At 33.6% G+C, this 57,671-nt stretch carries 42 protein-coding genes, 10 pseudogenes and 1 riboswitch (2 of these 53 cut by a window edge); of the genes and pseudogenes, 36 read left to right on the top strand and 16 right to left on the bottom strand.

Features of this window, described 5'->3' with window-relative positions:
* From SJY24_RS30720 to aiiA, 5 genes are all read left to right on the top strand, one after another.
* On the top strand, positions 1 to 649 hold the final stretch of the coding sequence (locus SJY24_RS30720; protein ID WP_377867417.1) for a M56 family metallopeptidase. It extends 890 nt beyond the left edge of the window; only the last 649 of its 1,539 coding nucleotides appear in the window; its start codon lies off the left edge, out of view; the stop codon is at positions 647 to 649.
* Positions 650 to 1,489: 840 nt separating this feature from the next.
* Positions 1,490 to 1,801, top strand: a complete 312-nt coding sequence (locus SJY24_RS30730; protein WP_000995769.1) for an ArsR/SmtB family transcription factor — start codon at positions 1,490 to 1,492, stop codon at positions 1,799 to 1,801.
* Positions 1,802 to 1,921: 120 nt separating this feature from the next.
* On the top strand, positions 1,922 to 3,010 hold the full coding sequence (locus SJY24_RS30735) for a saccharopine dehydrogenase NADP-binding domain-containing protein (RefSeq protein WP_377867418.1): 1,089 nt from the start codon (positions 1,922 to 1,924) through the stop codon (positions 3,008 to 3,010).
* 183 nt (positions 3,011 to 3,193) lie between these two features.
* The gene (locus tag SJY24_RS30740; RefSeq protein WP_377867636.1) at positions 3,194 to 3,646 is read left to right on the top strand and encodes a GNAT family N-acetyltransferase; all 453 of its coding nucleotides are present in this window, start codon (positions 3,194 to 3,196) and stop codon (positions 3,644 to 3,646) included.
* A gap of 304 nt (positions 3,647 to 3,950) precedes the next feature.
* Positions 3,951 to 4,703, top strand: a complete 753-nt coding sequence (gene aiiA / locus SJY24_RS30745; RefSeq protein WP_377867419.1) for a quorum-quenching N-acyl homoserine lactonase AiiA — start codon at positions 3,951 to 3,953, stop codon at positions 4,701 to 4,703.
* A 234-nt stretch (positions 4,704 to 4,937) separates the two neighbouring features.
* On the opposite strand, the gene SJY24_RS30750 is transcribed toward aiiA, so the two are convergent.
* Positions 4,938 to 5,936: a helix-turn-helix domain-containing protein gene (locus SJY24_RS30750; RefSeq protein WP_377867420.1), complete on the bottom strand. Its 999-nt coding sequence runs from the start codon at positions 5,934 to 5,936 to the stop codon at positions 4,938 to 4,940.
* Between the two features lie 403 nt (positions 5,937 to 6,339).
* Here SJY24_RS30750 and SJY24_RS30755 point away from each other — a divergent pair, with 403 nt between their 5' ends.
* The 6 genes and pseudogenes from SJY24_RS30755 to SJY24_RS30780 all read left to right on the top strand — a co-directional run bounded on the left by SJY24_RS30755 (position 6,340) and on the right by SJY24_RS30780 (position 13,006).
* Positions 6,340 to 7,512 carry a tyrosine-type recombinase/integrase gene (locus SJY24_RS30755; protein ID WP_377867421.1) on the top strand — a complete coding sequence of 391 codons (1,173 nt, stop codon included), beginning with the start codon at positions 6,340 to 6,342 and terminating at the stop codon, positions 7,510 to 7,512.
* 250 nt (positions 7,513 to 7,762) lie between these two features.
* A pseudogene (locus SJY24_RS30760) lies at positions 7,763 to 8,058 on the top strand (hypothetical protein).
* A 353-nt stretch (positions 8,059 to 8,411) separates the two neighbouring features.
* Positions 8,412 to 8,630 carry an alpha/beta-type small acid-soluble spore protein gene (locus SJY24_RS30765; protein ID WP_377867422.1) on the top strand — a complete coding sequence of 73 codons (219 nt, stop codon included), beginning with the start codon at positions 8,412 to 8,414 and terminating at the stop codon, positions 8,628 to 8,630.
* 1,184 nt (positions 8,631 to 9,814) lie between these two features.
* Entirely contained in the window at positions 9,815 to 10,513 is a 699-nt protein-coding gene (sdaAB, locus tag SJY24_RS30770) for an L-serine ammonia-lyase, iron-sulfur-dependent subunit beta (protein ID WP_088037969.1), read from the top strand.
* Between the two features lie 22 nt (positions 10,514 to 10,535).
* A complete protein-coding gene (gene sdaAA, locus SJY24_RS30775) occupies positions 10,536 to 11,426 on the top strand; it encodes an L-serine ammonia-lyase, iron-sulfur-dependent, subunit alpha (protein WP_377867423.1) in 891 nt (296 codons plus the stop codon).
* Positions 11,427 to 11,686: 260 nt separating this feature from the next.
* Entirely contained in the window at positions 11,687 to 13,006 is a 1,320-nt protein-coding gene (locus tag SJY24_RS30780; RefSeq protein WP_377867424.1) for an aromatic amino acid transport family protein, read from the top strand.
* A 373-nt stretch (positions 13,007 to 13,379) separates the two neighbouring features.
* Here the strand turns inward: SJY24_RS30780 and SJY24_RS30785 are convergent, their stop codons facing one another.
* Positions 13,380 to 14,096, bottom strand: coding sequence for a DUF6843 domain-containing protein (locus SJY24_RS30785; RefSeq protein ID WP_377867425.1), 717 nt, complete (start codon positions 14,094 to 14,096; stop codon positions 13,380 to 13,382).
* Positions 14,097 to 14,945: 849 nt separating this feature from the next.
* Here SJY24_RS30785 and SJY24_RS30790 point away from each other — a divergent pair.
* On the top strand, positions 14,946 to 17,339 hold the full coding sequence (locus SJY24_RS30790; RefSeq protein ID WP_377867426.1) for an immune inhibitor A domain-containing protein: 2,394 nt from the start codon (positions 14,946 to 14,948) through the stop codon (positions 17,337 to 17,339).
* A 308-nt stretch (positions 17,340 to 17,647) separates the two neighbouring features.
* Positions 17,648 to 18,009: pseudogene (locus SJY24_RS30795) on the top strand (VOC family protein); the annotation flags it as partial.
* Positions 18,010 to 18,295: 286 nt separating this feature from the next.
* Here SJY24_RS30795 and SJY24_RS30800 read toward each other — a convergent pair.
* Positions 18,296 to 19,324, bottom strand: coding sequence for a sensor histidine kinase (locus SJY24_RS30800; RefSeq protein WP_377867427.1), 1,029 nt, complete (start codon positions 19,322 to 19,324; stop codon positions 18,296 to 18,298).
* Positions 19,321 to 19,995, bottom strand: coding sequence for a response regulator transcription factor (locus tag SJY24_RS30805; protein ID WP_377867428.1), 675 nt, complete (start codon positions 19,993 to 19,995; stop codon positions 19,321 to 19,323). Before SJY24_RS30805 ends, SJY24_RS30800 begins: the two co-directional genes overlap by 4 nt.
* Before the next feature lie 252 nt (positions 19,996 to 20,247).
* Between SJY24_RS30805 and SJY24_RS30810 the strand changes: the two genes are divergently transcribed.
* The 3 genes and pseudogenes from SJY24_RS30810 to SJY24_RS30820 form a co-directional block, all read left to right on the top strand.
* Entirely contained in the window at positions 20,248 to 21,015 is a 768-nt protein-coding gene (locus SJY24_RS30810) for an ABC transporter ATP-binding protein (protein WP_377867429.1), read from the top strand.
* Entirely contained in the window at positions 21,002 to 22,879 is a 1,878-nt protein-coding gene (locus SJY24_RS30815; protein WP_377867430.1) for an FtsX-like permease family protein, read from the top strand. The genes SJY24_RS30810 and SJY24_RS30815 overlap by 14 nt, the downstream gene beginning before the upstream one ends.
* Before the next feature lie 256 nt (positions 22,880 to 23,135).
* Positions 23,136 to 23,387 (top strand): annotated as a pseudogene (locus SJY24_RS30820) (IS4 family transposase); the annotation flags it as partial.
* On the opposite strand, the pseudogene SJY24_RS30825 reads toward SJY24_RS30820, so the two are convergent.
* Positions 23,360 to 23,611 (bottom strand): annotated as a pseudogene (locus SJY24_RS30825) (IS4 family transposase); the annotation flags it as partial. The pseudogenes SJY24_RS30820 and SJY24_RS30825 sit on opposite strands and share 28 nt — an antisense overlap.
* A gap of 343 nt (positions 23,612 to 23,954) precedes the next feature.
* Positions 23,955 to 24,062: riboswitch (SAM riboswitch) on the top strand.
* A gap of 83 nt (positions 24,063 to 24,145) precedes the next feature.
* On the opposite strand from SJY24_RS30825, the gene mmuP reads away from it, so the two are divergent.
* On the top strand, positions 24,146 to 25,555 hold the full coding sequence (mmuP, locus tag SJY24_RS30830; protein ID WP_377867431.1) for an S-methylmethionine permease: 1,410 nt from the start codon (positions 24,146 to 24,148) through the stop codon (positions 25,553 to 25,555).
* Positions 25,530 to 26,507, top strand: a complete 978-nt coding sequence (gene mmuM, locus SJY24_RS30835; RefSeq protein WP_377867432.1) for a homocysteine S-methyltransferase — start codon at positions 25,530 to 25,532, stop codon at positions 26,505 to 26,507. The genes mmuP and mmuM overlap by 26 nt, the downstream gene beginning before the upstream one ends.
* Positions 26,508 to 27,387: 880 nt before the next feature.
* Here the strand turns inward: mmuM and SJY24_RS30840 are convergent.
* Both SJY24_RS30840 and SJY24_RS30845 read right to left on the bottom strand, forming a co-directional pair.
* The gene (locus SJY24_RS30840) at positions 27,388 to 28,620 is read right to left on the bottom strand and encodes a HAMP domain-containing sensor histidine kinase (protein WP_377867433.1); all 1,233 of its coding nucleotides are present in this window, start codon (positions 28,618 to 28,620) and stop codon (positions 27,388 to 27,390) included.
* 4 nt (positions 28,621 to 28,624) lie between these two features.
* Positions 28,625 to 29,317, bottom strand: coding sequence for a response regulator transcription factor (locus SJY24_RS30845; RefSeq protein ID WP_000362054.1), 693 nt, complete (start codon positions 29,315 to 29,317; stop codon positions 28,625 to 28,627).
* Between the two features lie 706 nt (positions 29,318 to 30,023).
* Between SJY24_RS30845 and SJY24_RS30850 the strand changes: the two genes are divergently transcribed.
* The 3 genes from SJY24_RS30850 to SJY24_RS30860 are packed head-to-tail and all read left to right on the top strand — an operon-like array spanning position 30,024 to position 34,024.
* The gene (locus tag SJY24_RS30850) at positions 30,024 to 30,824 is read left to right on the top strand and encodes a lipoprotein BA_5634 family protein (protein WP_377867434.1); all 801 of its coding nucleotides are present in this window, start codon (positions 30,024 to 30,026) and stop codon (positions 30,822 to 30,824) included.
* A gap of 21 nt (positions 30,825 to 30,845) precedes the next feature.
* A complete protein-coding gene (locus tag SJY24_RS30855; protein WP_377867435.1) occupies positions 30,846 to 31,559 on the top strand; it encodes an ABC transporter ATP-binding protein in 714 nt (237 codons plus the stop codon).
* Entirely contained in the window at positions 31,556 to 34,024 is a 2,469-nt protein-coding gene (locus tag SJY24_RS30860; RefSeq protein ID WP_377867436.1) for an ABC transporter permease, read from the top strand. Before SJY24_RS30855 ends, SJY24_RS30860 begins: the two co-directional genes overlap by 4 nt.
* A gap of 72 nt (positions 34,025 to 34,096) precedes the next feature.
* Here the strand turns inward: SJY24_RS30860 and SJY24_RS30865 are convergent.
* Together SJY24_RS30865 and SJY24_RS30870 are read right to left on the bottom strand one after the other, a co-directional pair.
* Positions 34,097 to 34,759, bottom strand: a pseudogene (locus SJY24_RS30865) (IS6 family transposase).
* Between the two features lie 659 nt (positions 34,760 to 35,418).
* Positions 35,419 to 35,709, bottom strand: coding sequence for a DUF4183 domain-containing protein (locus tag SJY24_RS30870; protein WP_377867437.1), 291 nt, complete (start codon positions 35,707 to 35,709; stop codon positions 35,419 to 35,421).
* A 577-nt stretch (positions 35,710 to 36,286) separates the two neighbouring features.
* Between SJY24_RS30870 and SJY24_RS30875 the strand changes: the two are divergent.
* The 5 genes and pseudogenes from SJY24_RS30875 to SJY24_RS30895 all read left to right on the top strand — a co-directional run bounded on the left by SJY24_RS30875 (position 36,287) and on the right by SJY24_RS30895 (position 40,682).
* Positions 36,287 to 36,948, top strand: a pseudogene (locus SJY24_RS30875) (IS6 family transposase).
* Positions 36,949 to 37,601: 653 nt separating this feature from the next.
* A pseudogene (locus SJY24_RS30880) lies at positions 37,602 to 37,788 on the top strand (sulfotransferase family 2 domain-containing protein); the annotation flags it as partial.
* Between the two features lie 473 nt (positions 37,789 to 38,261).
* Positions 38,262 to 38,714: a hypothetical protein gene (locus SJY24_RS30885; protein WP_377867438.1), complete on the top strand. Its 453-nt coding sequence runs from the start codon at positions 38,262 to 38,264 to the stop codon at positions 38,712 to 38,714.
* A 52-nt stretch (positions 38,715 to 38,766) separates the two neighbouring features.
* Positions 38,767 to 39,987, top strand: coding sequence for a sensor histidine kinase (locus SJY24_RS30890; RefSeq protein ID WP_377867439.1), 1,221 nt, complete (start codon positions 38,767 to 38,769; stop codon positions 39,985 to 39,987).
* 17 nt (positions 39,988 to 40,004) lie between these two features.
* Complete coding sequence (locus SJY24_RS30895) at positions 40,005 to 40,682, top strand: response regulator (RefSeq protein WP_377867440.1); 678 nt, start codon at positions 40,005 to 40,007, stop codon at positions 40,680 to 40,682.
* Between the two features lie 593 nt (positions 40,683 to 41,275).
* Here the strand turns inward: SJY24_RS30895 and SJY24_RS30900 are convergent.
* A pseudogene (locus SJY24_RS30900) lies at positions 41,276 to 41,659 on the bottom strand (IS4 family transposase); the annotation flags it as partial.
* Positions 41,660 to 42,093: 434 nt separating this feature from the next.
* Here SJY24_RS30900 and SJY24_RS30905 point away from each other — a divergent pair.
* Both SJY24_RS30905 and SJY24_RS30910 read left to right on the top strand, forming a co-directional pair.
* Positions 42,094 to 42,681: a TetR/AcrR family transcriptional regulator gene (locus SJY24_RS30905; RefSeq protein ID WP_377867441.1), complete on the top strand. Its 588-nt coding sequence runs from the start codon at positions 42,094 to 42,096 to the stop codon at positions 42,679 to 42,681.
* A gap of 8 nt (positions 42,682 to 42,689) precedes the next feature.
* Positions 42,690 to 43,334: an HXXEE domain-containing protein gene (locus SJY24_RS30910; RefSeq protein ID WP_377867442.1), complete on the top strand. Its 645-nt coding sequence runs from the start codon at positions 42,690 to 42,692 to the stop codon at positions 43,332 to 43,334.
* 360 nt (positions 43,335 to 43,694) lie between these two features.
* On the opposite strand, the pseudogene SJY24_RS30915 reads toward SJY24_RS30910, so the two are convergent.
* The 4 genes and pseudogenes from SJY24_RS30915 to SJY24_RS30930 form a co-directional block, all read right to left on the bottom strand.
* Positions 43,695 to 44,879: pseudogene (locus tag SJY24_RS30915) on the bottom strand (response regulator); the annotation flags it as partial.
* A 100-nt stretch (positions 44,880 to 44,979) separates the two neighbouring features.
* A complete protein-coding gene (locus SJY24_RS30920; RefSeq protein WP_377867443.1) occupies positions 44,980 to 45,507 on the bottom strand; it encodes a hypothetical protein in 528 nt (175 codons plus the stop codon).
* A 790-nt stretch (positions 45,508 to 46,297) separates the two neighbouring features.
* Positions 46,298 to 46,570, bottom strand: coding sequence for an HU family DNA-binding protein (locus SJY24_RS30925; protein WP_001043939.1), 273 nt, complete (start codon positions 46,568 to 46,570; stop codon positions 46,298 to 46,300).
* Positions 46,571 to 46,851: 281 nt separating this feature from the next.
* Positions 46,852 to 47,133, bottom strand: a complete 282-nt coding sequence (locus SJY24_RS30930) for a hypothetical protein (protein ID WP_377867444.1) — start codon at positions 47,131 to 47,133, stop codon at positions 46,852 to 46,854.
* Positions 47,134 to 47,618: 485 nt separating this feature from the next.
* Here SJY24_RS30930 and SJY24_RS30935 point away from each other — a divergent pair, with 485 nt between their 5' ends.
* From SJY24_RS30935 to SJY24_RS30950, 4 genes are all read left to right on the top strand, one after another.
* Positions 47,619 to 48,305, top strand: coding sequence for a response regulator transcription factor (locus SJY24_RS30935; RefSeq protein ID WP_377867445.1), 687 nt, complete (start codon positions 47,619 to 47,621; stop codon positions 48,303 to 48,305).
* Complete coding sequence (locus tag SJY24_RS30940) at positions 48,302 to 49,378, top strand: HAMP domain-containing sensor histidine kinase (protein WP_377867446.1); 1,077 nt, start codon at positions 48,302 to 48,304, stop codon at positions 49,376 to 49,378. Before SJY24_RS30935 ends, SJY24_RS30940 begins: the two co-directional genes overlap by 4 nt.
* A gap of 282 nt (positions 49,379 to 49,660) precedes the next feature.
* Complete coding sequence (locus tag SJY24_RS30945; RefSeq protein ID WP_377867447.1) at positions 49,661 to 50,422, top strand: ABC transporter ATP-binding protein; 762 nt, start codon at positions 49,661 to 49,663, stop codon at positions 50,420 to 50,422.
* Between the two features lie 16 nt (positions 50,423 to 50,438).
* Complete coding sequence (locus tag SJY24_RS30950; RefSeq protein WP_377867448.1) at positions 50,439 to 52,292, top strand: FtsX-like permease family protein; 1,854 nt, start codon at positions 50,439 to 50,441, stop codon at positions 52,290 to 52,292.
* A 161-nt stretch (positions 52,293 to 52,453) separates the two neighbouring features.
* Here SJY24_RS30950 and SJY24_RS30955 read toward each other — a convergent pair whose 3' ends face one another.
* A complete protein-coding gene (locus SJY24_RS30955) occupies positions 52,454 to 53,047 on the bottom strand; it encodes a TasA family protein (protein ID WP_377867449.1) in 594 nt (197 codons plus the stop codon).
* A 204-nt stretch (positions 53,048 to 53,251) separates the two neighbouring features.
* On the opposite strand from SJY24_RS30955, the pseudogene SJY24_RS30960 reads away from it, so the two are divergent.
* The 3 genes and pseudogenes from SJY24_RS30960 to SJY24_RS30970 all read left to right on the top strand — a co-directional run.
* Positions 53,252 to 53,404 (top strand): annotated as a pseudogene (locus SJY24_RS30960) (IS6 family transposase); the annotation flags it as partial.
* A 252-nt stretch (positions 53,405 to 53,656) separates the two neighbouring features.
* A complete protein-coding gene (locus SJY24_RS30965) occupies positions 53,657 to 54,190 on the top strand; it encodes an RNA polymerase sigma factor (protein WP_377867450.1) in 534 nt (177 codons plus the stop codon).
* Positions 54,180 to 55,007, top strand: coding sequence for an SH3 domain-containing protein (locus SJY24_RS30970; protein ID WP_377867451.1), 828 nt, complete (start codon positions 54,180 to 54,182; stop codon positions 55,005 to 55,007). The genes SJY24_RS30965 and SJY24_RS30970 overlap by 11 nt, the downstream gene beginning before the upstream one ends.
* Before the next feature lie 47 nt (positions 55,008 to 55,054).
* On the opposite strand, the gene SJY24_RS30975 is transcribed toward SJY24_RS30970, so the two are convergent.
* Positions 55,055 to 56,779, bottom strand: coding sequence for a peptidoglycan D,D-transpeptidase FtsI family protein (locus SJY24_RS30975; RefSeq protein ID WP_377867452.1), 1,725 nt, complete (start codon positions 56,777 to 56,779; stop codon positions 55,055 to 55,057).
* 831 nt (positions 56,780 to 57,610) lie between these two features.
* On the opposite strand from SJY24_RS30975, the gene SJY24_RS30980 reads away from it, so the two are divergent.
* Positions 57,611 to 57,671, top strand: the 5' end (the start) of a protein-coding gene (locus SJY24_RS30980; RefSeq protein WP_000129107.1) for a hypothetical protein. The gene runs 185 nt beyond the window's last position; 61 of the gene's 246 nt are visible here — the first part of the coding sequence; the start codon lies at positions 57,611 to 57,613; its stop codon lies off the right edge, out of view.

Here is a 57,671-nt window from a genome sequence, read left to right on the forward strand (position 1 = left end):
ATTACTAGAACACTATTCAAATTATTATCAAATGCCTAGTTTAGCAAATCTAAGTAAAAATAAAAAAGCATTAAAAAGGAGAATTGTTATGATTAAAAAATTCAATAAAAAATCGTATCGTTGGTCAGCTTTAGGATTGACAGCTGTATTAGGTATATCTACTTTTTCTTTAATGAATGCAAGTGCTGAGGAGCTTAAGAGTGAATCAAAGGCTACAAAAAATAAAATTGAACAAGCCGCTAAACCAGAAGAAATGAATAATCTTGAAAAAAGTAAGGCAGAAGAAGTCGCAAAACAATTAGAAATGGACAAGCTTGAAAAGAGTAAGGCAGAAGAAGTCGCAAAACAATCAGAGATGGACAAGCTTGAGCAAAGTAAAAAGAACACAGATATTTCAGAAGCAGCAGTACTTAAACTTACCGAGAAACAAAAGCAATATCTTAAATCTAAAGGTCTTCCATTGAAGCAAACTTCTAAAGAATCTGAAGTTACGGGGCTTATGCTAGTTTCTCTAGTGAAACCTATTGATAATGGAGATGGAACAGGATTTCAGCCAGAACATGTTGGAGAAGTTGATATAATTCACGCAGATGAATATAAAAACAAATATGGTAAAGAAGATTATGTAGCATTTGCTGCATGGGAATAAGTCTAGTTATATTACCAACAATCTAAGATGAATTTATGCTCATAATTAATAGAAAGCGTCATTCTTTTTATAGAAATCTATAGAAAGAATGGCTTTTTTATTTAAAAATGAGTTTCATTTGTTTGCTAAAAAATTTCGGTGAGATATATTTATCCAACAAGAATTATTTGGCAAGCATATCAAAATAATAATTCTGTAGGCAAAAGTTCATAGAACACCAAAACTTGGCTTGATGGGCGTAGTAAGGCAGGTTCTACTTTCATTCGTTAGATACCTCATAGAATTTTATACTAAAAGGATGTTTTTCTGTACCCTATTATGTTTATTAATAATTGGGGTACCGTCACACATCCATCAACTTTATATTTTAAATTACCCCCATAACGAAAATTTTATATCACTACAACATTCATTTATGAGAAGTTAGGCCATTTTATTTATTGCTATGTTGTTTTCTTGTGACACACAGTACAATTATAGACAACATCTAAAATATTAAAGACTCTCTTTTTCTCATAACAGTGGCACTTTCGCCCGTTTTTCTGTAGGAGGATAAACAGGCGAAGCAGGATCACTTGAGTTGTAAGCTTTTGATACAATCCGATATAAGCTTCGTAAATTTCGTGGGTTTGTCCTAGTTGTAGCTGGAATGGATTTTGCAATTGTTACAGAAAAAAGAACCGACATTCTTACAAATCTGGAAAATTGAAAATGGCTATTTATAAAACTTTCAATATTTATACTTAAAGTTGGTGCTGCTTATTTATTGCATTAGATAGCAATGTAATTTATAATACGTTTAAATGATTAAATTCTTAAACGGAAGGTAATGTTAGCGAAATGAACTGTAATGATAAAGTAATGCATATTTTAGAAAATTTAAGACCATGTTTTCAAGGGTTGGGAGATCCAACTCGTCAGCAAATTGTATCACTTTTAATTGATAAAGATAGCTTGAATGTGACGCAAATTGCGGAGCATATTCCCATGTCAAGACCTACTGTATCTCATCATTTGAAAATATTGAAACAATCAGGGTTACTTCAAGTTCAGAAAAAAGGCACTGAAATGTATTATTGTCTTGAATTTAATGAAACAATAAATCTTTTAAAAGAACTTGTTTCTTTAGTTGAAGATGAATGTAAGAACTAAGTACTTATTTATAGTTTAGGGACACCTTTTGTCCTTTTTTTTAGCGATGATATGTTGAAATGTTTAAGTTTTTAATCATTTAAATTTATAATCTCATACTAATTAAAATGGAGGTTTCAGGTGAATAAAAAAACAGTATTAATTGTTGGTGGGTATGGAGTTGTTGGTAGTCAAATTGCTCGAATTTTACATGATCGACATCCTGATTTGGAAATTAGATTAGGAGGAAGAACCTTAGGGAAAGAGTTACCTTTTGAATCAGAGAGAGTAAAAATAGTCAAGGTAGACAACACAACAGATGATCCTTTAAGAAATTTGGATGATAATTTCACATTAGTTGTTAATGCGGTTAATGACCCTCAAGATAGACTACTCCTATCCGCAGTTCGAAAAAAAATTCCATTGGTTGACATTACTCGTTGGACTGAACGCTTTAAGAGGTCTATTGATCGACTAAAAAATGTTGAGGTCCAATCCCCTGTCGTATTAGCTTCAGGGTGGATGGGAGGGACAGCAGCTCTTTTTGCTAAAATGTATTCAAAAGATCTTCAAGAGGTTACAGTCGATATCAACGCACTATATTCTCTTCAAGACAAAGCAGGACCAAATTCAACAGCATATATGGACCGGTTAACTATTCCGTTTGAAGTCAAAGCTCGAGAGGGAATGCGGCAGGCTTATCCAATGACTAATCCAATCAAAGTCCGCTTTCCCAACGGTTATATTACCAAATGTTATCGTTTGGATACACCTGATCACGTAACCCTGCCAGAATCAATTCATGCTGTTTCGACTAACTTTCGTATTGCTTTTGATAGTAAAATATCTACATATGGACTGGTTTCTCTGGTGAATACAGGAATTTGGAAAATGATTAGTGGAGAAAAATTCACCAATTTACGGAAAAATATTCTCTATAAACCCGGAAGGGGAAGTGCACATAACATAGTTATTCACCTTAAAGGTTACGATGCTACTGGTGTATTGCATAGACGTTGTGTAAACATATCAGATCCGTTAGGACAGACACATCTTACTGCTTTAGGAGCAGCTGTCCAAGCAGAGAACATTTTACAAACATCTGATATTGTAGTTCCGGATTCTGGAATTTACTTTCCGGAAAATCTATTAGATTTGGGTGTGAATGCATCTGCAATTTTAGATTTTTATAGGGAATATGGGGTTAATATTACGAAAGAAAATATATAAAAGGTACCGTTCTATTCGTGATAACCCCATCAAGCAAAGAAGAGCAAATACCCCAAATAACTTAATGGCAGTTTAGTTTAATAAGCATCAATAGTAAAATGATGAGAATTAATTATGCTATGGGGCTGGTCAGTTGTAATTTTATAAAGGGGTTGTGAAAAGTTGAAATAGCGCAAAGCAAATATCGATGATATTGATAAACTGGTCGAGTTAAGAAAAAAGCAATTAGTTGATGAGGGGATAGAACCTAATATAGATATTGGTAGAGAACTATATGCTTTCTTTAAAAATAAACTAAGTGAAGGTACTTTAATTCAATGGCTAGTGGAAGATAATGAAGAAACTATAGCTTGTGGTGCAGTAATTTTTTATGAATTTCCACCTTGTTACACCAATAAGACTGGAAAAAAGGCTTATATCACAAATATGTATACTAATGAAAATTATCGTGGGCAAGGAATCGCAACAAAGCTGTTAACTAAATTAGTTGATGAAGTTAAGATTTCAGGTATCTCACAAATATGGCTTGGGGCTTCAAAAATGGGTAGACCAGTGTATAAGAAGTTCGGTTTTATGGAAACTGATGAATTTCTAGAATTAGGGTGTTTTTGCCCATCCACCGAAAAAGGGGAATAAGACAAGATATTCCAATGTGGAAAAGTAACTCTAAAATCAACCTTTATTGTATATTTTGGAGTTACTTGACGTTTACTTTTCTACGGAAATTTGACACTTTTATCCTATGATTAAAGGCGGACTGAATTCCTGCATAGGCTTTCCAGTATCACTGAATTTGTAATGAGAATTTTTGAGCAATTAAAAAAATGGTTGGTGCCACCCCTGGTTGAAATAATGAAAGGTGAGAAGGAGTTTATTTCTAATAAGCGAAATATTATATTGTATTGTTTTATCCTAAATTATTTGTAAAGGTGGATACATAATGACAGTAAAGAAGCTTTATTTCCTCCCAGCAGGTCGTTGTATGTTGGACCATTCTTCAGTTAATAGTACACTTACACCGGGTAAACTACTAAACTTACCTGTTTGGTGTTATCTTTTAGAGACAGAAGAGGGACTTATTTTAGTAGATACAGGTATGCCAGAAAGTGCTCTTAATAATGAGAATCTTTTTAAAGGTACATTTGTTGAAGGACAAGTTTTACCTAAAATGAACGAGAATGATAGGATCGTAAATATTTTAAAGCGTGTCGGATATGAGCCAGAAGATCTTCTTTATATCATTAGTTCTCACTTACATTTTGATCATGCAGGAGGAAATGGTGTTTTTACAAATACACCAATTATTGTACAGCGTGCTGAATATGAGGTAGCACTCCACAGAGAGGAATATTTGAAAGAATGTATATTGCCGAATTTAAACTATAAAATCATTGAAGGGGATTATGAAGTAGTGCCAGGTGTGCAATTAATATATACACCGGGACATACGCCAGGGCATCAGTCATTATTAATTGAGACGGAAAAATCAGGTCGAGTGTTACTAACTATTGATGCATCATATACGAAAGAAAACTTTGAAGATGAAGTACCGTTTGCTGGATTTGATTCGGATTTAGCTTTATTTTCAATAAAACGTTTAAAAGATGTTGTTAGGAAAGAAAATCCGATTATTTTCTTTGGACATGATATGGAGCAAGAAAAGGGCTGTAAAGTGTTCCCAGATTACTTGTGATATAGCATATAAAAAGTCACGGGCTCGTTAGCTCATGACTTTTTGTTTTGGGGTGTTTGTATTTCTTAGCTTGATAGCAATGGGGTCCCACCACATGCCCATCAAGCTAATTAAACGAAATTTTCTTTCGTTACAGTTAGCTACTTATAAGAGTTTAAATCTTTTTTTGTTGGGAGAACAATAAATTTCTTAACTTGATAGCGATGTGGTGCTACCCCTATTAATAAAAATTTACTACTGTTCTAAATTTTTTATATAAGATTTTACAACTTGCAATAAGAATTCTTCCTGTCCCATACCAGCATCCACTGCCATCTTCAATACTTTTTGCTTGAATTCATGATCTGCATGAAATGTTAATGTCTCTACATTACTTTTAAAGTAAATACCCTCTAAATGTGGAAGTATCGTGCCGGATTTCATATGAGAATGTAAGTATTTAATCTCCTCTTGAAACTGCAATGGATCAATTTGTAATACGAAAGGTTTAATTTCTAATTTGATAGAATCAGATGAAATACTTAATCGCATATTTGTGACACCTAGCTCTTTATAAAATAAATTTATTAGATTATAAGTGATGGAATTAAATAGCTGAGGTTTTTTAAATGAAAAAGATAAATACCCTCGTTTTGTAATTACAGATTGTTTATGGAAAGGCTCAAAGGAGTAATTATGTTCCATATAAGTGGATAGAGGGAAAATTTCTTCGTCTTCTGTAAGAATTTTGCCGTCTGCTCCATTGATTTCTATTACTCTAGCTGTTTTTCCGGTATGTTGATGTGTTAATAATTGATATAAATATATATCTTCTTCTTGAATCTTAGTAATGAATGTTTTTCGCACTTTTGATGTAGTTTTTTCATAAGTAAGTTGAAAAGTTTCCAGGTCATCTTTATCAATGATATATACTTGTTTTCCGCGTCTTTCAATCTTTGAAGCAGGTAATTTACCAGATTTGATATATGTAAAAACTGTAGATGTTGCTATATTGAGAATTTCAGCTGCTTCTTTTGTGCTATAACCCTCAACCTCTTCAATATTTTTTAAACGTTCAATATCCTCTAAATAGAAAATCTTACTACCGAATTGCTTCCAATTATCTTTATATACACATTCCATTAATCCATCTTTTTCTTTTTGTAAAATTGTTTGTACCGTTACTCCTAATAAGCCGGCTGCCTCTTTTGTCGTTACAGTAGGTTTTGTAATGAACAATAAATCTTGTGTCATGTAAGGACACCTCCATAACTATTGTTTTCTAGTATTTTAGATATGTATATATCATATCAGAATATGAGTTATATTTAAAATGAGAAATAGAATTTATTAAAGTTATTATACATTTTTATAGTTTAAAAATATTTGTAGTTTATTTTATATTTAAATGAGTTTTTATAGTTAATTTACTTGTAAAAGTAATTTCAAAATAAAATAGTTAATCATTAAAAGATATCTATTTACTAATAAATTATAAAAAAATATAAGTATAGGATAATAGAGAAGAATATAAGATTCTTATAGAAAGAATATGAATTATCATTTGTATAATAGATAGAAGTGAAATAAAATGATAAGTATAGTTAATAAATAGAATTATATTCATAATCTTCAATAGGAAAGGTGAGTTCGAAATATGGATAATAAAAGTGGAAGAGAAAACTTACCTATTATAAATAATCAAAGTAAATATATAGATATGCATTTAGAGAATATAAGAGATATCGTTCCATACCTGCATAACAATCGTTATGTATATAAAGTGGAAGAGAAGATGGAGGTTGCAGAAAAAGAGGGAAAGAGTAAATATACGTATTTAAGTGATCTGGAAGTCATTTATCATTTCGTACATTTACAAAAAGATATGGATGAGAAGAAGAATAGAAAAGAGGATACGAAAAAGAGTTATATATCTGAAATCTTGTCATTTTGTCAGTGCATGGTGCAGCATGCAGAAGAGTTCGAATTAAATGGGGAAGAGGTACAGCAAAATGACTCTTTATTGAAAATATTACAGCCTTGGCATATTCGTAAATACAATTCTTGGTTGAAGCAGGTAGAGAACGGTAGGAATGGTGACACGTATGCAGTTGCAACACTTGCAAAGAAAACAGTGCTCATTCGTTCTTTTCTAAAACACCTTTATGTATTTTCTTATATTGAAAAGCCTCTTCATGAAGAACTGCAGCGTGCGAATGTAAATGAACAGGATCGGCCGAATCGGGACCTATCCTATGAGGAAGTTATGAAAATTTTAGGGTTTTATAAAGAACAGGGTCATTTAGTAAACTATACAATTTTACTAGCTCTGGCAAGTACCGGTGCAAGAATTCAAGAATTATGTACAACAAGGGTAAAAGACTTACATTATGACGGAAAGCACTGGTTAAAAGTTATAGGTAAAGGAAGTAAAGTACGTGAACTTTTCATTTCGGAACATTTATATGAGTGTATTTGTGAAATGAGACGAAGAAGAGGGTTCGAAACAATATTGGATCGAGGAGATGAAAGTCCTTTATTTGCAAATCAAAGAGGGAACTTTTATAATTCAAAAACGTTATCGAACCAGATAACGGATATGATAAAAAAGACCAATTTAGAATTTCTGCAGTATCGTGAAAACCCAGTAACGGCGCATACATTCCGTCATGCTTTTGCAATCATGGCAGTTGAACAAGGAAATGCAGACTTATATCATTTAATGCAAACGCTAGGGCATGAGAATATCCAAACAACAAAAATCTATTTAGAGAAGCATATGAAACGGAAGAATAATGTAGGTACTTCCTTTGCGGATATGTTGCAATAAAAATTAGTATTCTTTATCAATTATTCGTAAATAAACAAGATGTCTACTTGCTGATGATGAAATTGTCAAGTAGACATCTTGTTTATTGGATAATTTCACCTTAATTTTTGATATACTTAGCATAAGGAATAGTAGTTATGAAATACTGCGAGACAAGTTATTCGCGGAAAATGTAAGAAATATACGCTTGTTAAATTGATATAGTGAATTGTTACTATATTATTAATCATAAAGTAGGTGATTTTCGATGATGATTCTTGAAAATGTCAGTACGATAGGGCCCTTGCTTTTTTATTTCTAATGATTTATCTTGCGGCAGATCCTAAAGACGTAAGCTTGCTAACAATCCCGGCTTACTTTGGTGGAATGTGGGTCACTAACTGGCTTACTGAAAATGGATTTCAGGGTACATATATTTATACGAGTTGGTTAGTAGTCTACGTAATTATAATGATTTACCTTATCTTCGCTTCAATTCGTCTAGGCATACATAACGTAAAATATATTAAAGAAAAACTAAGAAAGCGTAGAGCTTTAAAAAAGTAACTCAAAAAGAAACCGTCCTCACAGGCTGTTTCTTTTTGAGTTATACTGAAATGCAATGTATATGCTCTGTGATGTATTATTTAACATTTGATGAGGGCTAATTATATAGTATTTAAGGATCTACACATTAAGAAATGGTCAAGAAAAATCAATAAAAGTAGAGTTTTGGCGTTCATTTCTAGAAGATATGAATGTTATATGAATTAAGGATTCGTATGTGTTTCAAATTCAATTAGTGGAATGTGGGAAAGAGAAAAAGATTTCCCCTAAAAATACTAGAAGAAAATAGTTTACCCATGCATAAATATCATAATTAGGCACATGTTATATACAAATATGATGGAGGTGCAATTATGAATATTCAAAGACACGAAAATAATACAAATGAAGTTTTTATTTCTGCCGCCGCAAGTGCTATTGAGCAAATGAAGTATGAAATTGCTCGTGAATTAGGAGTCACACTGGGGCCTGATACTTCAGCGCGTGCAAATGGCTCTGTCGGTGGAGAAATTACAAAACGCTTAGTTCGAATGGCTGAAGAACAGTTAACAGGTCAATACAGTTTACACTAAGTTAAAGCAGTAATAAAAAAAAGAATCTGTAATGCGGATTCTTTTTCCCTTTTATTTACAAAAAATAAAAAGTGCAATTGTGAATTTGAAAAAACGGGCCCTCAGGTTCCTTTTTAAGAGGTTTTACTAACGAGGGTAATACGATAAGTATAGAGGTTTTTTTGGTTTTATAAAAATGAAATGAATAACGTTTAACGTAATGTTGGTTTATTTCGTAATTTCAAGTGCATAATATATATAGCCAATTTTAAAATTGTCATTCCTTACTATATCCCGATTGTTAGGTAAATAAAGGATTATCCTTGAAACAAATAAGTATTTCTAAGCTCTAAACTTTATAAATAAATTATTAAAGACATTTGATAATTTGAGTAGGCACTTCCTTTAATAATTCACCGTGCTATGCATATTAGGGGGTATTTGGTTTAATAGAATAGTTAAGAGCCTGTTTTTAATATATATTATACTTATAATTTATAGTTTAGTATGTTTTGTTATAATCTTCTTTTAAAATAGTGGATATTGCCAAAGTATTACTTTAAGTTAAGATTATAAGAAGAAGTTCCTTTTTTCTGAAAATGGATATTTATGCATAATTAATCATTAATATTCGAAATGGTTTTATAAATAATTAATGTATTCCTTTCCATCTACATTAATCATTTATTGCAACAGCTTTCACATCTAAAATAAGATGTTTCAACAAAGGAAAGTATAAGTATCTTTATACTGATTTTCCAATATAATCAATGTGTTAATGAAAGGAACTCTGTGTCATTTTTGCATTTCTATTAACTAATACAGCTTCAAACAAAGGACACAATTGCTACATGCCAGGTGTAATTTATTATCCATTCAAGATTCTGTTTATTCAATATTTCTGAAGATAAAAAAATATTATATTCATAAATATACAAGTTATAATGAGGGCGTCGAGAGATAATCTATTACCTCTAGAGAAAATATCAAACCTAGTTCTGGTGCAAAAATTCTAAAGACCTTGCAAGTAACTATCTAAAATTGAACATACTGATACGATTACTCTACGAAAGGTGTGTGATCAGAAGAGAAGTTTATTCAACTTAAAAAAGAAAGCGTTATCAAATGGATCTTATTTTGAATTAATCATTTTAATAACTTAGATTCGACTGCAATTAAAAATAACAAATTATGGGGGTGCTTATATGAATATAAATGTAGCATCTATTAAAGAAAAAAAGGTTGTTAAATACAAAAGTTGTTTTGATGTGATTGGGCCCATAATGATAGGTCCTTCAAGTTCACATACTGCAGGTGCTTTGGCTATTGGAACAGTAGCCAATAAATTATTTCAAGGTCTTCCAAAAAAAGTCGTGGTAAGGTATTATGAATCATTTGCTGAAACCCATAAAGGTCACGGAACTGATTTTGCAATTATTGCTGGGATATTAGGATTTGCTGCCGATGACAGTAAAGTGCCAGATGCTATTGAAATAGCAGAATCTAAAGGAATTGAAATTACCTTTATTGAAGAAGCAGGTGATAGTCCTGCTGGCCATCCAAATACGGCAGATGTATATTTAGAGGATGAAAATCGAAGTATTAGAACGATGGGGATTTCGGTTGGCGGTGGATTAATTGAAATCAAACATGTTGAAATTGACGGGTTTAGCTTAGACCTGCAGGGGCCATTGCCAGTTATTATTGCGATTTCTGAAAGAGCTGACTTTGAATTTGTCTTACGCAGGATCTTTAAACAATATGATGTGGAAATAAACAACTTTCATAGTTTAGAAGAAAACAGGAAATATTTATATGCATTCGCTTTGGATACGCTATTGCCTGGTAATGTTCAGAAGGAATTAGGAAATTTAAGAAATAAAGCCAATCTCATTATTCTTTAGTTATATTAAGGAGTGAAAAAATATGTATATGGCCATAAAAGAAATTGTGGATGCAGCTAATAAAAGCCAAAAGACAATTTATGAATTAGCAATTGAACAGGAAATTGAACAAACTAAATCTACTCATGAAGAAGTTTGGAGTAAAATGGAACGAAATTTAGCGACTATGCAAAATGCTATAAATAAAAGTATCGAGGGCGACGGTGTATTTTCTCCAACTGGCTTAACCGGAGGTGATGCTGTTAAAATTAAATACTATCGAGAAAATAGGAAAACTCTTTCTGGAGACTTGATGGTGTTAGGAATCCAAAGTGCTATCGGTGTTAATGAAGTAAATGCTGCATTAGGGGCTATTTGTGCAACTCCAACAGCAGGTGCGAGTGGGACAATCCCAGGAGTTCTATTTAGTATTAAAGATACGTTGCAGTTAAGTCATGAAGATATGATTCATTTTCTATTCACTTCAGCGTTATTTGGAACAGTAGTCGCAAACAACGCTTGTATTTCAGGAGCGTACGGAGGATGTCAAGCTGAAGTAGGTAGTGCCTCAGCGATGGCGGCTGCAGCAGCGGTAGAAGCAGCGGGTGGAACGCCACAGCAATCTTCTGAAGCTTTCTCAACCGCATTACAAAATTTACTCGGTTTAGTGTGTGATCCGGTCGCTGGTTTGGTAGAAATTCCTTGTGTAAAGAGAAACGCCATCGGAACGGCAAATGCTTTAGCAGCAGCGGACATAGCACTAGCCGGCGTAAAAAATATCATCAATTCTGACGAAGTTATTGAAGCGATGTATAGAGTTGGAAGACAGATGCCTCGCGAATTAAGAGAGACAGGTTTGGGCGGTATTGCGGCCACGCCTACAGGGATTGCCATTAAAAATAAAATCTTTGGAGAGAAACAATCAAATCAATAAACAGTTGTCGGATATATTGTGAAATGGTGAACAATTTTATTCTCCTAAAGATGTATGTATATTGATATATATATATCAATATTTTGTAAGCGCTAATAAATTCATAGGGTTGATGCCTCGCGAATTTTTCGTTTTCGATTAACTTAGAAGAGGGATACAGGATGTGGCGCACTTTGTAAGCAATTCATTTTTTTAAGAATGGTCTGTATTCTTAAGCCTAAAAAAAGACGTAAGAATAGGACACAAGGAGGAATTATTATATGAATGGGAATACTGCAAAAAACATAGAATTTCAAGCTGATAATACTGCAGTAAAAAATGAGAAATATCCTGACCCTAAAATATGGCATAAACAGGATACTACCTGGGCATTGAGTCTTTTTGGAACAGCAATTGGAGCAGGAGTACTCTTCTTACCTATTAATGCAGGTTCAGGTGGTTTATTATCATTACTGTTAATTACCATACTTGCATATCCAGTTATGTATTACTCACATAGGGCGCTTGCTAAAATGATATACGCTTCTAATTCTGCTGATGAGGGGATTACGGGTACTATAAGAGAGTATTTCGGAAATAAGGCAAGTATCATTTTTAACATAGTATATTTCGTCTCAATTTATACGATTGTGCTGATGTATTCGGTTGCACTTACAAATACTGCAAGTAGTTTTATCGTGCATCAATTGCACATGCAGGAGCCTCCAAGGGCCATTTTATCGCTTGTATTAGTACTCGGTCTTATCGCTATACTAAATTTTGGTCAAGATATTACTGTAAAGATAATGAGCATGCTAGTATATCCTTTCATTGTTTCTCTACTTTTTATCGCAATATCTTTAATTCCACAGTGGAATACGTCAATGCTAAGTTTTTCAAGTGTTTCTACTGCTTCAACTGGAACAGGATATTTTGGAACAATATGGATGATACTACCAATCATAGTATTCTCGTTTAATCATTCTCCTATGATTTCGTCATTCGTTATGAAACAGAGAGCTACGTATGGAATAGATGCTACTGATGCCAAGTGTGCTCAAATACAAAAAGTTTGTTATATCATGACATTCGCTGTTGTTATGTTCTTTGTTTGGAGCAGTACTTTAAGTTTGACTCCAGATGATCTTAAGGTGGCAAAAGAACAGAACTTGTCAATCCTATCATATCTTGCTAATGAGCTTAATTCGCCAGTAATTACTATTGCGGCTCCTATCATTGCGTTTGTGGCTATTACAAAGTCTTTCCTTGGCCATTATATAGGAGCGTATGAGGTAATGCGTGACATGATTATCAAGTCCGGTAAAAAACGTGGGAAAGATATAGGAGAAAAAACAGTTAAGACAATGATTCTTACTTTTGTCGTATTAACATGCTGGTATGTTGCTTATACAAACCCAAGTATTCTTGGAATCATTGATGCCCTTAGCGGTCCGTTAGTTGCTGCTATCTTATGTCTATTACCAATGTATGCAATTCGTAAAGTGCCTGTACTAGCTAAATACAAAGGGAAAGCGAGCAATGTATTTGTCATTATTATAGGTATCCTTACTGTCCTAGCAAGTATTAAGTCATTATTCTAATTCACTATTGTTGGTTCTCATGCAAAAATAGTGGGATATGAAAAAGGCCGAAAGATTCCTAGCGGAATTGAATTTTATATTATTAAACCAAAGAAATCATGGTTTTGGACAAACTTCTCACCTTGGAGAGTTTGTCCTTTTTTGATTATATGGGGAACCGCGAGCATTTTGGAAAAACCCCACGCTAAGCAAAAAATAAAATAAGCCATCCATTTGGACAGCTCATTTACATAATTATCGTTAGCGGAAGTTCCATCTTTCAAAACCACTTCATTAAATATGATTGGATGTATAAAACACATTAATAAAGGATTATACTCGACTTGGGGCTACCGCAGATGCTTCCTCTTAATCATCGATATGAATAAATGACTTACTTATGATCAATTTGTAGTTGTTGTTTTTCGTTAAAACACATTGAGAATTGTGGATGTTTTTCTGCTTCTTTCTTTGTTCCTATAAAGAATTGCGAATATGTCAATCCAGCTTGCGATGATACTGATGTATTGTGAATATCTTTGCCTTCTTTTAACCTCTGAACTTGATTTCCTTTTTTATCTACATAATAGTATTTTACATTATTCCATCCAGAATCAAGGTCACTTTCCCTACCAATCCTTTCATTCGATGATGTTTTCAATAGTCCATCTTTAGTTACTTGATATATAATTTTCTTATCTTCAATTTTTAGGGGTGGTGCATTCTTGATGTTATAAAGGACACCCATACATCCTTTGTAACCATCAGGTATTAAAAAGACCTTCTTAGCGAAAGAATTATACATATCATATATCCAAACAATAGGGGTACCTAGTATGATAACAGATACAAAAAAGGCTATTCCAGCATAAGCATATTTATTCTTACGGATAAAGTACCATGCCAAAAATATAAACAATAAGAAAAGTGGTATTGCTTGAATGAAGAGAAATCCTTTTAAAAAATCAAGTTCAGTACTGCCTGGAGGGTCTGTTGTCATCCCGCCTATAAACAATGCTAATGGAGCTGTGATGAGATTTAATCCTAAACTAAGATAAATCAATAACAACAGGTTTTTATTTTTATTTTTATTTTTTGGTACTTCATCCATCCGAATTCCTCCTACACTTAATTTAATGAAATTCATGTTGCATAGCAAACCCTATCCCATTTTGAGGGAGACATGATCTGCTCTCAATATTTTTTCTTTTTAAGCCGATAAGGCCCTTCAGATTGGTTCCCAGTGCAATCAAAGTCATAACGATATAGATACTTAGGGAAGTAACCTGATTTGGAATCAACTTAGCAAGGTTTGCCCAAAGTAATGCAATGCTTGCTAGCCATGTTAAACCGATGATATAAGACCAACCTGTTTTTCTTGGCTTATAACCTGTTCACTTCTCTTTTCCTAATTGTACCATTTGGAAGAATCGATTTGTTAGGATTTTTGAATGTATAGGATATACATTCAAGGTTAACATAACGTCTCATTATCGGTAGCTAGGAATGAGTTTAGTAAATTAGTAAATAAATTTCCCGAAAAACATTTACAAATAATCCTATAAAAGGTATTGTTTATAACATAAGTAGACTTTATTTTCTGAATATTTTTATATTTTAAATTTCAATTCTCTTATAATTATTATGATTGGGGGGATGTCTTGTGAATGCAATATTAACTTCTTATCAAGTGTTTCTCATGACAAAAGCACATTAGTTAGGTTTCCGAATGATATTCGTTTAATGAGGCATGGAACACTTACTTCTTTTAAAGGAACGACTAATGAATTAACTAATTTAATTAGACAGGAAGGAATATCCATTTCTTTGTTTAATAGCATTTCTAATTATCGTAATTTATAGTCTTCTTCTAATTAAATTAGACAAAGAATGTTGAAAAACCGAAGTATGTTGTTATCGGCAAAAAACGATAATTTGTAAACACTGGGGAGGAAATACATTGAAAAAGAAAAAGAAATTAAAACCTTTAGCAGTATTAACAGCAGCAGTGCTAAGTAGTACTTTTACTTTTGGAAGTCATGCAGCGTATGCTGAGACACCAACGTCATCTATACCAATGGATGAGCATTTAATACCAGTGGAACGTTTAGCGGAAGCACTAAAACAACAGGGAGTAATTGATCAATCTGCATCACAAGCTGAGACATCAAAGGCTGTAGAAAAATATATTGAGAAAAAGAAAGGGGAAAACCCTGGTAAAGAAATCTTGACAGGAGATAGTCTTACGCAAGAAGCTTCTGATTTTATGAAAAAAGTAAAAGATGCAAAAATGAAGGAAAATGAACAGGCGCAGCAGCCCGCAGTAGGACCAGTAGCTGAAAAAGATGCAGGGTTGAATCCTGGAAAATTAAATGGAAAAGTACCTACTACACCAGCTAAGCAAGAAGAATATAATGGGGCTGTTCGAAAAGACAAAGTACTTGTTTTACTTGTGGAATTTAGTGATTTTAAGCATAACAATATTGATCAAGTGCCAGGATATATGTATTCTAAGGACTTTAATCGTGAACATTATCAAAAAATGTTATTTGGTGATGAAACATTTACGTTATTTGATGGATCGAAGGTTAACACATTTAAACAATATTATGAAGAACAATCTGGTGGTAGCTACACAGTTGATGGAACTGTAACGGAATGGCTTACTGTTCCAGGAAAAGCTTCAGATTATGGCGCGGATGCGGGAACTGGTCGCGATAACAAAGGTCCTTTAGGGCCACGTGATCTTGTGAAAGAAGCATTAAAAGCAGCGGTAGCGAAAGGGATCAATTTAGCAGACTTTGATCAATATGATCAGTACGATCAAAATGGTGATGGAAATAAAAATGAGCCAGATGGCATTATTGATCATTTAATGGTTGTACATGCTGGCGTGGGTCAAGAAGCTGGCGGCGGTAAATTAAAAGATGATGCGATTTGGTCTCATCGTTCAGCACTTGGTGATGAACCATATAAGCCATATGAGATTGATGGCACAAAATCTTCTGTTTCGAATTGGGGCGGAAAGATGGCTGCATACGATTATACAATCGAGCCTGAAGATGGAGCGGTTGGTGTGTTTGCGCATGAGTATGGTCATGATTTAGGCTTACCAGATGAATACGATACGAATAACTCAGGACAAGGTGAACCTGTTGGGGCATGGTCTATTATGAGCGGCGGCAGCTGGGCTGGAAAAATTGCAGGAACAGAGCCAACTAGTTTCTCGCCACAAAATAAAGAGTATTTCCAAAAGAATATGAAGGGTAACTGGGCGAATATCGTCGAGATAGATTATGATAAACTTCGCACGGGAGTCGGTGTTGCAACATATTTAGATCAAAGTGTTACAAAATCAAAACGACCAGGAATCGTTCGTGTCAACTTGCCGGACGAGTATATTAAAAATATCGAATCGGCATTTGGTAAGAAGTTTTATTACAGTACACGAGGAAATAACATTCATACAACACTTGAAACGCCAGTATTTGACTTAACAAATGCAAAAGATGCAAAGTTTGATTATAAGGCATTCTATGAAATTGAAGCGAAGTATGATTTCCTTGATGTAAATGCGATCATAGAAGATGGAACGAAGATACGTATTGATAGAATGGGCGAAAAAGATGTAAAAGGCGGTATGGATACAACTGACGGTAAGTGGGTTGATAAATCATACGATTTAAGCCAATTTAAAGGGAAAAAAGTAAAACTGCAATTTGAGTATGTAACAGATATTGCAGTAGCTTACAAAGGATTTGCATTAGATAATGCCGCATTAACTGTAGATGGAAGAGTTGTTTTCTCAGATGATGCAGAAGGCCAATCAGCAATGACGTTAAAAGGATTTACTGTGTCTAACGGATTTGAACAGAAGAAACATAACTACTATGTAGAGTGGAGAAATTACGCTGGTTCTGACACGGCGTTACAACATGCGAGTGGCCCAGTATTTAATACAGGAATGGTTGTATGGTATGCGGATCAAAGCTTTACAGATAACTGGGTAGGTGTTCATCCAGGTGAAGGATTCTTAGGAGTAGTAGATTCTCATCCAGAGGCAATTGTAGGGACATTAAACGGACAACCGACTGTGAAAAGCAGTACGCGCTATCAAATTGCTGATGCAGCATTCTCATTTAATCAAACGCCAGCATGGAGAGTAAATTCGTCAATTCGCGGTATTTTTGACTATAAAGGATTATCAGGAGTTGCGAAGTTTGATGATTCTAAGCAATATATCAACAGCGCGATTCCAGATGCAGGACGTAAGTTGCCGAAATTAGGATTAAAGTTTGAAGTAGTAGGCCAATCAGAAGACAAGTCTGCAGGTGCAGTTTGGATCCATCGATAAAATAAGGTGAAATGAAGAGGAGCTGCCTCATAAGTCGTTGAAACGGCTTATGGAGAGCTCCTCTTCTTATTGTGAAACGAGTTTGCTATATAGGGGTACAGCCGCATGCCCATCAAGCTAAGATTTTGAAGTACCCCCAAAACAAAAATTTCATCTGGAGTCTCACCAACAAAACGCGAATATTGTTGTGCTGAGGATTTATTTTATAATTTTTTCAGTAAAAGGACCAGATGCCCGAGCAAGAAAAAGAAGGCTTTAGCTTAATGTTAGCGAATAAAAAAGGAAAAGATTTTTAAGGAGGATATAGAATGTCACAGTCATTATTGACTGGTATGGAAGGTGTATTTATACCAGTCACAGACCCAAAAAATTCATCTGAATGGTATGAAGAAAAATTAGGATTTAAACTTTTTTATATCGAGAAAGAGCTGCAGTTATGAAGATTGAAGAAAAATCACAAACGGTAGTATGTCTTGTGAAAACTGTGAATCATCAACCAATGAAATTTCCTGAGAATAACTTTGGAGTAGGAAAATACTATAACTTTATCCCTAAAGATATTAATGAGACTTACCAACTGTTAATTGAACGTGGTGTCAAAGTAAATCCTATTAGTGAAGAAGGGCCTACTAAATTCTTTACATTTTTTAATCCTGACGGAAACCCCATCGATATGAGAAAAAGACAGTCTTTGATATTTTAGGTGTCGTTTATCAGTGTACTTTATCCAATCTAAAGCAGAAAACTGCATGATTTTAAAAAATGACCCTGATTAAGGTTTATTTGGTGTGCGTATTTTTAAAAACAAATAAGCAAAATATCAAACATGTAGGCAAGATGAATGAGAGTTCATAGCAAACCTAACCTTAGCTTGATGGGTATGTGGCGGGCCCCTTACATATAGAAATACTTTAATAATTTTTAAGATTATTCTAAAGGCATTCCTGGTCTACTCTTCATAGGAAATGATAGTAATTTCCTATTTTGGGGAAATGGATAGTAACCCTTGTATATTTTCCTTCTTGTGATTGAATAGAAATACCATGTCCCAATTTCAAAACCATTTGTTTTACAAGGTACAGTCCCATCCCAGTAGATTTTGTATGTGTTCTTCCAGTAGAACCTGTGAATCCTCTTTCGAACACACGATGTATATCTTCTTGCTTTATCCCAATGCCTGTATCTTGAATAAGTAATCGTTTCTCTTTATGATCCTCCTCAAAACGGAAAAAAATCTCGCCACCATCATTTACATACTTTAAAGCATTTGCAGTAATTTGGTCTATGATAAATGCAAGCCATTTGCTATCGCTTTGAACGAATTTCTGCGCTTCCTCCATATGAAAGTGAATTCGTTTCGTGATAAAGATTTTGGCATATTTCTTTACACTTTCTTTAATGATTTGATTCAACTGTATATCTGTAATGAAATAGTCTTTAGAAAACGAGTCAATCCGTGAATAGTAAAGAGCCTGTTCCACATAATTATCAATTTTGTTCAGCTCATCCTCAAACTTATCTACAAGAAAATCTACTGTTTTTCCTGTACTGTTCTCAATGAGTAAATTACTTGCGGCAATTGGAAGCTTTACCTCGTGAACCCAGGACATAATAAAATCTTGGTGATCCACTTTCTCGTGAATCAACTTTTGAAGTTGCTTAGAATGATTGTCCCTTACTATTTTTATCATTTTGACATATAAAGCTTGTTCATAATTTTGTGGTTCAAGCATTTCTACAGGAAAGTCTTCATTCTGACTCTCAATTAAATCATTTAGTTCTAGGTAAAAGGACCTACGGTAATAATATCCTATAGTAATATACAGACTTACAGAGAGGAAACAAATAACATGAGTATAGAGCAGATTTTGAAGAACGAGATTCCGACTATCGTTTACAACCATAATTAATGAAACAAACAACATTAAAGTGAAGTACAGTATGAAAAAGAATCGTTTGTCTTTTATATATTCAAAAAAACTCATAAAATGATATACCCGTAGCCTTTCTTAGTAGTAATGAAACCGTCTTTACCGAGGTCAGTAAATTTTTTGCGTATCCGTGCAATGTTAACCGTTAAGGTGTTTTCGTCCACGAATCTTTCATCAGCCCAAAGACTGCGCATTATCTTTGTTCGGCTTACAACAGTTCCTTTATTTTGCATGAGAAGTTTTAAAATAATAAATTCATTTTTTGTTAGTGTAATCGCTTCATTCTCATAAGACAAATTGTAGGATTTAAGGTTGAGCACAATTCCATCATGTTCAATAACTTTCAACTCTATGTCTTCTATATACGTATATGTCCTACGTAGGAGCGCATTAACCTTTGCCATTAAAACATCTGTGTGGAACGGTTTATTAATAAAATCATCCCCGCCCATATTCATCGCCATTATCATATCCATTGGTGTATTACGAGATGAAAGAAAAATAATCGGCGCTTTTGAAGTTTCTCTAATTTTATTACACCAGTAAAATCCATCAAATGTTGGTAAATTAATATCCAATAGTACAAGGTGAGGACTATTTTTAAGAAAAATTGATAATACTTGGTCGAAATCTTCTACCTTTACTGTAGTAAATCCCCATTTTTCTATTGTCTCTCCCAACATATCTCTAATCGTTTTTTCGTCTTCTACAATCATAATTTCCATGGTTATTCCCCCAAAATCGTATATTATTGATAATTTGTGTTATATGTTACGTGTTCATACTGCTGCATTAAATTACGATGGCATAATCGTCTATATCACATTATAGTGGAAAAAATAAAGAAAAAAGGGATATTTGTTCTAAGGTGACAAAACTGTAAGGTTAACATAAACAACTGTAAGGTTATTGAAGGGTTACACCATATAGAATAAAGCCTGTAAGAAAAAATAACTTCTTTAATGGAGGAAATATATATGAAATCAATAGTAGACGCAAAACAAATTAAAAAAATGTATGGAGCAAAAGGAAATACGTTTACTGCATTACATGATATTGATTTAACTGTTCGCGAAGGTGAGTTTGTCGGGATTATGGGACCTTCAGGTGCGGGGAAGTCCACACTTTTAAATATTTTGTCGACCATAGATCGGCCGACATCCGGTGAGATTTTGATTGATGGGACGAGCATACTAAACATGAAAGAAGAACAATTATCTGCATTCAGGCGGGATAAACTCGGTTTCATTTTTCAGGATTACAATTTATTAGATACGTTAACAGTAAAAGATAATATTTTGCTGCCACTTGCACTAGCAAAAATGAATGTAAAAGAAATAGAAAACAGAGTTAACGAGATTTCAGAGCGCTTTGGTATTCGTTCTATTTTAGATAAATACCCGTATCAAATTTCAGGGGGGCAGAAACAACGCACAGCTGCTTCACGAGCGATGGTATCTAAACCCAGCTTAATTTTAGCTGACGAGCCGACTGGAGCACTCGATTCAAAATCGGCAGCAGATTTATTGGAGAGCTTACAAAATTTAAGCCAAGAAGATAAAGCCACCATCCTCATGGTAACACATGATGCCTTTGCAGCTAGTTATTGTAAACGCGTGTTATTTATTAAAGATGGCACTCTGTTTACCGAACTCGTAAAGGGGAATTCTTCCGGCAAAGATTTTTTCCAAAAGATATTAGATGTATTGTCCATTCTTGGAGGTGGTACAAGTGACGTTATTTAGTTTAGCGAAAAAAAATATTAAAGGGAATTTAAACAACTACCTTCTATACATTTTCTCTATGGTGATTAGTGTCGTGATTTGCTATACTTTCAACTCATTATTGTATACACCAGAAATTAAAAATGCCGTTAATAATATGGAAGGTACAATGTCACAAACCTCTTTTGTTTTAATAGGATTCGTAGCGATTTTCATCGGATATTCTAATGCATTCTTCACAAAAAAACGTAAAAAAGAAGTAGGTTTATACTCCTTACTTGGCGTGAGAAAAAAAAACATCGCAAGAATGCTATTTTTTGAAAATGTAATTATCGGGGCTATCACTTTAGTATGCGGGCTCGTATTAGGGGTCATATTATCCAGATTGTTTATCATGTTACTTCTTAAACTCGTAGGTGCTCCGGTCGATGTAAGTTTTAGCATTCCAATGGAAGCAATTATGACTACCACTATTACATTTACGGTCATTACAATTTTTACATCCCTTCAATCGTATCTTTTAATTTATCGCTTTAAATTAATTGAATTATTCCAAGCAGAGAAAAAAGGGGAGAAAGTACCAAAAGCATCTATTGTTTCTGCTGTAGTTTCGATTATTTTACTGGTAAGTAGTTATTGGTTTATGTTTAACGGGGCAATAATGCTTTCTATGCCACTTATTGCTATTGGAACATATTTCTTATTTCGTTTTTTAACTGTGTATTTACTAAAGCGTGCACAAAAAAATAAACCGAACTACTATAAAGGGATTAACATCATTGGAACTTCTCACTTGTTGTATCGTATAAAAGGAAATGCCCTTATGCTTACAATTATCGCATTACTAATTTCTGTAGCACTGCCATATCTTCAAGCGAGCTTCTCTGAGTATTCAATTACTGAAAAAGATGCTCATGAAACAGCTCCTTTTAGCTATATTCATCTCTCAAAAGATGAAACATCAGACAATCAAATCAAACGGGTTATTTCAAAAGACAAAGAACATCCGATTACAGCGCAACTAGATATTCCGGTTATTCAAGTAAAAGGGAATACTTCAGCACCATTCCAAGATAAAAATGATCTTTCCGTTAATTTGATTTCAGAAAGTGGATTTCATAAAATGAACAAAATCCTAAAATTAGGAGATATACCAAACCTTTCTAGTGAGCACGCTATAGCATTTCAACAATACATTAATCAACCAGCCACTGATTTTATTGATCAAAAAGTCAACATTCAGTTACCTGAGGGTAATTTTACTTTTAAGCTCAACAAGTTAGAAAAAAAAGCGATAAGACTAACCTCTGGTTCTGAGCTTTTATACATTGTAATTGATAATGCAAGGTTTGCTAGTGTTGCAAAACAAATCAGTCCAATCATATATAAAGCTTATAAAGTAGCAGATGAAAAAACAACCAAGGAAACATCTGAGGTTGTAATGACGCTAGCAGAGAATGATACTCATATGCGTACGTTCTATAAAGAGTATAAAAAAATAAAGGCACTTACAGGAATGAAAATCTTTGTAGTTAGTTCTTTAGCATTAGTTTTATTAGTGGCAACAGGAAGTGTTATTTACTTCAAACAGCTAACAGAGGCATATTCAGATAAAAATCGCTATGAAATTTTACGGAAATTAGGTGTAAATAAAAAAGAAGTACGGACTACGATAGCAAAACAAACATTATTTATATTTCTCCTTCCGTTAATTATTGGGATACTTAATGCAGCCATGTTAACAATGTCGGTATCATTACAATATAGCATGGACATACAGCAAGATATCATTTCATTTGTTTACGCGATGACAACATATGGTGTAATTTACTTTGTTTACTACGTGTTAACCATTAATTCCTATAATAGAATTGTGAATAAATAAATAGGAACCATCTCTCGAAAATCGGGAGGTGGTTCCTATTATTTAACAAAACAAGATGCATAGTTAACTGTGAGCTTACTTCTGAAATAAATAACTACAGAGAAATGAAATTTTCATTTAGGGGGGATTCAGAACCTTAACTTGATGGCGATGGGGTCTCGCCACAAATCCATCAACTTGAGGATTTAGACTATTCTTGAAGTTAAAAGCACGTTACTATTCTCTTATGTTAATGAGAAAGGGTGACGTGCTTTTTATGAATATTCATAAAAAACAAGAGTTGTCTTTATTTGCTGAAGAGTTATATCGATATATGTCTCCCACTACACTTAATCAATTAGCTATAGAAGCAGGCGGAATGAAAGGAAAACGCAAGTGCCATGGGCACCATTTTTTATCTTTGTGTGTATGGTTATATCAACAAATCGCTACTACCTCTCTTATTCAACTTTGTAGTCAATTAGAAACTTCAACAGGAGTTTTATTAAGTCCCTCAGAGCTAAGTAAAGTTCCTGTCGCTGCATGAAGCCTACTACATAATCGAACCAAGGAATCACTTGCCACCCGTTGACTAATCCAAATGCAAATAGCAGCTAATTCTGATCCGGAAAACTTAAGTTTTCGCTTTATAAATCCTATTTATCTTGCAAGTTCTTCTAAGAATACAGGTGTAACATATCGTTGTAATTCTTCTGCAAATGGTAATAATTCATCTTGAATCGAGAGATTCATAAGAAAACATCATCCTTTCTAATTTAGCTTGTTTAGAAAGGATAACGTTTTTTGATATTGGAGGGTATTAAAATCTCCTGAGTTGATGGTTATGTATGGTGACCCCATAGCCAAAGAAGTAAGAAGATATTTAGAAGTGCATTAAATTTTGAGGAAGTGCTTGTGAACCGTATCATAAATAAATGAGGTTTTGTATGTTCGATTTTTAAATAATACCCAAGAAGGAGTGGGTTGCAGTTATGGTAATACTCTATTTTTTGTATTTCTATAATAGATAATTTTTTTAAAAAACAGAATTATCTTGACAATTATTGAATGGATTGATAAGGTTATAAAAAAATATTTCTTATCCAGAGAGGTGGAGGGACTGGCCTTATGAAACCTCAGCAACAGGTCTGCTTAAGTAGACACTGTGCTAATTCCAGCGGGTGATAATCCTGATAGATGAGAGCTTCCGTTTTTATTTGTCAGTAGCGCCCTCTTTTTTAGAGTGCGTTTTTGTTTTTTCTGGATAGTAACTAAAGGAGAGTAGAAATGGAGAACAAAAATGGGCGAGAATTTCAAAGGAAAATGCAAGCACGTCATTTAGTCATGCTATCACTTGGTGGGGTAATTGGAACTGGCTTATTCTTAAGCTCGGGTTACACTATTCAACAAGCTGGCCCGTTTGGAACAATTCTATCCTATCTGATTGGTGCGCTAGTGGTTTATCTAGTTATGCTATGTTTAGGAGAGCTTTCCGTACATATGCCTGAAACGGGCGCATTTCATAGTTATGCAGTTAAATACATTGGACCGGGTACAGGGTATACAGTAGCCTGGTTGTATTGGTTAACTTGGACTGTTGCTTTAGGTTCTGAATTTACAGCCGCAGGATTACTTATGAAGCGATGGTTTCCATCGGTTAATGTTTGGGTATGGAGTGCTCTTTTTGCCATTTTAATCTTTGTATTAAATGTTCTGACTGTTAAATTTTTCGCCGAATCCGAATTTTGGTTTTCATCGATAAAGGTTATAGCTATTGTGTTTTTTATTGTTTTAGGAGTAGCGGCAATGCTAGGGTTTCTTCCGATGACTCATTCAAAAGCAGCACCATTCTTTTCTAATTTTACAAGTGGAGGTTTATTTCCTCATGGTGCTACGGCCATTATGATGACCATGCTTGCGGTTAATTTTGCTTTTTCGGGAACAGAATTAATAGGCATTGCAGCTGGAGAAACAGCGAACCCGGAAAAAATGATACCGAAGGCCATTCGAACTACTCTGTGGAGATTAATCATCTTTTTTGTAGGAACGATTGTTGTTTTATCTGCGTTATTACCTATTTCCGATGCAGGGGTATTAGAGAGCCCTTTTGTTGCAGTTCTAGAACGAATTGGGGTGCCATATTCAGCTGACATAATGAATTTCGTTATCTTAATAGCCATTTTATCTGCGGCAAACTCAGGCCTTTATGCCTCTTCTAGAATGCTTTGGTCGCTTGCTAATAAGAATACGATATCCCCGATTTTTGGGAAAATGACGAAGCAAGGTGTTCCAATCAACGCCGTCATTTTCAGCATGGTGGGTGGAGCGTTGGCTTTGCTCTCAAGTATTGTGGCACCAGATACTGTCTATATCGTACTTGTTTCCATTTCCGGTCTAGCAGTAGTTATAGTTTGGATGAGTATTAGTGCTTCCCAGTTCCTATTTCGCAGACAATTTTTGAAAGAAGGAAATTCTGAAAAGGACTTGATTTATCGAACACCACTATATCCATTAGTACCAATTGCTTCTTTTATCCTTTGTCTGGCATCGTGTATTGGAATTGCATTCGATCCAACACAGAGAATTGCCTTATATTGCGGCATACCGTTTATTTTATTTTGCTATGGAAGTTATTATCTAACAAAAAATCTAAAAAAGAGGGGCGTAGATTATGTCGAACAAAATCAACCCAATTGATGCTATTTTATCCCAACATTCCATTATGCTTCTTGACGGAGCATTGGCTACTGAATTGGAGGCGCATGGATGTAATTTGGACGATCCCCTTTGGTCGGCACGTGTGTTACTAGAAAATCCGGAACTAATTTATCAGGTTCATTCGGACTATTTTCGTGCTGGAGCGGACTGTGCCATAACAGCAAGCTATCAAGCTACTATTAGTGGTTTTTCTGCGTGTGGAATACAAGAACAGGAAGCTTTGGAATTAATTGAGAAAACGGTGTTGCTTGCAAGAAGGGCAAGAGATGATTTTTGGAAGGAAAATACGCAAACGAATAGGCCTAAACCATTGGTTGTTGCATCAGTTGGACCTTACGGGGCTTACCTTGCAGATGGTTCAGAGTATGTAGGCAACTATGGTGTGACAGATAAAACATTAGCAGACTTTCACCGTTCGAGAATGTCTGCGTTAATCGAAGCAGGTGCAGATCTATTGGCATTTGAAACGATCCCTTCCCTGCAAGAAGCAAGAGTATTAGATACATTATTGCGTGAATTTCCAGCAACATATGCGTGGCTTTCCTTTTCGCTAAAAAATGAGAAAGAGATTAGTGAAGGTATGAAACTCGTGGAGTGTGCACGAGTTTTTGAGAAAAGTGAACAAATTGTAGCGATAGGCATCAATTGTGCGCCAGTAACCGTTGTGACTGGTGCAATCCAAGAGTTGAGGGCAAACACCAAAAAACCGATTATTGTTTATCCAAACTCTGGTGAAACTTATAATCCAGAAACAAAAACATGGCATGGTCATGAACAATGTAACGCGTTGGATATTCAATCTGAAGAATGGTACCAAGCAGGCGCACGTTTAATAGGTGGATGCTGCAGAACGACACCTTATCACATTGAGGAGATATCGAACAAGTGGCGTTCTTCCGAGTTTTTCTATTCGAACGAAGCAAAACAGTAATGTAATGGATGATAATCTAACTTTGTGTGTATTTTCATGATTTTGCTTGTTCAGGAATCTACAGTTACGTCTAGTGGCACAAAAAGTCTTTTCAGAGACACAAATGTGGATGGTAGCCTCGGGAATCCGGTGGACTTTTGGGTACCTTAGGTATGGAAAGGAATCAGGGAAAATAAAAACCGCTAGTTTAATAGATATGGTAGACAACATGCTGAATCTTTTAATGAAGATGGAGTTAATCCAATTGAAGGTGAAGAGGATCATTTATTCGTAATTAAAGTTAACGAAGAGGTTAATTTAGTTATTCAAAAAATAGTTCAATAACTATATGAAAATTTGTTGTGGTAAAAATCTTTGTTGTAGTAGTAAATGTGGTCATATTTTTGTAAAAAAGGATAGATGTAAACAGGTATACTCTCCTGTTCATCTATCCTTTCCTTTTTACCTTATAAAATGTGTGACATTATATTCAATCGCATAAATATAGGATTTCATTACTATTTCCTTGACTTTTAATAAAACGATAGGGTTTATTTGGTATGCGTATTATTAAGAGTATGCTTCTATTTTAGGAATGCTTTACCCCACAAAATGAAAGTACACTTTGTTTCCATTCTTAAGTTGATGGGTATCACCACATGTCTATCAGGCTAATATTTTAAAGTGTCTCCGAAATAAAAAATTTCTTCGTTTTGAGGAACTACCAAATTTTTAAGTTGATAGATGTGTGGTGCTACCCCATGCCCATCAAGCTAAGTTCCCATAATATCTTAAAAACGAAAAATTTTATCTCTCCACAGTCATTCTTCTTTTTTTCAACGCTAATTAATTTTTAAAAATTATACTCAAAAGTGTGGATATTAAAAATTTTTAATGACTATTAATACTTCATAAAAGTTATTGTAAATTTTGTAAATGAATGTTTTTGGCTTTCTACTCTAATAAATCCATGATGAGCTTCGATAATTGATTTTGCTAATGCTAAGCCAATTCCAATAGATCCTTCTTTTTTAGAATTTTTTGCTTTGTAAAATCTATCGAATATATATGGCAAATCTTCTGATGCAATACCTTCACCAAAATCTTGAATAATAATTTCAGTATGAATAGGAGAACTTGTAACTTCAATATAAATGGAATTACTATCATTTGAATGTTCAATGGAATTCTTTAAAATATTTAATAAAGCTTCTTGCATCCAAATACTGTCATGAAAAAGTGATGTTTTTTCATTGTTTTTTAAATATATGTTAATATTTTTTTCATTTAATTTACTGTTCAAACTAGCAATGACCTCATAAATTGTATCAATAATATTAGAGTTTTCTTTTTCAAATAGTATTGCCCTAGCATCTATTTTTGAAACTTTTAATAAATTATGTATTAAAAAGCTTATTCTTGAAATTTGAGCATTATTATTTTGTAAAAAATGATATTGCTGTTCATTTAATTTACCTTGTAATAAGATATCGTTGTTCACTGTTAGTGTTGAAAGTGGTGTTTTTAGCTGATGAGAAATATCTTGTAAAGTTTGTATTAAAAATTGTTTCTCTTCCAATAAATTATTCATACTTTTTCTAATAATATTTTTCAGTTTATGAAAAGAATTAGCAAGTTTCGCTAGATCTCCTTCTCTATTTTCCTTGATATCAATGGTGTAATCACCTTCGATAATTTTATTTGCTGCAGCTGTTACATTTCGAATTTTTAAGAAAAAAGATTTATACTGTAAGTAATTCATAAAAATTAAGATTAGACTGAACCCTATTAATCCATAGAGCATGTACAAATTGTTTTGGGATATATGTTTATTTAAATAAGGAAAAAGTCTTGAATCCAATTCAGCAGATAGACCATATTGATTTAATAGTACTGTTCCATTACTGGAATAGATTTCTTTGTTAGCTGTATTATTTGTAAGTGCTTGTATTATTTCATATTCATTTTCTGGATTTTGTGCAACAAGTTTTCCGGTAATTTCACTCCAAATAGTAATATAATCATTTTTTAAATGGTCATATAGAATATGAACTGTGATAATTTGATATATAATAAATAACAAAAAGATTAATGCTAATGTAAGTATATTAATTTTTATTTCTCTATTTATCATTAAATTACTCCTTACTGACATCTTTATCCCAATAATATCCGAGACCTCGCTGTGTGATTATATAGTTGGGGTTTTGTGGATTATCTTCAATTTTACTTCTTAATCGTTTTACATAAACAGAAAGAGTATTTTCATCAAAAAACACTTCACTTTCATCTGCTATTTTTTTTAATATTTCATTTCTTTGTAATACTTGATGAGGACGTAGCATTAGCGTTAATAAGAGTTTGTATTCTAAATGAGTTAAATTTATACTTTTCTCATGCTTAAAAGCACTGGCCGCTTCAACTTCAAGCTGTATATTTCCAGACCTCAATATAGTATTAGGAGCTGTTTTAATTTTTTTTCTCAACTGTACTTTTACTCTGGATAATAGTTCTTTTACCCTGAAGGGCTTTGTTATGTAATCATCTCCGCCAATTTCAAGGCCCATTACTACATTTGCCTCCTCATCTAGTGCAGTGAGAAAAATAATAGGTATATCACCTTTTTTTTTTAGATAGGTACATAAATCATACCCATTTCCATCAGGGAGTCCAACATCTAATATAGCTAAATCAAATTTATTATTTTCGTATTGATCTTTTGCATCTTGTACAGTAGAAACTCTTATAACCTCAAGCCCTTCTCCTTTTAGAGTAAACTCAATAGCCATTCCAAGATCGTTATCGTCTTCAACGAATAATACTTTATCCACAGTATCTCTCCTCATTTGTCTTTGATTATTGCAGTATTTTAGATTATGACAGTTATTTTACACATTGATTGGCTAAATTAAAACAGTTTAGTATGGAAATGGATTTTTAGATGCTTTTCTTTGTATATGAATAAAACCAAAATCGGCTTTTGGTTTTATAGCATATAATGACATACAATAATTACTTAAGCATCATATTTTCGTAATACATACTTATTCTTGTTATATTTTGAAAAACCTTGCAACAGAATCCTTTTGATTTTTTACGTCTTTTTAAAATCGGTAATAGTAATATTTAAGTTATCTTATACATAAATGTGAAATGAAAATTGGACTCGCATTAATCATGCAAATGAACTTTTAAAAAACAGATTATTGAGAATGAAGGCCGAATGGAAGCATATTTTCAAGAAATTTGAAAATCATGTATGTACTGAAATAAGTGTATAAAAGTTATTCTATTGTACAATTTTAAAATATATTCTGATTAGAGCCACGAACATATAAAAAGTTAGATTTAGTAATCTTACTAAACTGTAAGATTACAGTTTAAATAGTAAGACAAGAGTCATTCAATTAGCAAGAAAAGACGTCTATACTGAAGGTAATCATTTTTTATTAACAATTGTAGTATTTTAATCTTTGGTCATATAAAAAAACTACTGTTTTAATCTAAAATTAAACACAGCATTTAAGGAGGAAGAAAATGAAAAAGATAATAGTATTTCTAGCAGTAACAGGAATTTTTATAGGTATAGGATTTGCGGTAAATCGTTATATAGAGGGCCCCTCACAACCAGTAAACGGTATCTTGGTATCAGGAACGAAAGAAAATATATCTGATGTTAAAAATCTGTATAAAGATCAAAACGTACAAACAGCAGATTATAGTTATAAATTGGTCACAGAATTAATAAAAGAAGAACGCACTACCGAACAGAACGAAGAGATTAAGAAAGAATGGAAAGAAAAAGCAGGAAATATGACTGAAGAAGAGATGGATAAGGAACTTGATAAACCATTTGTTAGAAAGAAACAATATGCGGTAATTACAAAATCTACAGCTGAAAAATTCTTAAAAAAAGGAATTATAAGAACGCCCTTAGAAAAAGATAGTTCTTCAATGACTTCAACCCCGGTAAAAGAAATAAAAGAATTAGCGAGTGAAAAAAACTTGTTTTATAGGAAAACAGCAGAAGATGAGGAAATAAAGGATGGGAATTTAAATTTAAATGGACAAATGATACCTGTTCAACATATTGAACAAAATAATTGGATTGGTTATTTTTCATCACCAATAGTAATTGTTAATGAGGAAACATATAAACAATTAAAAGAAAAAGAAGTAAGTCTTTCGTTAATTAAGTTTGCAAAAGAAAATTTTGATTATAAAAATAAAAACAAGGTAAAAAAGGTGGTTGAAAACATTACAAAAGTGTATGAAGTGAAAGACGAGAATGGTGACTACGATAAGGATAAAATCTATTTTGTAGAGATTCAAAATTAATCTGTGAAAAGGATGAGTTGTATGAAGGTTGTTAGATTAGAAAATGTAGTAAAAACATATGGAGAGGGAGAAACGCAAGTACAGGCGTTAAAAGGAATTAATCTTTCCATTCATAGAGGAGAATTCGTAACCATAGTTGGAGCGTCAGGTTCTGGTAAAAGTACGTTATTGCATATTTTAGGAGGGCTGGATCGTCCGAGTTCAGGAAATGTGTTTATAGGAGGTGAAAATATCTACAATTATAAAGATAATGAACTATCTATTTTTCGCCGAAGAAAAGTTGGCTTTATATTTCAGTTTTTTAATTTGATTCCTGTCTTGAATGTACAAGAAAATATTGCTTTGCCAGCTCTATTGGATGAGGAACAGGTAGATGAACATTACCTGGATGAAATTATACGAACTCTAGGGTTAAATGAAAGACGAGATCATTTGCCATCCGAATTATCGGGTGGTCAACAACAAAGGGTATCTATTGGTAGATCTCTTATAAATAAACCTGATATTATCTTAGCGGATGAACCAACCGGAAATCTAGATACAAAAAATACAAAAGAAGTTCTGAATTTATTAAAAGTAACGGCTAAAAAATATAATCAGACGGTGATTTTAATTACCCATGACCCTGCTATCGCATCAAACTCTGATCGAATTATAACCATTGCAGATGGCATGATTATTTCAGATAAACAATTAGTGCAAAATCAAGCAAAATGTGGAGGGGAGGAGTATTGATTCGTAGTTACAAACAGTTAAGTCAAAAATATCTCAGAAGTAATATAAAACGGACTCTGCTAACATTAGCAGGTATTATTTTAGCACTGGCGCTAATAACAACGATTGGATTGTTTTTTAATAGCGGATACACTTCGGGAATTGAAAATGCTAAAAAAGGTCCTATGGGTTCCGCAAATATATCAGTTGAAAATTATAATCAAAAACTTTTCAATATGATAAAAAGTAATCCGAATATATCTTCTTATGGCATCATCACTCCAGGAGAGACACTCAATGTTGATGAGATAGCTGTCTCTTATATGTATGCAGATCAACAAGCATTAAAACTATTAAATTCTGGTATTTCTGTACAAGGTAAGCTACCTTCAAATGAAAACGAGGCTGTTTTGGAAAAATGGATGCTACCTTACTTTGGGCCCAATCTTAAAGTAGGCGGTATGTTTACTATTCATGAAAAAAAATATAAACTTGTTGGTTTGCTAAATAAGTCTAGTAGTACTCAGGAAAATAAAACAGGTCAATTATTGACATATAAAAATAAGTTTAAAGTTGGAGAAGGTAGCGTATTGATTGAATTCAATAAGTACGCAAATTTTGATGAAGTTGAAAATCAATTTAAATTATTGACGAATAAAGAAAATATAAAAGTAAATGACGAATTAAAGAAAGCCTTAAAGCCTAGTGTGGAGATCATGGTGGCAGCCACTATTAGTATTGGGATTGTTGTGATTTCTACGATTGTTATTATTTACAATGCATTTCAAATTAGTATAGTAGAGCGAATGAAACAGTTTGGGTTATTGAGAAGTATAGGAGCTACCAAAAAACAAATTAGAAAAATTGTGATAAGAGAAGCAACATTTCTTTCTATTATTGCTATCTTTTTTGGGATTTTGTGCAGTATATTAGTAGTCTTTTCACTTAATCAAGTACTGATAAACGTACTTAAAAACGCTATGGGATATACAATTAAATTAGATTGGTTCATTATATGTGTAAGTTCTTTAATTACATTGATAACAGTCTATATTTCAAGTTATTTTCCTGCTTTTTTTGCAGGTAGAATTTCACCGTTACTGGCCGTAAGTAGCCGATTAGCTATAAAAAAAGATAAAATAAAGAAGAAAAAGAGAACAAAAATAAAGAAACCACTATCTTTTCCGTTAAGTATGGCATTAAAAAATATACAAAGGAATCCCAATAGATATACAGTTACAATCTTGTCTATTATTATAAGTAGTGTACTGTATATCACGTTTACTTTTCTCATTGATACTGTCATTCAGCGTAAACAACCGGAAATTCAAGCTCTAAAATCGGACATATCAGTTTCGGTTAATTCGGATTTAGACAGGCCTGGCATAGATCATATGAGTCGAAATCTTTATAAAATTAATAACGTAGAGAAGCTGTACAAGCAATATCAGGCACATGATTTTTATACGAAAGTACCAAAAAATAAGCAAATTAAAGAATTACAAGGAAATGAATCGCTGTATCAAAAAGTAAAATATAATAATCAAACTGTAGAAATTGTGAAAACACAAATAAAAGCATACGATGAGAATAGTTTAAAGAAACTAGCTGAAAATGTAACTAGTGGAAGGATTGATATTTCAAAATTAAATCGTGAAAAAGAGGTTATTTTAGTAAAACAAGCTGCATCAAATGATATGAATACAAGTAAAAAATATATAGGTTCGCTAAGCACTTTTCAGGTAGGGGATGAAATCCAAATAACAAGTCAGCAGGAAAGAAAATCTACAGAGGAAATCTCCTACAATGAAGAAAAACTAGAAACTTTAAAAATAGCTGCAATTGTAGAATTGGATATTTTTAATATGAGCAGAGTAATGGATACCATAACTTTTATTACTAGTGAACAAATAGCCGAATTTCTTACACCATCTCCACACAAATTAACAGGTTTTGAAATTGATTTAGAGAATCAATCTCAGGCTGATGCTACAATTTTAGATATACAAAAGAAACTTGGTGGAGATGCATCTATCGATGTAAAAAATAATATTGTTCAAAGTAATTTCCATAAAGATAATATACTTTATATAAAAATATTAGGGTACGGATTTATAGCTGTTATTACACTGATTGGTTGTGTGAATATTTTAAATACCATAACAGTCAGCATCATTATGAGAAGAAAAGAACTAGCTGCTTTAAAATCGATTGGTATGTCGCAAAAGGATTTGAAAAAGATGATTACTTATGAAGGACTCCTGTACGGTCTCTTTGGAAGTATACAAGGAATCTTTTTCGGCTGTATGCTTTCATATATTCTTTATGTAGCGCTTTCGAATATGGTGTCTTTTGAATGGATTATTCCTTATCAATCTATCTTTATCACATTTATAACTGCACTGTTGATTAGTTATGTAGCGGTACTAATACCGCTTCGGAAAATTCAAAAGGATAATGTTATAGATGTAATTAGAGAAGAATAACAGTTCTGTTGCAAAGTTAGAAAAAATATAGAGAGGTCTACAGATTGGAAATGGACTTTAAGCAATTGCTACTCATTGCTGTAGTTCTTTGTACACTGAAAAGACGGAGTCTGATTCAAGACTTCGTCTTTGTTTATTTATGGCCTGAATCGTTTCAATTCCTTTTATGGTTCGTGAAGCATGACGAAGATTTTGAAATCCTGCTGATTTGGCAAAACGCCTCTTTACATGCCTATGATCCTGTTCAATCAGGTTATTGAGATATTTAACGGTACAATGTTTTGTACGTGCATAAAAGCCGTTCTTCTTCAGTTCTTTGAACGCACAAAGCAAGGACGGAGCATTGTCTGTAGTGAGAACTGTTGGTTCTCCAAAATGTTTTACTCATCTTTTCATAAAGGCATAGGCAGCCTGATGATCCCGTTTTTTACGAAGTTGAATATCCAACGTGTTTCCATCTTTATCAATTGCACGATAGAGATAGCGCCATTCTCCCTTAACTTTGATATACGTCTCATCCAAATGCCAAGATAAGCGTGCAGATTTATTTTTTACTTTCCAAATTTGATAGATGAGATTTCCATATTCATGAACCCATCGCATGATGGTTGTTGGATGAACTGAAATACCACGTTCTTTCAGGATTTCAGATACATCACGATAACTTAAAGAAAAACGGCAGTAGTAGCCGACAGCTACTAAAATGATATATTGTTTTCCTTTAAAGTACCTCATGTCTGATTCTCCTATATCCTGTTTTCTAGAGTGTAGCTTCATGTAGGAAACTTTGCAACAGAACCTTTAATATGTTGTTTTAGTCCGAATAGTGCAATAACTCTGGTGAATTGGGCTCTACTAATAATTATTCTATAAAAGGTCTGTGACCAGTATGGGAAAGGTAACGTATTCAACTTATAAACCTTATTAACGGTACCTTGAAATCTCCGGTACAATCTAAATTTTCAAGATTTAGTGAAAATGATGGAAGAATGGGCTATTATTGGCTCCTGAAATGAACGATTTATAGAGAAATGAGGCAAATTTATATAAAGGTAAAAGGGGAATAGGATATTTAAATCATACTGTTGATTTAAAAAAATAATTAATTTTTGTTTGAGTAGGGATAAGAATAAAAAGATCACAAACCAATTATTTATGAAGGGTTTGTGGTCTTTTTATGTTGCTAAAGCTCGTATAAATATAGTTAATATAAATCTAATCTATCCAATCATTATTAAAATTATTATGTGTACATTTTTAATGTATATTTAGCATTTAAAAAAATTCGTTATTTAAATGAAGAAGTGGAATAAGGAGGGAGCGAAACCTTACTATTAATCAAAAAAGGACAAATTCTCCATGAAAGAAATCTGTCCAAAAACAAAAGATGCTGATTAAGATACGATAAATTCAACGGTAATTGGAATTCCTGGATCTAATGTGTCTCCACCTGGGATTGTGATAGCACCAGTTGGGCCTGTAGTAACACTAGAATTTGAACCAGGTTGTAATACCCCGTTCACATAGAGATTATAGTACGTAAAAGTAGGGAACGCTGTAGCTGTCACGCCAGCATCATTTAGACAAGCTGTAGCAGCAATCGCAAACGCAGCACCTGTCCCTGTTCCTGCACCTAGCGTGGAGGTAAATCTCCTAGAAGCTATAAATGGAGGTATAATAGTCATTTGATATTCATCTCCTTTTCAAATTTATTAGGACGAGATTATGATAAAACTTGTCCTATATTGTATTCTATGAAGTTTTTTCATTTTAGAAACGACATAAGTACTAGTACTTATGTACAGTTATTATTTTCAGTATGTATAGATATACTAATGTCGAACGGAAATGCCACTTTAATAGATTCCAAATCTAAAAAAGGACCTAATGTGGGGCAGATCCTTTTTTAAAGAACAATAGACGAAAGATCCACTCAATATATTATTATTAGTGGCCTAAATTTCATATGTTAGGTGTTGAGGAATAAAATTGATTTAATCACTATAGATAGTATCTAGTTTTGAAAGAACGCCTGAAGTAACTTGACTTGAAGATGGCTACTTCTAAAGCATTTATATCATTATCACAGGTTTCAATGCATTGATTATTAAAATAGTTGTTATTCCGGTTCTGGTGCAAAAACTTCAAGGTAATTACAAGTAATCTCTAAAACTTGGACATACTGATACTATTACTCTAAAAAGGTGTGTGATCGGTATGGAAAAGAAAAATTGGTTCAAATAGAAGCACTATCAGCCTGATATTATTTTATTAACGGTAAGATGGTACCTACGGTACAACCTAAGTTTTCGTGATTTGGTGGAAATGCTGGAGGAACGGGGTTTATCCATTTCTCATACAACGATTATGCGTTGGGTTCATCAGTATGGTCCTGAATTGGACAAACGGATCCGACGTTACCTCAAACAAATAAATGACTCTTGGAGAGTCGATGAAACATATATCAAAGTAAAAGGTCAATGGATGTACCTGTATCGTGCTGTTGATTTGAACGGAAACACAATCGATTTTTGCCTAAGCAAAACAAGAGATCATAAGGCTCAAGGCGCTTTTTCAAGAAAGCTTTGCGATCTTTTCATGTTTCAAAGCCACGTGTTATAACAGTCGATAAGAATCCAGCTTATCCGATAGCAATTGAACAGTTAAAAAAAGAAAAAAGCATACCTAGCGGTATGCGACTTAGACAACAAAAGTACTTGAATAACATAGTAGAACAAGATCATCGCTTTATAAAAAAGCGAATCCGTTCTATGCTAGGTCTTAAATCTTTTGACACAGCTACATCCATTCTTTCTGGAATAGAAGCCATGCATATGATTAAAAAAGAACAGATTACTTTACGGAACCAGTCTGTCCAAAATCAAAAAGAATTCATCCATCAATTGTTTGGACTTGCAATATAAGATACGATTCCGTTAGAAATCTATGTGCTTTATTCTCTTTTGTTTTATTTTTGCACCAGAACCTTTATTTATTTTAAAAAGATTATTACTATGAAATTCTGAGGTTTCCATAGTAATAATCTTTTTCTTTGCGAATTTATGCCAAATGAAAAAGAATAAAAAATTCATCTCTAAGAAATTAGTATCTAGAATTGCATGGGATATGGTCCTATATTCTCACATATCTTATCATTTAGATTGCTAATCGGAGTGCTACGGATGCATCCATCTTTACCGCTAAAGCCATTGGGGAAACACCGATTATAATTCTAGAGAGAAGCTAAGTACCTCTTGTAATACCTGGATATTTATTAATTTGTACTAACTATATTTGAGGGATTAAGAAATGAAAATTTATATATTAGTGAAAACGTATGTAATTACAGAGATATAATTACATAAAAAAGTGCCAACATTTATAAGGTTATATCTAATATCCGTATATAAGTTATTTTCAATTTCCTAGGATTTCTCTATAAAAATAAGTACCTTCACTATAACATTTAAATACAATGCTAAAAGTGATTAATATTTTATTTTTGATAAGTATTTAATGGGAAATTTTGTTTTTTGTGGCAGTGAAAATAATGTATAACAGAGGAGAACTGTGTATCATGAATGATAATATCAAAAATCTCATTGAATATGGCGGCCGTATTCCACATTTCCATAAGGACTTCCCTATAATTTTATTTTGGAGTCACAAAAGTGGTTGTACTTCCCTAGCGAATTGGTTTATTTGAAGACGCGATGAAATATGATCCATTTATCCATTATTATGAATTTCAAATATATAAAAATACCTATTTGGTTAGCAAATCACATTGTGGAAATCTAGACTATGTCTATAAAAGTACAGGAAAATCCAACAGACACTGTGAAAAAATTAATTGGGAAAGAGCCTAGAACATTAAATGATTTCCTTCATGAGCATAAAGGGTATTTCAAGTTTTTTAAACATTCAGTTGATTGATTTGTATTTATTTTGTTGATTTTCATAATAAAATTCATCTAACCTCTTCTTTTATAGTATTAATACCAGTATCTATATGCTTTTTAGATTTATAGAATATGTTTTATAGTTTTTGTACTATAAACATAAAAACTGCTCTGGGATAATCAGACAACATACGGCCGGCAGGTGAAATCAATCAACTGCTGTTATTCAATCTGAAGATGGAACGGAAAAATCAACCTGTAGATGGACTTTTATTTGGCCGCTGGTGCTTATATTAATTATATACCCTAAAAAAAGGAAGAGGAGTAGGAGAAACATGATTAATTATCTTATCATTTTGGCTATTGTCATTTTATTATCTTTAAGGGAAAAAGAAATCCGGCCGTCCCGTTTATGGATTACACCTGCACTATTTGTTTATTTAATTTTTTCCAGCATGAAGCAGATTGATTTGAGCGGGGGGAGTTTCTTTCTTTATTTGATCTGTCTGTTTGTCGGTCTAGCGATCGGCGCATGGAGAGGAAAGCTGGAGAAAGTATGTATCAATCCAGTAACGGGGAAAGCAACTTCACAAGGTTCCATTGCCGGCGTCGTTATTTTTCTGGTAGTCATGTTGCTACGCTTACTTGTGGGCAGTTGGGGAGCACAACATGCTTTACTTTCCTTAAGTACAGCATTGTTGTTTATTCCGCTTGGCAGTGTTATCACCCGTCGTTATGTTATTTACTTGAAATATAAACAACTAACGGGGGGCAGAGCTGCTAGTTAGGTGGTGTGTCAGTTGTTATAATAGAAATAACAATTTTGCAGGAGGCTCATATATGCAAATTAAACAGCATCTTGCAGTTTTAGGTCAATATGTACTCAATTGTAGTCGAACTATTATTTTAAGCTTGTTGTTGCTGTACAACTTCCTCATAGGGACAGCAAAAGTAACATCTTTTCCTAAATTGGTAGCTGGATTGGTAGTCAGCTTTGCTTATTTGGCTCTACTTTGGTTACCTGAAAGGATGTGGGAGGAACGTACCCGCATTGCTTTCGTAATCGGAACGTGGATGTTGACGGCAATGTATTGGGTAATTTTTGATGTGGAAAGTACAGCCGTCGTCCTCGTCTTATATCTTATAGGATATATAGTACTACGGATGCCCACCCAATCATCTGTTTTGTTGACGGGCGCTATAATCGCGGCGGATGCACTTGTTTTCTTTCTACTGAGAGAGCAAACAGAAAAGATTCTTGTCTATTCAATCGTGGATGCTGGTACTTACGCGATGTTTTGGGGAGTGAAATTGAAACGGGAAGCGGCCGAAATGAGCAAACGACACTACGAACAGTTGCGGGAAGTACATGCCGAATTGGAGAAGGCTCACACAGAGCTTCAACAAACGCACCAAGATTTGGAGAAAGCGACTGTTCGCTTACTATGGTTTGCTGTATTGGAAGAGAGAAATCGGATTTCGTGTGATCTTCACGACAGCATCGGACATGGATTAACGTCGGTCATCGTCCAGCTTCAGGCACTGCCTTATATCATGAAAGAGGATGTAGCGGAAGCTGATATTTCGCTGAAAACTACTTTGGAAGTGGCACGTCGCTGCTTGCAGGACGTACGTACGGTCGTTCACCATATGGCGGTTGATGAAGCAGGACTTGGCTTGGTAGCCTTGCAAAGCTTGGTGAAGCAAGTCCGGGAGCAGGGGCAGTTAGACATTGCACTCACTGTTGATGGTTCGATTAGTAGTGTTGATACAGAAGTTTCAGAATCTTTATACCGGATTCTTCAGGAGGCGCTCACCAATGTTATCCGTCACGCTCATGCTTCCCACGTTGATGTTGTGGTCTCAGAAAGTGAGGGAGTACTGACAATGTCGGTAACTGACAATGGGATATGGACTGATAAAACTCCAATTTTGTCCGGTTTAGGTATGTCGAGCATGAAGGCTAGAAGCGAGAGAGTAGGCGGGACTTTACGGATTCGTGCGGTAGATACCCATGGCCTAAAGCTTATAGTTTTAATACCGTTGCATGAGGGTGGGTAAAAGGAAGGTGACAGGAATTGACTATGCATTCGATCCGGGTTCTAATTGTGGATGATCAATCATTGGTCCGACATGGTTTACGGTTCATAATAAACGCACAGGAGGACATGGAGGTCGTTGGGGAAGCAACTGGCGGAAACCAAGCTGCTTTGTTGGCAAATCGTATTCATCCCGATGTGGTACTGATGGACGTTCAAATGCCGGAGGGCGGCGGAATTGAAGCTACTCGTAACATAATTGAGGTTAATCCGTTGTGCAAAGTCATAATTTTGACCACGTTCGATCAGGAAGATTATGTTTACGACGGTATTCGGGCGGGAGCGGTAGGTTATTTACTTAAGGATGCGGAACCAGAAGAACTCGTTGATGCCATTCGAGCTGCCTGGAAAGGTGAAGCAATTTTCCGTACAACGGTCGCCGCAAAAGTGATTAGTCACGTTGTCCGCTCATCGCAGCAGTTGCGGCAGGCAGAGGAGTTTACTTCTGACGTCCAGGCGATTGAGCCGCTAACGGATCGTGAATTGGAAGTGTTACAACAGATGGCGTACGGTTTACGTAACGGAGAAATTGCCAAAAAGCTCTATATTGGTGAAAGCACGGTGAAGACACATGTTCACCGCATACTTCAAAAGTTCGGTGCTGAAGATCGCACGCAGGCAGTCGTAATAGCAATCCGTAAAAGGATTGTAAAATAAGCTAGTGCCAATAATGATTTTAGTAAAATAATAGAGAGAAATGAAAATAATCTTTTTCTACAGTCAGTTATTTTGAAGATTTAGTTCAGGGGGTATTTGCATTTCCTAGCTTGATGCTGGCGGTATTCCATGGCTATCAAGTTAAGAAACACATTCTTCCCCAAAATGAAAAATCCATATAAATTCCTTTGGATAACTATGACAGGATAAAATTTTCGTTTTGGGGATACTTTAAAAATTTAGCTAGATGGGCATGTTGTGCTATCCCATCTATAAATTAACCAATGTAATAAATTATTTAAAGGCGATAGAAATGAAAAAATACACCTTCATTTATCGAAGGTGCATTTATTGTTTATTTTAATACTGGTACTATTTTGTATAGAACTATATTACCGCATTGATACTCTTTTATTATTCCTTTGTTTGAAAATATAGTTTAAAAGAGTTAGCAGTAATGCCTCGATTTTGTAATAAAAAATATGTCCATTACTTAATACTGCTATCATCTACGAACTCAGAAAAATGATGAAGGAATTTTAAAATGAATTCTAATTCATTAACATTTTTTGTTGAATTAGGGAAGTATGGATAGCCATCATACAACGGATACGATTGAAAGTAGAGATTATATGTGCAGAAAGTGAGTGATTGGAACAGAGTTTTTGTGTGAGAAGAGAAGTAAAGACTTCTCGAAGAAATGCGACAGCTTCTGGATTAAAGCGTTGATTGAGTCCTTCTGGACTCATGAGTGTAGCTGTATTTGCATAAAGTTGACTACATAATCGAGTAAGAGAATCGCTTGCTACGTGTTGACTAATCCAAATACATAAAGCGGCCAAATCTCGTGCGACATACTTACTTTTACGTTTTACGAAACCAGTCTCCTGTGCGAGCTGTTGAAGGCTACTTGGAGATAGATATCGCTGTAGCTCTTCAGCAAATAAATGAAACTGATCTTGAATCGATAGAGTCATACAAAACGCCATCCTTTCTGTATATTTCTACAAAAAGAATAGCGTTTTTTTGATTATATGGATACAAATTTATCTTAGATTGATAGCGATGTATGGTGACCTCTATTAGAATATTCAGGAAATTGTTATTTTAGTTTTTTTCGGAGGAAGTTACAATATTTTTTTCTTTACGTATTGGTATATAGATAGTTTTAAATTATTTTTAGAAATTTATTTTATGTGTGGAATATAAAGTAGGAGCTGGTGTATAACAGTACAAATACAAAAAGCGTGAACAGTTTAGCATTTTCACGCTTTTTGTATAGAATAAATCATAAAAAATGTAGGGAAATGTCGAAAGGATTAAATTGAATTTAAAAATTGAAGGTGATACCATGAAGTTAAACGATGTTTAAAATGTTGTTTAATTAATAAATTCTAGAGGGGGAGATAAATTGAGGGAAAATGAAAACATATCAACGAAAGAAAAGATTTTAAATACAACATTGGAGTTAATTAAAGGCGAAGGTTTCGAAAGTGTAACAATAAGAAAAATTGCGGCATTGTCAGATACAAATATCGCGCTTGTAAATTACCATTTTGGTTCAAAAGAAAAGTTGATTAGTGAGACGATTAAAGTCTTATTAATTAGCTTTCAAGGAACTTTTTCTATTTTAGATGATATTACAGTGCCAGCGAAAGAAAGATTAAAAATATTTTTATTTGATTATGTACTAGTAATTCAGCAATACCCTGAGTTAGTAAGGAAAATTATTGCAAAGGGAACTACGGTATTTACATCTCAATACGAATATGGAGATTTTTTGAAGAGGCTCGGTTTTAGTAAAGTGAAGAATATTTTGAGTGAAATAACAAATGAAACGGATCAGGAAATTTTAATGATGATGACAGTGCAAATATTCGGATCCATTTTTCTTCCAGCATTAATGATGCCAATTCTTGAATCAGGGGCAGATATAAGAATACTGCCTGTAGAAAAACAAATTGACTTCCTATTTGAACGCTATTTTTATAAAAATTGAGATAGTGGGTGATAGAGATGACTAGTTTCTTTAGAAAGCACTGGTGTGATGTAGGGTTAGTTGTGGCTATTGTTGTCGTAGGTTGTTTAGTCGCGAATTTTGGAGAAATGAGTGAAATAAAAGTACTGTTAGCGTTAAGTTTTGTAGCCATTTTAGTGCATCAATTTGAAGAGTATCGTTGGCCAGGTTATTTCGCTGGTCTGTTTAATGTAGTTATATTTAAAAGTGATATACCAGATCGCTATCCATTAAATACGCAATCTGCTATGGTAATAAATGTTTTGATTGCGTATGTTTTTTATTTACTTCCGGTTTTCTTTCCAAATATTATATGGCTTGGGTTGGCACCTATTTTAATGGGATTTTTTCAATTCATATGGCATGGGATTTTTGCGAATATAAAAGCTAAAACAATATACAACCCAGGATTAGGTGCGGTTGTATTACTACATGTTCCGATTGGTTATGCATATATGAGATATGTTCTTTTACACAATTTAGCTACAAATTTGGATTGGATATTAGGGCTAATCTATTTTCTAGTAGCTACCTATTTTTTAATTATAAAAGGAAATATGTTACTGAAAAGTAAGGAGACAAGTCATTACTTTTCTAAAAAGCAATTAGGTCCGTACAATGATGCATTAAAGTGATTCAGAAGGAATTTTGGATGCTAAAGAGAGTACGAGTGAATTACAAAAGAAAGATGCGTAGGCGCCCTTCTTTTTTTGAAGGAGATTTTTGTTACAAGTTAGCACAAATTTTCGTTCTGGGGTGCACTTTTTATGGCTAAATTTTCTTTGTAAATCAAAGCAATAAAATCATATATAGAAAACAATAGTGTTACTACGTACTGAATGTAGTAACGCTATTTAAAGTTTTTTAAAACAGGGTTAACTTTATTAAAAAAATTACCTATCAAAAATGATACTCAATTAAATTCGTAAGTTTATCCTTTATTGTATCTTGTAACTACATTTTCCTTTGCTGTAAAGAAACAAAAAAACATTTTTTTATTCAATAATTCCAATTTCTAGAGCCTTGTGGACAGCTTCTTCCTTGTTACGCACTCCTAACTTTGTGTAAGCTGTTGAAGCATAGTTCCTGACCGTACCATTCGATAAATATAGCCTTGAAGCTATCGTATTGTATCGAAGTCCTTTTGCTACTAACTGCAATATTTCTATCCCCCTAGCTGTTAGCTCATAAGCGGTTGCTTTTGATTGTGGTGTCTCTTTTTGCTCATCTAACTTCTCAAATATTTTGTGAGACATTCCCTGATCAATTAGTGTCCCACCTTTGTGAATAAGTCGGATCGTATTAGCTAGCTCCAACGTTTCAATAGATTTGAGTAAAAAACCATCCGCACCGTTGCGAAATGATTCTAACGCCTGTTCGGTATCCTGAAAGGTTGTAAAAATCAATACGCGGATATGTGGCCATTGTTGCTTAATCTTTTTGGTTGCTTCGATTCCATCCATGTGCTGCATATCTAAATCCATAAGTATAACATGGGGTTGAAGGCGCCCACACAAATCGATGGCTTGATTGCCATCCTCAGCCAAACCGACTACATTTAAATCTTCATATCTATCGAGTAGTGTCCTCAAACTTTCCCGAACAAATGGCTGATCGTCTACAATTAACAAACGAATAAGTCCATCTTTTATTTCAGTTTGTCGCGGTATGGTACATGTAACAAGCATTCCTTCCTCGGGCTTTGTATATACAGACAATTGACCTTGCAAATTCATTGCCCGTTCTTTCATCGCATTCATACCGAAGCCTTCCTGCCATTCTACATTTCCTTTTCCGTTATCTTGAACTTCTAACCTCGTATATTGTTGTTCAAACTGCAATGAAACTATAATTTCAGTCTCCTGACCATGACGTACTGCATTTGTAAGAGATTCTTGTAAGCAACGAATGAACGCTATCTTCGCTTGCCGAGACAGTTGATATTCCTCTCCGAATGTCCTAAAACTTACATTTACCTGAGCGTGCTCCTGAAATTTGGCTCCAAGATTTTGTAGAGATTGAATTAAGGAAGACGATTGACACGGAGACTCCATTTGATGTAGGTAGCCTCTCACGTCCTCGATACTTTTACGTCCCATTTCAAGCAGAGAATCTAACCGCTGTATACCCATTTCAGTAGCAAGTTCGGTACGCATTGTTTCCATCCCCATAATAATGGCCAGAATCGTTTCCGTACCCCTGGTTAACACAACCCCACATTATACATTATAAAAAAGCTAGCTTTATGCTAGCTTTTTTATAATGTATAATTCGCAAATTTCAATTAGATTTCACAATTGCTGAAGAGGCCTCATCATTCCAAGTTCTAGCCCCATCCCCCAAACTAAAACTAGTCAAATTAATATATCCGCCGTTATTTACAATAGCAAGTGCATGTCCTTGGGCGTTATTATGTTCATAGATAGTTGTATAATCTCCAAAAGAATGTGTAAGTACAGAGGAAACATTATCATTGTTTGAACCACCAAAGTTTGCAATAATAACTGGGTTTCTACTTGCATTTACAGTAAAACTTGAACCTTTCAAATCGTTATCGTAATAAAAAGTAGAATAAATTTGAGCTAAAGGTTGAATCTTGAAGTTTTTAGGAACTGGATGTGTAGTTAAAAAATTTTCAAAATCTGACTTTTCGTCAAAACCAATAGTCGCTGGTTCACCATTAATTCCAGGTGTTACGACCTGGTATGGCTTTGATGGGGACTCCGCATACGCCTGAGGGCTTGAAGCACCAAATAACATTGCACCTGCTAATAAACCTGTGGAAAGTACACCAATTACTCGTTTCACAATTATCACTCCTTAATAAAATTTACTTACAAATTAATCTTACATCTATTTCCATTAATTTGGTATTGATGTGAAATTTTATCAATAAAATAGATTTTATTAGAATAATGAGATATGTGTATTTTGATAGACGTATATAAAAAAACAAGCAAGTAGGGGTCACCATACATCCGTAAACCCAGTGGTACTATTTGGTTTTACAGTAACTTGCGGACCAGCTCCGGCATCTATTACACCTAATCCTCAGGAATAATTAGCCTGGTACCTTATAAGTAAATTTACTAAAATAAGAATCTCTTTTGTGAATCTATTAATACAAAAGAGATTCTTTCATCTTTTTAACCAAGTATAGTAGTTAAATATGAAAATATTAAGTATATTTTGTTGAAAAAAAGTGGATTTGAAGTAAGTTAAACTTTCATATGATATGCTTATTCTATACTAAGTAATTTACAGTTGAGGAGTTAATCAGTTATTACTATTATAGAAAATATATATAATGCTTCTATATTATTAATGATTTTATCTGTATTTGCGAAAAATAAAAGGAGAAAGAAAACTCACTGGTTTCGAACTTACTATGTTTATATAACACAGTTGGTTACATTCTTTGGGGAATCTATATTATTTGTATAAATTTTGCATGATGTGTACTTAGAAATAATATGTTTAAAAATGAAGGGGTATCATCCGATATATATATTTTGGATGATACTTTTTTGTTTTATGAGCAAAAAAGCTATTGAAAAAGGGTCTGATATGAATATCAAACCCTTTTCACTATATGTAATTATTTCACTGCCGCTTTTAATTCTTTTCCAGCCTTAAAAGCAGGTGCTTTTGAAGCCGCGATTTGCATTTCTTCACCTGTTTGTGGGTTACGACCTGTACGTGCAGATCTTTCACGTACCTCAAATGTACCAAATCCAAGAATCTGTACTTTCTCGTCATTTGCTAGCGCAGTTGATATTGTATCTAATACAGCTTGTATTGCTGCAGCTGCATCTTTTTGTGTAAGTTCTGCTTTTTCTGCTACTACTTTTGTTAATTCTGTCTTATTCATTTCCTGCACCTCTTTATATGTAATTAGGTGACTATTATAACGTGCTTATAATCTTGATGCAATTAATAATATGGATAGAAAAAGCCTTAGAAAGTGCTAAGGAACAATTCTTGTGTGATAGTAGGGGTACCGCCAGCATTTTCCGATTATCTTAACTTCGATGTGAGAACTATTGGAATATCAATGGTTCCCACATCATTTACATGTATTCAATGTAAATATTGATTTTAATAAAGTATAATGTATTGTTAAATTAATAAACCGATTAGCTCAAAAACATTTTAATTTAAATATTTAATCCAAGCATGTCCTTCTGGGAATTGTTGTTTTAAAGATACTTTAAGCCATTCTTTTTCTTGTAGTGAAAGTATTGGTAGAATTGATTGAAAATCATTAGAGTCCTTTTCCCTGACTTGAGAAGAGCCAGCTTTATAGAGAAGTTGGACTTCAGGTTTCAAATAAGGTATCACTTCGGGCGTTCTTAAAAACATTTCGTTTATTGCTCTTTTAATCAATTTTGCTCTTTTATAGATCCAATAACTTTCTACACTATCAATTAACATAATTTGAAACGCCCAAGGGGAATTATTGTTTTTACTAACCCATACATCATTTGTTGACTTTAAAAATTCTCCTTCTTCCCAAACCTTAAGTTTACCATCTTTTTCCTTGTATAGCGTCCAGTCTCTCTTTAAAGATTGGTAAGCAACTAGTTGGTCTTCTCGAATGACTATTCACCATAAATTCTTATGTCAAAATGCTGTAGAAAGCTTAAGAATTCTTAAGAACTTTTCTCCTTTTTTCTTAAGATTTGGATGCTAGTGTATGATTATGAATTCAAACCTGTGAAGGGTTAAGTATGAAAATAGTTAACTTTCTTATTTTATGTATATAATGAACTAGAAATTAGTTGTTGCAGCCCTTTCAAATTCAAGGTTTATTGGAGACAAAATAATTGAAGGAATTAATTTGAAGAAAGTAAGATAGAAATGTTTCCCCTGCTTATGTCTTTAGTTGTTCAATACGAGAAAAAATGTGGAGGAATAATATGGATTCAAAAATTCTTATTGTTGATGATGATAAAGAGATTAGAAATCTTATCTCTGTTTATTTGGAAAATGAAGGACTGAAAACTCAAAAGACAGAAGATGCTATGGAAGCTTTACAACTGTTAGAAGAAAAGGAGTTTGATCTTATTATTTTGGATATTATGATGCCGAATATGGATGGTATTGAAGCTTGTATGAAGATTAGGGAAGACCGCAATATGCCTATCATTATGCTATCTGCAAAATCAGAGGATATAGACAAAATTCAGGGTCTAGCCTCTGGTGCCGACGATTATTTATCAAAACCGTTTAACCCATTGGAATTAATCGCTAGGGTAAAATTCCAATTAAGAAGGTTTAAAAAATACAATACGTCAATAGATCATAATAAAAGTATCCTAGAAATTGGTGATTTAGCCGTGAATACAGATACACGTCAAGTATGCGTAAGGGGAAAGGAAACAAGGCTAACTCCAAAAGAGTTTGATATACTCGAACTACTTGCCCGTAACAAAGGGATTGTCCTGAGTGTAGCAAAAATATATGAAGCAGTTTGGGAAGAGGTTTTTTATAAATCAGACAATACCGTCATGGTGCATATTACAAAAATAAGAGACAAAATAGAAGAGGATTCTAAACATCCCATTTATATTAAAACTGTGTGGGGAATTGGATATAAAATATGAAGAATGTTAGTTTTAGAAATAAGATCATTATAAAACTTCTTGGTGCTGTTGCAGTTAGTTTTTTTATTTCATTTGGTTTAACAATCCTTATTTTATTATACGTCATAGATCCATTATTTGTAAAACACGAAGAGTTTGGTATGTTTGAATCCAATTTGGCATTATTTTTCTTATTCGCGTTCGCAATCTTTACCTTTATCATACTTTTTTTGATATTGGTTCGACGGAAAATAGTATATTTGAAGCTCATTTCGGATAATGTAAATGATATTGCCAATGGAAAATTGGGTTTGACAATTGGGTTTAAGGGGAAGGACGAATTGACCCAACTTGCTCAAAATATCAACTATATGTCCAAGGAATTGGAAAATACATTTGAACAAGAAAGACGATTAGAACGTACAAAAAATGAACTTATAACGAACGTATCTCATGATTTACGCACACCGTTAACATCTATTATTGGCTATATAGATTTATTAAAAAGAGGGCAATACAACAGTAACACACAATTACAGGAATATCTTGAAACCACGTATTCAAAGTCACAGAGACTGAAATATTTAATTAGTGAGCTGTTTGAATATACCCGTTTATCAGGCATTGATGCTAATTTAAACTTAAATGAAGTCGATTTATCAGGTTTGTTGGAGCAAATAGTTGGAGAATACATTCCTATATTTGAAAAGGAACGCTTAATCGTTCAAAAATCAATTACACAAGAAACAATACCTATCTTCATAGATGTAGAAAAAATGGTACGTGTTTATGAAAATCTGTTTATGAATGCGATAAAGTACAGCATGAAACCATCTGAATTATCCGTATGTCTTGAATTAATGGATAACAAAGCAATTTTGAAAGTGTCAAATAAAGTCGAGAAACCGCCTGTTAGCGATCCAAATAAATTGTTTGAAAGGTTTTTCAGGGGGGACAAGGCAAGAAAAGATGACCAGGGAAATGGTCTGGGGCTTGCTATTTCAAAAAGAATTGTTGAACTTCATGATGGTAATATACATGCAGAATATAATGATGGCTGGATGTCTTTTATTGTTGAACATCCAATCAAATAGACTGGCTTATGGAATTACAGGTTCCATAAGCTTTTTTTATAAAACTTAAGAATTCTTAAGGATTTTACAGGGTGTTTCCTAATTTTTATAGTTTATCATGTATGTATTCAAAGCGATGAGGTGAGTGGAGAGATTAAAATAAAATTTTCTTTACAGCTTTCAATTGGATACATCGTGACAGCCTTATGGAAAAGGTAGATGCAACATGACTATTTTGTTAGTAACAAATATGAATAGCAACTTATTTTAAAGAAATGAAAAAACAAACGTAGGAGGATATATATGACGAAACTAGTTGTAGACGTAAAAAACGTCCAAAAAGTGTACGGTAAAAAAGGTGAGAACCAATCACACGCGTTAAAAGGTGTTTCATTCTCAATTCAAGGAGGTGAGTTTGTCGGAATTATGGGACTATCTGGTTCTGGTAAAACGACATTATTAAATGTAATTTCAACGTTAGATAAAGCAACGGGCGGCGTTGTTGAAATTGCAGGAACAGATATTACGAAAATGAAACAAGGTGAGCTTTCTGATTTCCGTTCACAAAAGTTAGGATTCATTTTCCAAGACTTTAACTTATTGGAGAACTTATCTATTTACGAAAACATCGCTCTTTCACTTTCCCTTCAAGGTGTTTCATCACGAAATATTGGACAGAAAGTAGAAAAAGTAGCTGATATGTTAGACATTTCAGCAATACTTCAAAAGTATCCTTCTGAAGTATCTGGTGGACAAAAGCAACGTTCCGCCGCAGCACGTGCGTTAGTTCATGAACCAGCAATTATTTTAGGAGACGAGCCGACTGGAGCTCTAGATTCTAAAAATGCAACGAGTTTACTGGATGCCATGACAAACTTAAATACAGAACAAGGTGTGTCTATAATGATGGTTACGCACGATCCGTATAGTGCTAGTTACTGTCAACGTATTTTATTCATTCAAGATGGTGAGCTCTATAAAGAAATTCATCGTGGTGGTACCCGTGAAAAGTTTTATAAAGAAATTTTAGACGTGCTGGCAGACTTAGGCACTCAAAAAGGATAAGGAAGGACGCTCAAGTATGTTATTTAAAATTTCCATGTCAGGACTAAAAATTAAGTTGCAAGACTATATTGTCTTACTTGTGGGTCTTATTATATCTATTTCAATTTTCTATATGTTCCAAACGCTAGCGCAAAATAAAGCATTTCTTGAATCTAATTCAAATGTAGCTGCTATTGTATTTGCATTTCAAATTGGTTCGGTTTTACTAGCAATCATAACGTTCTTCTATATTTTATATGCAAATTCTTTCTTATTATCCCTTCGCCAAAAAGAGTTTGGGATGTATATGATGTTAGGAGCAAAAAAGCATAAAGTTACACTACTTATGTTTATTGAAACAATCGTATTAGGCGCAGCGTCTCTTGTGATTGGAATTACAATTGGTGTGGGACTTGCTGACGGTATCGGTCAGTTATTGATGAAACAGTTGGAGTTTTCTGGTGAGGGGTATCAAGCATTTTATATTCCGTCTATGGCTGTTACTTGCATCTTCTTTTTTGTCTTATTTGTACTATCAGCCATCATGAATAGTATGAAATTGTCACGTATTTCTGTTTTGCAACTTGTACATGCAGATGAACAAACAGAACGTGTCGCAGTAAAAGGGAAAATGACAGCTGTAGTTGCATTCCTTGGTTTACTTTTACTAGGTATTGGTTATACATCACTGATCTATATATCACAGCTACAAGGAGAAGATATAATAAGCATTCCTACATTCATGGCTATTGGATTAATCACAGCTACAGTTGGTACGTACATGCTATTTGGATCCCTTCTCCCCGTTATGATGAAAAAGGTACATAGTAATAAAAAACGTAGGGAAAAAGGGCTGAATGCTTTTACTTTTGCGCAATTAAACTTCCGTATGAACAGTCTAACAAACGTGTTGGCAACGGTAGCAATCTTAGTAGCTCTTGGAGCTGGTGGAATTGCTTGTGGTATGGCATTTAAAAACGATGTTCTAAAACAGACTGATAAAGGAACCATTTATGATTCGGTAGTTCATAATCCAACAGTGGAAGAAAAGAAATTGCTAGACGGTATTCCATTTAAAGAACAACTTGAATATCGCTACAAGGTGGATGATACGTATGTGTATTATATAAAAGAAGAGTTAGAGAATAATCGTCCTTTAGTAAAAGATAGAAAAAATGAGAAGACAATGAAAGTTTCAGAAAAAATCTCCATGAATGCATTTGCATTGTCAAGACAATGGGGTAAAGATGATGGAAAACCAAAACAATGGAGCGATGCTTTCCAAACAATTCAACCAAAGTATATGTATCCGAATCATGAAGTGAAAATTGTCAATCAAAACATATACGATAGTATGAAAGGTACAGAAAATAAAGTATTTATTGGTAAAGCGGATAATTTCGGTACATACGTAAAAGAATGGAAAAAACTTGATGAATTACAGGTAGTTAAATATACAAATGTGAAAGCAGAAGAACTGGGTAGTAAGTATCAAACATATAAGTCGAACCAAAGTCTTTCTAGCGGACTCATGTTTATGGGCTTCTTCGTTGGAATTGCGTTCTTAGCAATGATGGCAAGTTGTCTGATGTTTAAAGTTCTGTCTGGTGCATCCAAAGATTGTACACGTTATCAAATGCTTCGTAAAATCGGTGTTCGCCGAAAGTTATTAACACAATCGATTTATAAAGAGTTATTCTTTGTATTCTTAGTCCCAGCAATTGTGGGTATTGTTCACGTATTAGTTGGTATGAACATGTTCGGTCCGCTTTTGATTGATCCGTATTTTCGAATTTGGTTGCCACTTGTCATTTTCGTAGTAATTTACTTAATTTACTACTTGATTACAGTTCAATTGTATAAAAGAATTGTACTTCCGAAAGAAAAATAGTTTTACAAAACATACAAAATGTTAAACTCAAAAAAACCAGTGATATCCTACACATGTACTAGTATCACTGGTTTTTTATATGGAAATATGATGGTCAATTTGACAAATTATAAAAAATTACAAGCTCAGTTTTACATTTTCCCAACGATATTTTTGTAAAATTATCTTTCTTTTCCCTCTGTTTGATTGGCTTGGAACTCCATTTTTAACGCAATACTATCCCCTTGGAACACGTTCTGATCTGTGCCGTTGTCTTCAAATACAAACTTTATCCAAAACCAATCCATTTTCCCAGGTTTTAACCCCCCTGTTTCAGTCCACTTAGAATGAAATACTTTTTTGGAGACAATCTCTGAACTTTGTGATTTTAGTTCTGCAAGGGTTGTCTCGTATGCAGGGCTTTTTGCAGGATCCCAATCCCAAAGAAATTGTACTTTAATATGTTTACCGAAATCTTCTGTAGTATTATTTTGTTTTAAGTCGTTTACAGTATAGTCTATTTTCATCATGATATCTTTAATATCTAATGTACCACTATTTTTTAAATTGAATTTCTTTAATATTTTGTCCCCAGGTTTTAAATTTTCTAAGTTAAGTGAAGTAGTTGGTTGCATAGCTAAATCCAATGTACCTGCAGCAAATGTATTATTTGTTACAACTTGATCGCTAAAATATGCATATGTTCCCCCACCAATTAAAGACATACCAAGAGCGGCTGAAACCACTCCAACACCTAATTTCTTTTTCAATGACATTTTTTGTTCCTCCCATATCATTTTTACAATTTTTCTCCCTAATTAACTAAAACGCTCCCCTTAATACAGGTATAGCATCAATTGTAAGAATTTTGTATTGAAATAAGAATATTACTTATTGAGAAAATTATGTTGTTATTTGTTTTCTATAAATTAAACGTACCAAAAATAGAAAGTTTGAATCCGGAATTTTCTTATTATATAGCGCTGCGGCCTTTTCATGTTTCGAAGCCACGTGTAATAACAGTCGATAACAATCCGGCTTATTCTATAGCAATTGAGTAGTTGAAAAAAGAAAAAGGCATACCTGATAGTAAGCAACTTAGACAACAAAAGTACTTGAATAATATAGTAGATGGACTTGTAACATAAAATACGATTTCGTTAGGAATATATATGTTTTATTCTCTTTTACGTTGTTTTTGCACCAGGACCAAAATACAAAGGGCGCAAGAAGAGCTACGTAACGTCAAGAGGAAATAAAGAATGCGTAGCTATATAGAAAAAAGCGGTATGGAACAAATGAAACTTGTATCATGTCTATATATTGAAACCATATTAAAAGTGAGGGAAGTTTTATGTTTATTCAAATAAGTTTGAGGTGTGGAAATGGAACAGAAGTTTATTGAAAAATGTAATCATGATGAGCTTGAGTATGTTATAAAAGACTATTGGCAAGATGTATGGAATTATTCATTTATTATTACGAAAGATCCACACTTATCAGATGACATCACACAAGATGTATTTATTAAGGTTTTTAAACATTGGCATTCGTTTCGAAAGGAGTCATCTATTAAAACGTGGATATTAAAAATTACAAGAAATACGGCAATAAACTATTTGAAATCCTCTTATTTTAAAAGGATATCTTTAGTGGGATTTTTTAGTGAAGATAAGCAATCTCCATCGGCAGAACAAGAATTTTTTAAGCAAGAGGAAATGAATGATGTATGGGATGTTGTATTAAAACTACCTAAAAAACACCGTGAAATACTAATATTGGACGCGAAATATGAATTATCTTATGAAGAAATGGCTGAAACATTAGGTGTATCAATAGGAACAGTCAAATCTAGATTAAGTCGAGCGAGAAGTAAAGTTTCAAAACTAATGGGGGAGGGTAGAAGTGATGAACAGTAAAAAAAATCCTGACTGGTATAATAAATTGAAAAAAGGCCCAATGGAGCATCGGAAATATGAAGAAGAATTTATTTATAAAATAAAGCAATCGGTATATCAAAATAGTGAAGTAGATTCTGTAACATATAAGAGACCATTTCGTAAAAAAGCATTGCCTGTTGTAGTTGTTTTGGTTTGTACAATGTTATTTTTCATTGTCCAACAACCTGGGCTTGATGATAATAAATCACCGGTACAAAGTAGTACTCAAATTAAGCCGAAAACAAAAGATGAATCTGCTCAAGATCCATCATTGAAACAATTTATGAATGATTTATATCAAAGTACAACTTCAAAAAATGAAAATGATTTGTATAGAGCGTTAAATGATGAAGTTCTATTTAAAGGGAAGAGTTATAAGAAAGATGAATTGAAGTTTGATGAAGATATTTTTCATGAGTTGCAAGTCGCTCTTACAATGGGGGGAGAATTTGCAAATGATACAAAGAAAGTATATAAAGTACCAAGTGGAATGACAGAAAGTGACCAATCAAAGCAAGCGCATTTTATATATGTAACTGTTACTGGAAATAAAACGAAAATTTTAGCTGAACCAAAACGAGAATCACAAATTTTATATGAAGTATCTAATGAAATGGTAAAAGCTTGGATTCCAGAAAAAGTGCAGAAGGATGGATATATAAAAATATCGACATTTAACGGTAATACTGGGTATGTGCAAAAAGAGTATGTTTTAACGGATATTAAATATTCATTTGTGTTCGAAAAGGATCATGAAGGTATGTGGAAAATAATAAATATAGATTCTATATGGTAAAAGAGGAAGGTTCACTTTAATGAACCTTCCTCTTTGTTTTTATTTTCTTATTGAAGTGTATGCCAGAACTCTAAAACTTCTGCTGTAACGAGGGCAGCGATGTTTTTTTCTGAATTACTTCCAGGAATAACGACAGAAATGGCGATTTGTGGATCTTCAATAGGAGCATATGAAATGAAAAGAGAATGATTTATCATTCTTTCTTGCTCATTCGGAGAACCTGTACTACCCGTTTTACCTGCGACATGAAAGGGTAAATTTTTAATCTCCTCTATATTTTGACTCATTCCACCTTGCACGACACTCCAAAATTCCATAGGATAACGATTTGAACTTTCTAAAATTGGTTTAAACTTTTTTGTTTCCTTACCGTCCTGATCAATAATAGCACTTACAATTTGAGGTTTATATTTATCACCTTTACTTGCCAAAGTTGCTGCATATTGAGCGAGTTGAAGAGGGGTATGCACTTCATTTCCTCCCGAAGAGGCATTTAATAGAGCGGAGATTCCCTTTTCAAACTTATTAGATGGATGGAATTCATATTGTCCGTCTTCTTCAAAGGGTAAATCAATCCCGGTTTTAGAACGTAGGCCGAATTGCATTAAATAATCTGTCCATATATGTGCCACTTTTTCTATATTCCCATTATTTTGGTTGAATAAGGGCAGAGCTACTTTTGCTGTCATAAAGGTGTTAGATGAATTAATGATAGCCTGCCTCGGTGTAATCTCACCTGTTGGCGTTCCAGGTGCATTCGTAATGTTATTTTGATTATCATACTGAAAAGTACCCTTATCTAAATAAGTATCTTCGGGTTGAAAAAGCTTTTCGTTTAATCCAATTAAAATAGTAAGAGGCTTTATAGTAGAGGCCATATTCACATAAGATCCACCATACTTTAATTTTTGAACTGCCTTATTTTGCGAAAGTGATTTAAAGTTTTCATTTTTAGATGATACATGTGTATTTAATGCATTTGGATTAAATACTGCCGAGTTGGCCATAGTTAAAATTGCGCCAGTTTTTACATCGGTTACTACAACATAACCAGCTTTAACATCAGGTGATTTCTTAATTTGAGATCGTAATGCTTCCTCTGTTTTTTGCTGCAATTTCGAGTCTAAAGCTAGCCGGATATCTTTTCCTTTTTGTACTTTTTGAATATTCCATAAGAACTTTGTATTATTCATTTTAAAAATCAGAGTTTTTCCGGATTTTCCTTTTAAGTCATTCTCATATTGCAGCTCAATCCCACTTTTCCCAACAGGTCCATACTTAGAATTAAGGTCATTTTCTACATACCCAATTAGCTGTGAACCAATTTCGTGTTTAGGATAATATCGAATCCATTCATCTTTAATTATTACATTATTGGGTTTGTTTTTGTTTATGAATGTAAGTTCACTCTCATTTATGTCAGAGTATAACGGTATATCATTCATAGTCTGCTTTTTACAAGATTGTTGTAATTGTGAATTTATGTCCTCTGCAGAAATGTCATGTTGAAATTCTTTTGAAAATTGATTGAAAAAAGCTAATGTGTTTGATGTATCATGATCCGATAGCCTTTCATCATTAGAAGTGCAATATAAAGACTTAACTTTCTTATTTGTAGCTAGTATTACACCATTTTGATCAAATATTTTTCCTCTTTCAGCTGAAGAAGTTGCGATAGTAATTGAAATAAAGTTGATTTTTAATAAAATTAGTAAAATCAAACCTACAATAGAAAGAACCGCAAAAAATCTCCATCTCTTTGTATGTAACATATAACCCTCCCTTATGTAGTCTAATTCATCTTATAGTTAATTATTTTTTTTGTAAATGTGGAACACTTTTATTATTTAGATTATCTATTAAGTATTACAGCATGAAGAAAGGAATAATTAGTATGAAAAGTTACTAGCAAGTCTATTTATAAGTTTAATATGAGTTATTATACAGTTTAGCTTTTCTAATGTAAGCAACAAAAAAATAGAGAGAAAAACAAGAAAGGAGATTATCAATTACTCTGCTGTACCCTATGCCCATCAAGCTACTATTTTGAGGAACCCCCAAAACAAAAAAATATTTCTTGACAGTTATTTAAGTAAATTCAGCTCGTATTTTTGAAGATTATCGTTTTCTTTAACGGCATGACGACTTTATCTTATTCAGCCTTGTTTAAAATTACTTCCCTAACGAATAAATTCTACATCTTTTGCGAGCCTTTGAAGAATCTGAAGTTATAAATGATGGTGTAATTCCTGAGAGAATAGTTGAAGCTGTTTTGCTAGTGAAATATCGATAAAAACATCTTCCTTTTCATTGACTCTACTAAAGGGGAAGTGTAAATGTTCTTTAGGAAATATATACTTAAGTAAATTAGCACGTATATTCTATTTGGTAGTTATAGAAAAGCAAAAATAAAGATAAATTCTATATTAAAAGAAGGATTTTATTTATTAAGTTGAATCAACTATAGTATTAGGTGACATGGGACAGTAGGAACCCATGTTGGCGTCATTTGCTAAATGTAATTCCTTTTGCAGCGCAGTGCCCCCTTATACAAGTGGGCTTTTTTGTTGTAAACACATAATATATATGGAGGCATAAGAGAGATGACGGATGAGTATAAACACTTAATTTCGTATGTAGATAAAATAAAAGAACTTAATTATA

The sequence above is a fragment of the Bacillus sp. R86525 genome (assembly GCF_042466195.1).
Classification (GTDB): Bacteria; Bacillota; Bacilli; order Bacillales; family Bacillaceae_G; genus Bacillus_A; species Bacillus_A nitratireducens.

Coding starts and splice junctions, on each gene's coding strand:
- SJY24_RS30785 (WP_377867425.1), bottom strand. CDS start 14,096: ATGGATGAAGTACCAAAAAATAAAAATAAAAATAAAAACCTGTTGTTA.
- SJY24_RS30965 (WP_377867450.1), top strand. CDS start 53,657: ATGGAACAGAAGTTTATTGAAAAATGTAATCATGATGAGCTTGAGTAT.
- SJY24_RS30805 (WP_377867428.1), bottom strand. CDS start 19,995: ATGGAAATTATGATTGTAGAAGACGAAAAAACGATTAGAGATATGTTG.
- SJY24_RS30935 (WP_377867445.1), top strand. CDS start 47,619: ATGGATTCAAAAATTCTTATTGTTGATGATGATAAAGAGATTAGAAAT.
- SJY24_RS30950 (WP_377867448.1), top strand. CDS start 50,439: ATGTTATTTAAAATTTCCATGTCAGGACTAAAAATTAAGTTGCAAGAC.
- SJY24_RS30870 (WP_377867437.1), bottom strand. CDS start 35,709: ATGACTATTATACCTCCATTTATAGCTTCTAGGAGATTTACCTCCACG.
- SJY24_RS30840 (WP_377867433.1), bottom strand. CDS start 28,620: ATGATAAATAGAGAAATAAAAATTAATATACTTACATTAGCATTAATC.
- SJY24_RS30890 (WP_377867439.1), top strand. CDS start 38,767: ATGCAAATTAAACAGCATCTTGCAGTTTTAGGTCAATATGTACTCAAT.
- SJY24_RS30970 (WP_377867451.1), top strand. CDS start 54,180: ATGAACAGTAAAAAAAATCCTGACTGGTATAATAAATTGAAAAAAGGC.
- aiiA (WP_377867419.1), top strand. CDS start 3,951: ATGACAGTAAAGAAGCTTTATTTCCTCCCAGCAGGTCGTTGTATGTTG.
- SJY24_RS30750 (WP_377867420.1), bottom strand. CDS start 5,936: ATGACACAAGATTTATTGTTCATTACAAAACCTACTGTAACGACAAAA.
- SJY24_RS30755 (WP_377867421.1), top strand. CDS start 6,340: ATGGATAATAAAAGTGGAAGAGAAAACTTACCTATTATAAATAATCAA.
- sdaAA (WP_377867423.1), top strand. CDS start 10,536: ATGTATATGGCCATAAAAGAAATTGTGGATGCAGCTAATAAAAGCCAA.
- SJY24_RS30975 (WP_377867452.1), bottom strand. CDS start 56,779: ATGTTACATACAAAGAGATGGAGATTTTTTGCGGTTCTTTCTATTGTA.
- mmuM (WP_377867432.1), top strand. CDS start 25,530: ATGTCGAACAAAATCAACCCAATTGATGCTATTTTATCCCAACATTCC.
- SJY24_RS30850 (WP_377867434.1), top strand. CDS start 30,024: ATGAAAAAGATAATAGTATTTCTAGCAGTAACAGGAATTTTTATAGGT.
- SJY24_RS30730 (WP_000995769.1), top strand. CDS start 1,490: ATGAACTGTAATGATAAAGTAATGCATATTTTAGAAAATTTAAGACCA.
- SJY24_RS30780 (WP_377867424.1), top strand. CDS start 11,687: ATGAATGGGAATACTGCAAAAAACATAGAATTTCAAGCTGATAATACT.
- SJY24_RS30765 (WP_377867422.1), top strand. CDS start 8,412: ATGAATATTCAAAGACACGAAAATAATACAAATGAAGTTTTTATTTCT.
- SJY24_RS30930 (WP_377867444.1), bottom strand. CDS start 47,133: ATGTTAATTGATAGTGTAGAAAGTTATTGGATCTATAAAAGAGCAAAA.
- SJY24_RS30925 (WP_001043939.1), bottom strand. CDS start 46,570: ATGAATAAGACAGAATTAACAAAAGTAGTAGCAGAAAAAGCAGAACTT.
- SJY24_RS30955 (WP_377867449.1), bottom strand. CDS start 53,047: ATGTCATTGAAAAAGAAATTAGGTGTTGGAGTGGTTTCAGCCGCTCTT.
- mmuP (WP_377867431.1), top strand. CDS start 24,146: ATGGAGAACAAAAATGGGCGAGAATTTCAAAGGAAAATGCAAGCACGT.
- SJY24_RS30855 (WP_377867435.1), top strand. CDS start 30,846: ATGAAGGTTGTTAGATTAGAAAATGTAGTAAAAACATATGGAGAGGGA.
- SJY24_RS30810 (WP_377867429.1), top strand. CDS start 20,248: ATGAAATCAATAGTAGACGCAAAACAAATTAAAAAAATGTATGGAGCA.
- SJY24_RS30885 (WP_377867438.1), top strand. CDS start 38,262: ATGATTAATTATCTTATCATTTTGGCTATTGTCATTTTATTATCTTTA.
- SJY24_RS30800 (WP_377867427.1), bottom strand. CDS start 19,324: ATGAGTTTTTTTGAATATATAAAAGACAAACGATTCTTTTTCATACTG.
- sdaAB (WP_088037969.1), top strand. CDS start 9,815: ATGAATATAAATGTAGCATCTATTAAAGAAAAAAAGGTTGTTAAATAC.
- SJY24_RS30945 (WP_377867447.1), top strand. CDS start 49,661: ATGACGAAACTAGTTGTAGACGTAAAAAACGTCCAAAAAGTGTACGGT.
- SJY24_RS30940 (WP_377867446.1), top strand. CDS start 48,302: ATGAAGAATGTTAGTTTTAGAAATAAGATCATTATAAAACTTCTTGGT.